Genomic DNA, 55,785 nt, shown 5'->3' with positions numbered 1-55,785 from the left:
GCGCCGCGACAAGGAGTCCGCGATCGACGCGCAGGACTTCGAGCGGGCCGCCCAGCTGCGGGACAAGGAGAAGCAGCTCCTGGGGCAGAAGGCGCAGCGGGAGAAGGAGTGGAAGGCCGGTGACCTGGACGTCGTCAGCGAGGTCGACGACGAGCAGATCGCCGAGGTTCTGGGCAACTGGACCGGTATCCCGGTCTACAAGCTGACCGAGGAGGAGACCTCCCGGCTGCTGCGGATGGAAGACGAGCTGCACAAGCGCGTCATCGGCCAGGAGGACGCGGTCAAGGCGGTCTCGAAGGCGATCCGGCGTACCCGGGCCGGTCTGAAGGACCCGAAGCGGCCGTCCGGCTCGTTCATCTTCGCCGGCCCGTCCGGTGTCGGTAAGACCGAGCTGTCCAAGGCGCTCGCCGAGTTCCTGTTCGGCAGCGAGGACGCGCTGATCCAGCTGGACATGTCCGAGTTCCACGACCGCTACACGGTCTCCCGCCTGGTCGGGGCCCCTCCCGGCTACGTCGGCTACGACGAGGGTGGCCAGCTGACCGAGAAGGTCCGTCGTCGGCCGTTCTCGGTGGTGCTCTTCGACGAGATCGAGAAGGCCCACCCGGACGTGTTCAACACCCTGCTGCAGATCCTGGAGGACGGCCGGCTCACCGACGGCCAGGGTCGGATCGTGGACTTCAAGAACACGGTCATCATCCTGACCACCAACCTGGGCACCCGGGACGTCGCCAAGGCGGTGTCGTTGGGCTTCCAGCAGTCGGAGGACTCCGAGTCCACCTACGACCGGATGAAGCAGAAGGTCAACGACGAGCTGAAGCAGCACTTCCGGCCCGAGTTCCTCAACCGGATCGACGACACCATCGTCTTCCACCAGCTGCGGCAGAACGAGATCCTCTCGATCGTGGACATCATGATCCAGCGGATCGAGGGCCAGCTCCGCAACAAGGACATGGGTCTGGAGCTGACCGACAACGCCAAGAAGTACCTGTCCAAGAAGGGCTTCGACCCGGTGCTGGGGGCCCGTCCGCTGCGTCGGACGATCCAGCGCGACATCGAGGACAACCTCTCCGAGCGGATCCTGTTCAACGAGCTGACCCCCGGTCAGATCGTGGTGGTGGACTGCGAGGGGGACCCGGAGGACATCGAGAAGTCGAAGTTGGTCTTCCACGGCTCGGACCGCCCGGCCGAGGTGCCGGACGCCGTCCCGGCCGACCTGGGTGGTGCCGCCACCGCCGGTGAGTAGGACCTGACGGTTCGGTAGGACAGAGCACAAGGGCGACGGCCCGGTGGCGCGAGCCACCGGGCCGTCGCCCTTTCTGCCTGCCGTCGGCCAGCGCAGCCCCGGTGGGGGCGGGTCAGCCGGGAATCGGTTGGGTGGCGGGACCATCCCCGATGAGCCGGAAATGCTCCTCGCCGACCGGCTCCACCATGCCGTCCTTGACCAGCGCGGCGAGTGCCCGGGCCCGTTGCACGTCGTCGTGCCACACCTGGTCGAGCCGCTGGTGCGGCACCGGACCGGTGGCGTCCCGGAGCACCCCGAGCAGCAGCCCGCGCACCTGACGGTCGGTGCCCGCGTACCGCTGGGTCTTGCGGGTCGGCCCGGTGGGCGCCGGCTGGCCGGAGGCCCGCCAGGCGCAGACCGACTCGACCGGGCAGGCCGGACAACGCGGTGAACGGGCGGTGCAGACGATCGCACCGAGTTCCATAAAGGCGGCGCTGGCCAGGGCCGCGGCGGCCGGTTCGACCGGCAGCAGCTCCGCGCAGGCGACCAGGTCGGCCGGGGTGGTGGCCGGGCCGGCATCCGGTGCACCGGCGACGGCCCGGGAGACGACCCGCCGGACATTCGTGTCGACCACCGGGTGCCGCTGACCGTAGGCGAACGCGGCGACCGCCCGCGCCGTGTACGTCCCGATGCCGGGCAACGCCAGCAACTGGTCCAGTTGGTCGGGCACCCGCCCGCCGTGCCGCTCCACGATCGCCACCGCGCACTCGCGCAGCCGTACCGCCCGGCGGGGGTAGCCGAGGCGACCCCACATCCGGATCGCCTCGGCCGGGGTGTCGGCGGCGAGGGCGGCGGGATCGGGCCAGCGGGTGAGCCAGGCGTGCCAGGCGGGCAGGACGCGCACCACCGGCGTCTGCTGGAGCATGACCTCGCTGACCAGGATCGGCCAGGCGCCGATGCCGGGCGTCCGCCAGGGCAGGTCGCGGGCGTTCTGCTCGTACCACCGGCTGACCAGGGTGGTGAAGGTCGGTTCAGTCATCGCGCCGACGATGATGTCACGCGATGCCTTCCCGCTGATTGGGCGGGCCGGGCGGGGCGTCACCGGGTCGCCGGGCGGATCGGGCAGAATGCCCGGATGAGCGAGCTCGCGATCACCGTCATCGGTCGGGACCGGCCCGGCATCGTGGCCGACGTGGCCGAGGTGCTCGCCCGGCTCGGTGCGAACCTCACCGACTCGACCATGACCCGGTTGCGCGGTCACTTCGCGATGACGTTGATCTGTGTCGGCCCGGCCGCCGCCGAGGTCGAGGCCGCCCTGACGCCGCTGGCTGCCGACGGTCAACTGCTGGCCACCGTACGCGCGGTCACCCCGGACGGTACGACGGCTCCGGCGGGTGAGCCGTACGTGCTGGCGGTGCACGGCGCGGACCGGATGGGCATCGTGGCGGCGATGACCCGGGTGGTCGCCGAGAGCGGCGGCAACGTGACGGATCTTTCCACCCGGTTGGCCGGTCCGCTCTACGTGGTGGTGGCCGAGGTGGACCTGCCGCCGGGCAGCGCCGACGACCTGGCCGTCCGACTCGCCGGGGTCGCCGCCGACCTGGGTGTCGGATTCTCCCTGCGCCCCGCCGACCCGGACCTCCTGTGAGCGCGAGGAGTGAGCGGGGTTTGCGAGCCCCGCAGTCGCGAACGCGGGTGGGTGCTGTGAGCGCGAGGAGTGAGCGGGGTTTGCGAGCCCCGCAGTCGCGAACGCGGGCTGGTGCTGTGAGCGGGGTGTCTGGGCTGCGCAGCAGCGAACCGAGGTGGCACCGTGGGTGAGGAACCGTACGTCGGGCTTGGTGGTTGGACTCCGGCGGCGTTGGGGGTGCCGGGGGAGGTGCGTCGGGTGGTGTGCGCCCCCGAGCCGGTGCTGAGCCGGCCGGGACCGCAGGTCGACCCGACCACCGAGGAGACCGTCCGGCTGGCCGCCGACCTGGTGGCCACAATGCGGGTGTCGCCTGGCTGTGTGGGGTTGGCGGCACCGCAGGTCGGGGTGGGTGCGCAGGTGTTCGCGGTGGATGTGACCGGTCATCCCAAGGCGGTGACGGTGCACGGCACGTTCGTGCTCTGCAACGCCCGGGTGGTGGAGGCGAGCCGTTGGAAGCCGGGTCGGGAGGGCTGCATGTCGGTGCCGGATCTGACCGGTGACGTGAAGCGGGCCAGCCGGTTGGTGGTCGAGGGGGCGTTGCCCGGCAGCGGCGCGTTGGTCCGGCTGGTCACCGACGGCTTCGAGGCCCGTGCCCTGCAACACGAGATCGACCACTGCGCCGGGCTGCTCTTCCTGGACCGGGTGGCCAGCGCGCACGCGGTGTATCAGCGCAAGGTCTACCTGTGACGCGGGTCGGGGCGGATTCCGGGTGACTGTCGTGGGTGGAGTGTGGTTTCCCCGCCGCCGGCCGATGCCCGGCGAGTCGTGGTCGGTCCTCGTGCGTCACGCCGCTACGGTGGGGGCATCATGCGTCTGACGGTCGGTCCCCTGCCCTCCGCCGTGTACTGGCGGCGTCGCGCCGTCGTACTCGGAGCGGGGCTTCTCTTCCTGGTTGTCCTGCTCTATTCGTGCACCCGATCGGGGGACACCGGCACCACACGGGGTGCCGGGGGTCCGACGTCGGCCCCGGCGGCGGGCGGGGCCTCCCCGACGGTCGCGTCGCCGGCCCCCGGGTCCGCGTCGCCGTCGGGTGCGGCCGGTGCGCCGGACTCGTCGGCCGCGTCGAGCGCCGAGCCGGGCACGAACAGCGCGCCGTCGGCCGATCCGCCGGCGCCGGCTAGCCCGGCCCGGGTGGACGACGACGGCACCTGCACCAACAGCGAGGTCCAGGTGACCCCGGTGGCGCTCCCGGCCGAGGTGCGCCAGGGTGCCCCGGTCGACCTGACCCTCAAGATCAAAAATACGTCCCAGCGGACCTGTAGCCGGGACGTCGGTGCGGACGTGCAGGAGTTGTTCATCAAGTCCGGCGCGGAGAAGGTCTGGTCCTCGGACACCTGCGGCACCGGCAAGGGCTCCGACGTGCAGTCCTTCACCCCCGGCTTCGAACGGACCTACCAGCTCACCTGGAACGGCATGGACGCCAGCCGCTGCAGCCAGGGGGTGGCCTCGGGCCCCAACCCGCCGGCCGGCACCTACCAGGTCTTCGCCCGGGTGGGCACCAAGCTGAGCGAGCCGGTCAAGCTGGTCGTCACCGGCTGATCCCGGAGGTGCCGACCCGCACCGACGAGCCGGTCAGCCCCGGTGGCCCACCCCGGTCAGACGTAGCGTTCCAGGATGGACGCCTCGGCCAACCGGGACAGCCCCTCCCGTACGCCCCGGGCCCGCGCGTCACCGACCCCCTCGACGGCCTGGAGATCCTCCACGGTGGCCCCGAGCAGACGTTGGAGGCTGCCGAAGTGCAGCACCAGCCGGTCGACGATGGCCACCGGCAGCCGGGGCACCTTGGCCAGCAACCGGAACCCGCGGGGGCTGACCGCCGCGTCGAGCGCGTCGGAGGCGGCCGGGTAACCGATCGCCTTGGCGACCGCGACCAGGTCGATCAGCTCGGTCGCGCCGAGCAGGTCCAACTCGACGAGAGCCTCGTCGAGGGTGCGCGACTTGCGGCCGGTGGGCAGGTAGTCGCGGATGACCAAAGTGCGGTCGGCGTCGACGCCGGCCATCAGCTCGTCGAGTTGCAGGGCGAGCAGGCGGCCGTCGGTGCCCAGCTCGACCACGTAACCGGCGATCTCGTCGGCGATCCGGCGGACCATCTCCAGCCGCTGTACGACGGCGACGGCGTCCCGGACGGTGACCAGGTCCTCGATCTCCAGTGCGGACAGGGTGCCGGAGACCTCGTCGAGGCGGAGCTTGTAGCGCTCCAGGGTGGCCAGGGCCTGGTTGGCCCGGGAGAGGATCGCGGCCGAGTCGTCCAGGACGTGCCGTTGCCCGTTGACGTAGAGGCTGATGATCCGCATCGACTGGCTGACCGAGATGACCGGGTAGCCGGTCTGCCGGGCCACCCGCTCCGCGGTGCGGTGCCGGGTGCCGGACTCCTCGGTGGGGATGGACGGGTCGGGCATCAGGTGCACCCCGGCCTGCACGATCCGGGTGCCGTCGCTGGACAGCACCACCGCGCCGTCCATCTTGCACAGCTCCCGGACCCGGGTCGCGGAGAACTCGACGTCCATCGGGAAGCCACCGGTGCAGATCCCGTCGACGACCTTGTCGTAGCCGAGGACGATCAGTGCGCCCGTACGACCGCGCAGGATGCGTTCGAGCCCGTCGCGCAACGCGGTGCCGGGCGCCATCAGGGCGAGGTTGGCCCGCAGCGGATCACCGGCGCTGCCGGTGGCCCCGGCCACGCTCACGCTGATCGGACGGGTGGGTGAGCCCACGGCGGCGGCGCGGGTGTGGGGCGTCGCGCCGGCAGGCTTGGCGGCGTCGCGGTCGGTCGGCACGCGCACAGTCTACGGACTGCCCTGCGGTGGGTGCTCTCGTGGTTACTGTGATGTGCCACGGCGTCGGATTTTCCCACCCGCCTGACCTGGCGGGCGTTGTCCGGTATGGCCTGACCGGTCCCCGGCGCTTCGCCACCGTCCGTCACTCAGCGGATGCGCGGGCGACCGCCTGGAGCGCCGACCGGACATCCGTGACCTCGATCACCCGCATGGTGTCCGGGCCGGCGCCGGTGCTCTCGGGGCCGCATCCGGTGGGGACGAGGGCCGTCCGGAAGCCCAGCCGGGCCGCCTCGGCGAGTCGCCGGGGGACCGCGCCGACCCGGCGCACCTCACCGGTCAACCCGACCTCGCCGATCGCCACCAGGTGGGGCGCGATGGACAGGTTGAGCCCGCCGGAGGCGACCGCCAGCGCGACCGCGAGATCGGCGGCCGGCTCGACCACCCGGATCCCGCCGACGGTGGCCGCGAAGACCTCCCGGTCGTGCAGGGTCAGCCGCTCGGTGCGGCGTTGCAGCACCGCCAGCACCATCGCCAACCGGGCTCCGTCGAGCCCCGAGACCGTACGCCGGGGCGAGCCGGCCACCGTAGCGCCGATCAGTGCCTGCACCTCGGTCAGCAGCGCCCGCCGCCCCTCCATCGCCACCGTGACGCAGGTGCCCGGGACGGGCTCGGAATAGCGGGTGAGGAAAAGCCCGGACGGGTCGGCCAGGCTGCTGATGCCCCCCTCGTGCATCTCGAAGCAGCCGACCTCGTCGGCCGCGCCGAACCGGTTCTTGACGCCCCGGACCATCCGCAGCGAGGAATGCTTGTCGCCCTCGAAGTGCAGCACCACGTCGACCAGGTGCTCCAGCACCCGGGGCCCGGCGACCTGGCCGTCCTTGGTGACGTGGCCGACCAGCACGGTGGCGATGCCGCGTTCCTTGGCGACCGCGACGAGGGCGGCGGTGACGGCCCGCACCTGGGTCACCCCGCCCTGCACCCCTTCGCTGCCGGTGGTGGAGATGGTCTGCACCGAGTCGAGGACCAGCAGGCCCGGCTTGACCGCGTCGAGGTGGCCCAGCACGGCGCTCAGGTCGCTCTCGGCGGCCAGCCAGAGCTGCTCGTGCAGGGCCCCCATCCGCTCGGCGCGCAGCCGGACCTGGCTGACCGACTCCTCGCCGCTGACCACCAGCGACGGGCTGCCGGCGGTGGCCGCCCACTGCTGCGCCACGTCGAGCAGCAGGGTGGACTTGCCCACCCCGGGCTCCCCGGCGAGCAGGACCACCGCGCCGGGGACCAGGCCGCCGCCGAGGACCCGGTCGAGTTCGCTGACCCCGGTGGGTCGGGCCCGCGCCGGGGCGGCACTGATCGTGGCGATCGGTCGGGCCGGCTCGGCCGGCATCCGGGAGCTGACCACCCGACCGGAGACGACCGGGCCGGTGACCGTGCACTCGACCACCGAACCCCACTCGCCACACTCCGGGCAGCGGCCCACCCACTTGGGTGGCTGGTGGCCGCAGGCGTCGCACGCGTAGGCGGGGCGGGGCTCACGGGCGGCCCGGCTCCGGGACGCGCCGGACGCGCCACGGGCGGGAGTCGATCGGGGGGTGGTCACCCCAGGACGCTAACCCTCACCGGTGACGAAAACACCGCCGGCGTGGCCGTCGCCACGCCGGCGGTGCCGGTGTCTCGCTCGCGGGGTCAGCCGCCGTGGCCGGAGCTGCCCTCCTGGCCGCTCTCCTCGCCACCCTCGCGGTGCACGATCGGGGAGGCCGGGGGCGCCGGGCTCAGCGGCACCCCGACCGGGACCGGGGTGCTGACGGTACGACCGCCGCCGAAGTCGAAGGTCAGGTTGACCTGCTGGCCGGTGCGCAGCGCCTCGTTGATCCCGATGAGCTGGAGGTGCTGGCCGTTCTGCACGTTGAGCTGCACGTAGCTCAGCGCCGGGATCTCGATCCGGGCCGGCTGACCGGCGGGCGCGGACGGAGAGGCACCCTCGGACGGGGAGGCACCCTCGGACGGGGAGGCTCCCTCGGACGGGGAAGCACCCTCGGACGGGGAGGCTCCCTCGGACGGGGAGGCGTTGCCGTCCGGGGAGGTGGTCTCCGCCGGGGAGGCGCTGCCCGACGGCGAGGCGCTCTCGGCCGGGGAGGCGGAACCGGAGGGGCTGGCCGAGCCGGTGGCCCCGGTGAGCACGATCTGCCGGGCGCTGTCGGTGGTGACGGTGACGGTGACCGGGTCCCGGGTGTCGTTGTAGATCACCGCGTTGAGCGCGGCGTTCGCCCCGGCGGCGAGGCCGCTGTCACCCGGGTACGCGACGTAGAGGCCGCGCACCTTGTAGGCGTTGTCCGACGTCTGGACGTTTACACCCTGGACCGACGGCTGCTTGTTGGCGGTCTCGGACACCTGGCCCGCCCCGCAGCCCGTGGCCAGCAGGGCGGTCGCCCCCGCCAGGCCGACCAGCAGCAGGGTGGCCCGCCGGGAACCCCTGATCGAGCGCGTCACGTCGGTCCTCCTCGTCACGATCCCCACCCGGTGCATGCCCCGGGCGCGGGGTGGTCATACCCGCGCAGACCGCGCTCCAGGGTAGTTGGGGCTGATCGAGGACCGCACACGGACCCGGTGCCGCCACCCGGGCGGGTGCCGCTCAGATCACCCGACCGCTCGCCACCAGCAGCACCACATCGATCAGGGCCACCACCAGCACCGCCCGGAAGGCGGCCACCGAGCGGCCGTCGCGGCGGGTGGCGGCGCGGCCCGCGTACCAGCCGACGGCCGGCACCGCGACGGCCGCCGCGACGGCCGACCAGCCGACCCACGACGGTGGCCCGGGTGGCCCGAGGACCAGGGCGACGGTGGCGGCGAACAGCAGCCCGGCGGCGGCCAGCCGGCTCCCGGTGGCGCCGAGCAGGTGCGGTAACCCGCGCACCCCGGTACGGGCGTCGTCGGCCAGGTCGGGCAGCACGTTGGCGAAGTGCGCGCCGGCACCCAGGCAGGCCCCCGCGACGACCAGCCAGGCCGGTGGCGCGGGGGCACCCGGCAGGGCGAGGACCACGAAGGCGGGCAGCGAGCCGAAGGAGACCGCGTACGGCAGCACCGAGACCGGGGTGGACTTCAGCGGCCAGTCGTAGAGCAGCGCCGAGACCAGGCCGAGGGTGAACCAGAACGCGGCGACCGGGTTGGTGGTCAGCGCCAGCAGCGGGGTGGCGAGCGCGGCCAGCACGGCGGCCACCACCACCGTCCGGCGACCCACCGCCCCGGCGGCGACCGGTTTGTCGGTACGCCCCACCGTGGCGTCCCGCCCGGCGTCCACCGCGTCGTTGGTCCAGCCGACGGCGAGCTGACTGGCCAGCACGGTGAGCACCACGGCCACCGTCCCGGACGGACGGTGGCCGACCCCGACGGCGAGCAGTCCGGCCACCGTGGTCACCGCGAGGCCGGGTTCCGGATGACTCGCCCTGACCAGCCCTAACACCGTCCGCGACATAAGGGAAGTCTGGTCGTTACCGGCCGGTCGTGCCACGCTCGATGCCATGCGTGACGGTCCGGTGTCCAACGGTGCCCGGGTGCTGCCCCCCAACGACCCCCGCCAGTACGACGACCTGGCCGGCGAGTGGTGGCGGCCTGACGGCGCCTTCGCGATGCTGCACTGGCTGGCCCGGGCCCGCGCCGCCCTGGTGCCACCGGCGTCCCGGCCCGACGCGGTCCTGGTCGACCTGGGCTGCGGTGCCGGGCTGATGGCCCCGCACCTGGTGGGCAAGGGCTACCGGCACGTCGGGGTGGACCTCACCCGGTCGGCCCTGGAGCAGGCGGCGGCGCACGGCGTCACCGCGCTCGCCGGTGACGTCACGGCGGTGCCGCTCGCCGACGGGTGCGCCGACGTGGTGGCGGCCGGCGAGGTGCTGGAGCACGTGCCGGACTGGCGGGCGGCGGTCGCCGAGGCGTGCCGGCTGCTGCGCCCCGGCGGGCTGCTCGTGCTGGACACCCTCAACGACACGCTGCTGGCCCGGTTGGTCGCGGTGGAGCTGGGTGAACGCCTGCCCACCGTGCCCCGGGGCATCCACGACCCACGGTTGTTCGTGGACGACCGGGCGCTGGTCGTCGAGTGCGCCAGACACGGCGTCGCCCTGCGGGTGCGGGGGGTCCGGCCGGGGCTGCGGGCGACGCTGGGCTGGCTGGTGCGGCGTACCCGTGGGGGTGCCGCCCGCGACGTCTCCCACGACGGGCCCGCGATCCGTCCGACCTGGTCGACGGCGGTGCTCTACCAGGGTCGGGGGGTCCGGCACGGCTAGCCGCCCCGGTTCGGGGTACCAGGAACACCCAGGAAGGGGACCGTATGACTGTGGACGCTCTGGCGGCGGCCCGCCGGTTGGCGCCGAGGTTCGCCGCGCGGGCGGCCGGGCACGACCGGGACGGCACGTTCCCGGCCGACGACTTCGCCGACCTGCGGGAGTCCGGGCTGTTCGGGCTGATGGTCCCGGCCGGGCTGGGCGGCGCGGACGCCTCCTTCGCCGGGTACGCGGCGGTCGCCACCGAGCTGGCCCGGGGCAACGGCGCGACCGCGCTGGTGTTCAACATGCACGCCTCGGTCACCGGCGCGCTCGGCGCGGTCACCGAGGAACTGGCCGAGGCGCTGGGCGTCCCGGACGAGGCGTTGGTCGCCCGGGACCGGCTGCTGCGCGCGGCGGCCGAGGGCGCCTGGTACGCGGTGGCGATGAGCGAGCGCGGCGCGGGGGCCCGGTTGTCCCGGCTCAGCACGGTCTACGAGCCGGTCGACGGCGGCTGGCGGATCAAGGGGAGCAAGACGTTCTGCTCCGGGGCCGGGCACGCCGACGGTTACCTGGTGGCCGCCCGCAGCGCCGCCGACCCGTCGGTGGTCTCCCAGTTCCTGGTGCCGGCCGGGGACGGGGTGACCGTGGAGCCGACCTGGGACGCGCTGGGGATGCGGGCCACCTCGTCGCACGATTTGCACCTGGACGTGACGGTGCCGGCGGACCGGTTGCTCGGTGGGGTGGAGGGGCTGGCCCTGGTCGTCGCCCAGCTCATGCCGCACTGGCTGGTGGCCAGCTACGCCGCCGTCTACGTGGGGGTGGCCCGGGCGGCGGTGGACGCCGCCGCCGAGCACCTCACCGCGCGGGACCTCGGTGGCCTGCCGGCGGTCCGGGCCCGGCTCGGCCGGGCCGACGCGGCGGTGGCGGCGGCGCAGCTGGTGGTGGCCGAGGCGGCCCGCCGGGTCGACGACGCCCCCGGCGACGCCGAGACGAACCGGTGGGTGTGGCGGGCCAAGCTGCTCGCCGGTACCACGGCGGCGGAGGTGGCGGCGTCCATGCTGGAGGCGGCCGGCACCTCGGCCACCCGGCGGGGCCACCCGCTGGAACGCCTCTACCGGGACGCCCGCTGCGGCTCGCTGCATCCGGCGACGTCGGACGTGTGCGCCGACTGGCTCGGGGTGGCGGTGCTCGGGGGTGACCCGGACCGCGACGGAACTGCCCCTCGTTGGTGAGGGTGACGGAGGTCGGCGTGGCCGCCGGACGGGCAGTGTGGACGAGAGGTGGGGACAGATGGCCGTGCCGTTGATCGCGGGGCTGGGGGCGGCACATCCGCCCGGCGCCCGGCAGGACGAACTCTGGGCTGGCTACTTCGCGGCGCACTTCTCGGGTCCCACCCGGGCCCTGGCCGAGCGGATCTTCGCCAACTCGGGGGTGTCGCACCGGCAGGCGGCGGTGAACCCGTTGCTGGAGGACGTCTCCGACTGGCCGACCGACCGGCGGATGCGGCGCTACCAGGTGGAGGCGCTGCCGTTGGGCAAGGAGGCGATCGGCCGGGCGTTGACCGACGCCGGCCTCGCGGCGGGCGACCTCGGGCTGTTCGTGGTCTGCTCCTGCACCGGTTACGCCACCCCCGGGCTGGACATCCTCCTCGCCCGTGACCTCGGCATGGCTGCGGAGACCCAGCGGATGTTCGTCGGGCACATGGGCTGTTACGCGGCCCTGCCCGGGTTGGGTGCGGCGGGCGACTTCGTCACCGCGCGGGGCCGGCCGGCGCTGCTGCTCTGTGCCGAGCTGACCAGCCTGCACATCCAGCCGGCGTCGGCCCGGATGGACACCCAGCAGATCGTCTCGCACGCCCTGTTCTCCGACGCCGCGGTGGCCACCGTGCTGGTCCCGGGGACCGAAACCACCGACCGGGGATACGCGCTGCGCGAGGTCGCCTCGGTCACCGACACCTCGACGGCCGACCACATGACCTGGGACGTCACCGACACCGGTTTCCGGATGGGCCTGTCGCCGAAGGTGCCGCAGGTGCTCTCGGCGCACGTCCGGGGGCTGGTGGACGGTCTGCTGACCCGGCACGGCACGACGATCGCCGAGGTGGACGGCTGGGCGGTGCACCCGGGCGGGCCGCGCATCCTCAACGTGGTGGAGCGGGAACTGACCCTGCCCGCCGACGCGCTGGCGGCCTCCCGGGCGGTCCTCGACGAGCACGGCAACTGCTCGTCGCCGACGGTGTTGCTGATCCTGGACCGGCTGTTGCGGGCGGCGGTGCCGCCCCGGTGGGTCGTGCTGCTCGCCTTCGGCCCGGGGCTGACCCTCTACGCCGCCCTCCTCGAACGCCGACCCTGACCTGACCGCCGGCCCTGTGCCGCGCCCCGGTCCGGAACCCCGGCCCCGGGGTGGCCGGAGCGGGCCGGTGCCGCCGTGGCGAGCCTGCGGGTCCGGCACCCCGGGCCGGCGGACGGCTGGCCCGGGGGCCGGCGGGTGGGCAGATGACCTGGTCGGGGAGGGTGCGATCGGCGCTGCGCCAAGCGTCGTCGTCGGCTCCTGGTTACCCTCGCCGGGTGGGGGTCGAGAGGGGCGGCAGTGATCGGCTGCGCGGTGCGGTGCTGGCCGGCGCGGCCCTGTTCGCCCTGGTCGGGGGCGGCTGGTGGTGGTCGGCCGCCGCCCCTGCGGTCGACCCGGTCGGGTCGGCGGAGACGGTGTCCCCGGCACCGTCGGCCCTCGCGGAGGCCACCCGGCGGGTGGTAGTGCTCGACAGCCGCACCGGGCGGGTGCTGGGCTCGACCGAGCTGCCCGGCTCCTCCGGTGACCCGGACGTGGGGCTGCCGACGTTCACCGACACCATGTGGCGGGAGCGGATGACCCTGGTGTCCGGCCGGGCGCCGGTCCTGCGGGAGTCGGCCCCCGACGGCGCACGGCACCTGTTCCAGTACCGCTGCTCGGGCGACGGGACGCTGCTGGTCTCGGTGCTGCACGACGATCCGCCGCAGCGCCGGCAGGCGGACTGCGACGGCGAGCTGGTCGCCTGGGAGCTGACCGGCCCGCTGGGTGGCACCCGGTTGGAGTTCTCGGCGGTGGGCCCCGGCTCGGTCGAGTTGGAGGCGCAGGTCGTCGCGCTGCCCTGAGCGGGCCGGTCGACGTGCCGCCGGCAGCGCCCCCGGGTTCCGGGCGCCCCCGGGTCCTGGGCGGCCCTGCGTCCTGGGCGGGCGGCCCCGGGTCAGCCGGCGAGCCGGACCAGGTCGTTCCGGTAGTCGGCGGCGGCACCCAGCTCGGGCAGCACCCGGACCACCGTGCCGGCCCGGTCCACCAGCAGGGCCGGGGCGGTGTCGGGCCGGGCGGTCAGGTGCAGCGCGGCGCGTAGTTCCCCGGCGGGGTCGGCGAGGGCGCGGACCGGGCCGCCGACCGGCGGGGCGGGCGTCACCTCACGTCCGCCGGCGACGGTGACCACCTGCACGCCGTCGGGTGCCGCGCTGGCGGCGGCGGCCACCTGCGCGGCACACGCGCAGCCGTCCACCAGAACGATCATCGCGGGCAGCAGGCCGCGCAGCGGCACCGGTGTCTGGTCGACGTCGACCAGGTCCAGCGCGGGCAGCGACCGCCCGAACAGGGGTGCCGGGGTGGCCGACTGCGGCAGGACGGTCGGGCGGTCGGTGCCCCGCGACGACCGGGGCCAGGTGACGGTGACCAGGCCGACGCTGGTGGCGAGCACCGCCACCAGCAGCAACAGCAGGGGCAGCCCGAGCGGTGGCCGGCCGTCGGGGCGGGCGGTCAGCCCCAGCCGGCGTCGCCACCGGGTGGCCGAGGTGCGTCGGCGCAGCTCGCGACGGAGCTGGGCGGCCTCCTCGGCCAGCGCCGACGCGTCGTCCGGCACGACCACCCGGCCCCACTCCGGCGGCAGGTCGGGCAGTTCCTCGGACGGACCCTGTCCCTCGGCGTCGGGCTTGCCCATCGGACCCCCCGGTAAGCGGTGCGGCGAGCGGTGTGCGGTACCCCTCCAGCGTCCCGCACGGACCCTCCTGCCGCTAGACCTGGGCGGTCCGGACGCCCGCGGGCTACCATGGGAAGAGCGCATAGCCCGAGAAATCCACGCTCCGATCACCCGTACCGGGTTGTCATCCGCTGCTCACGGAGCGTGTTTGAACCACTGGTTTGGCCGCCTGTCAAGCCGAAGCAACACCTCTCACAGGGCCCCTGAGCTGCGCCAACGGTCAGGACGGCAGCGGGACATTGGTGCCTGAGCGTGTTACCCTAGACACAGCGAAAGGGGTTTCGAACCTATGGTTTTCAGCGTCGGCGAGACCGTTGTTTACCCCCACCACGGGGCCGCACTCATCGAGGCAATCGAGACTCGGGTCATCAAGGGTGAGCCCAGGGAATACCTGGTCCTCAGGGTCGCACAGGGTGACCTGACGGTCCGGGTGCCCGCCGAGAACGCCGAGATCGTGGGTGTGCGCGAGGTGGTCGGCGAAGAGGGCCTGGGAAAGGTCTTCGACGTGCTCCGTGCACCGCACACCGAAGAGCCGACCAACTGGTCGCGGCGTTACAAGGCGAATCTGGAAAAGCTGGCCTCCGGCAACCCGCTGAAGGTCGCCGAGGTCGTCCGCGACCTGTGGCGTCGGGAGCGGGAGCGGGGCCTTTCCGCGGGTGAGAAGCGCATGCTCGCCAAGGCCCGCGACATTCTCGTCGGCGAGGTCGCGCTGGCCGAGAAGAGCACCAAGGACGAGGCGGAGACGCTGCTCGACAAGGTCCTCACCGAGGCCTGATCCGACCGCATCGTCGTACCCACCCCGCAGCGAAGAATTCCCGAGGACCGCGACGTGACCGCGCAGCCCAATCCGCGCGGTGACGTCGCGGTCCTCGTTCCTGCGGCCGGTGCCGGGGTACGCCTCGGTCCGGGCGGTCCCAAGGCGCTCCGGCTCCTCGGCGGTGAACCCCTGTTGGTGCACGTGGTACGCCGGATCGCCGCCGCCCCGTCGGTGCACACCGTCGTCGTCGCCGCGCCGGCCACCGAGGTCGACGCCGTCCGGCAGTTGCTGACCCCGGTCGCCCCGGTCCTGGTGGTGGCGGGCGGTGCCGAACGCCAGGCGTCGGTGGCGAACGCACTGGCGGCGGTGCCGTCCAGCCCCGACATCGTGCTGGTGCACGATGCGGCGCGGGCGCTCACCCCACCCGCGCTCGTCGAGGCGGTGGCGGCAGCAGTCCGGGCCGGGCACGACGCGGTGATCCCGGTCCTCCCCGTCAGCGACACGATCAAGCAGGTGGACGCTGCTGGCGTCGTCCTCGCCACCGTCGACAGGTCCGCCCTGCGGGCCGTGCAGACCCCGCAGGGGTTCCGCCGGGAGGTGCTCGCCGCCGCACACGCCGCCGCCGGTGACCCGCTCACCGACGACGCCGGACTGGTCGAGCAGCAGGGCGTACCGGTGTTCTGCGTCCCCGGCTCGGAGTACGCGCTGAAAGTCACCCGCCCGTTCGACCTGACCCTGGCCGAGCACCTGCTGGCCGCCGGCCACTGACGCGTACCCTCGATCCATGATCGTTCCCCGGGTCGCCGTCGGCACCGACATCCACGCCTTCGCCGCCGGCCGGCCGTGCTGGCTGGCCGGCCTGCACTGGCCCGGTGAGGACGGCCTGGCCGGGCACTCCGACGCCGACGTGGTCGCGCACGCCGCCTGCAACGCGCTGCTCTCCGCCGCCGGGCTCGGTGACCTCGGGGCGAACTTCGGGGTGGCCGAGCCGGAGTGGGCCGCCGCCTCCGGGGTGGCGCTGCTCACCGAGTCCGCCCGTCGGGTCCGCGCCGCCGGGTACGCGATCGGCAACGTCTCGGTGCAGGTCGTCGGCAACCGGCCCCGGATCGGGCCACGGCGCGACGAGGCGCAGCGGGTGCTCTCCGCAGCGGTCGGCGCACCGGTCACCGTCACCGCCGCCACCAGCGACGGCCTCGGTTTCACCGGGCGCGGCGAGGGCCTCGCCGGTATCGCGGTGGCCCTGGTCTATGACGCGGCGGCCGGGTAGGGCCACGATGACCGACGACGAGTCGCCCCTCGACGGCTACCGGCAGCGGGCCCAGCTCCTCGCCGAGTTGGGCCGCCACGACGAGGCCACCGAGGAGTTGGGCTTCGCGCTCGTCCTGGCCCCCGCCGACCCGGCCGCGCTGACGCTGCTGGCCCGGCTGCACCTCGCCGCTGGCCGCCCCGGCGAGGCGCTCGCCGCCGCCGACGCGGCGATCGCCCCACCCCGCCCCGACACCCCACCGTTCCCCGGACCGCCGCACCCGCCGGTGCCCCCGGGCCCGGCTGTGCCGCCTGGTACGGCTGTGCCCCCGGGCCCGCCCGTGTCTCCAGGCCCGGCTGTGTCCCCGGGCCCGGCTGTGTCCCCGGGCCCGGCTGTGTCCCCGGGCCCGGCTGACCGGTCGGGTGGGCCGGTGCCGGCGGGCCCTACCGGATCATGGGCGGCGCCGGGACAGGCGGGCCCTCCGACGTTGCCCGAACCGACCGGATCGTCGCCGGACCGGCCCGCACCGCCGCTCGGCTCCGACCAGCCGGGGGCACCCTCCTTCCCCGGCCCGGCCGCTGTACCCGGCCCGGCCGGCGAATCCGGCCCGTCGGGGGAGGCCCCGGCGAGGGTGCCGACCGCCGCACTGGTCGTCCGGGCGATCGCCCTCGCCGACCTGGGGGAGTACGTCGAGTCGGCGCGTACCGCCGATCGGATCCTGGCGGCCGGGCCGACCGACGCGTACGCCCAGCGGAGCGCGGCGGCGATCCTGGCCGAGGCGCGCAACGGCCAGCCGGCGCTGAACGCGGCCTGGCGTGGGGTGGAGCTGGCCCCCGACGAGCCGCAGGCGCACCTGGTGCTGGCCCTGGTCGCCGGCCGGCTGGAGTTGTTCGACCTGGCCGAGCGGGCCTACCGGGAGGCGTTGCGGCTCGATCCGGAGCTGGCCGAGGCGCGGCACGACCCGGGGGTGCTGCGGTTGGAGCGGCGGCGCTGGGTGCTGGCGTTGGAGCAGGTGGCCGCGTTGGCGCCGGTGCAGCCGGCGCGGGCGGAGAAGCTGCCGCTGTGGACCGGGCTGCGCCGGCTCGTCCTGGTCGGCAGCGGCTGGTCGCTGGTCGCCAGCCTGCTGCTCGCGTTCCTGGCCGCCGGCGGGGCGGGGGCGAGCCGGGTGGTGGCGGTGCTGGCGGCGGCCGGTGGCGCGCTGCTGGCCTGGCAGCTGTCCCGGCGGGTGCCCGAGCTGGGTCGGGTGGTCCTGCCGGCGCTGCGCCGCGAGGACCGCGCGTTGGCGTTCGCCGTGTACGCCGTCCCGGCCGGGCCGGCCCTGCTCCTGCTGTTCGCCCTGGTGGGCAGCCCGTGGCCGCTGGTGCTCGCGATCGCCCTCGCGGTGCCGGCGACGCTGATCGCCGCCACCCGTGCGGGCGTCGCCTAGCCTCGCGCCCCACCTCCGACCGGCGACGGCTGGGCGACCCGACGCGCCGGGAAGGTCGCTGCTCAGCGGTGCCTGATCGCGGTACCCGGCGGGTCAGGGCTGGCGGTTCCAGGTCCAGGCGTAGCCCGGGTCCTCGCACTCGACGGCGGCGTCGCAGAGGTCGAGGGGGCGGAAGGTGTCGACCATGACGGCCAGTTCGTCGAAGAAGTCGACGCCGATCGAGCGTTCCGCCGCGCCGGGCTGCGGGCCGTGGGTGAAGCCGGACGGGTGCAGCGAGATCGAGCCCTGCCCGATGCCGGAGCCGCGCCGGGCCTCGTAGTTGCCGCCGGTGTAGAAGAGCATCTCGTCGGAGTCGACGTTGTGGTGGTGGTAGGGCACCGGGATCGCATCCGGGTGGTAGTCGACCTTGCGGGGCACGAACGAGCAGATCACGAAGTTGGGGCCCTGGAAGGTCTGGTGCACCGGCGGCGGCTGGTGGAGGCGGCCGGTGATCGGCTCGAAGTCGTGGATGGAGAACGCCCACGGGTACTGGTGGCCGTCCCAGCCGACCACGTCGAACGGGTGGTGGGCGTAGACGTGTCGGGTCCAGGCGGTGCCGGTGGCCGTCCGGGCCCGGTGGCGGACCAGCACCTCCACGTCGGTGTCGTCGACCAGCAGGGGCGCGTCCGGCCCCCGGACGTCCCGCTCGCAGTAGGGGGAGTGTTCGAGGAACTGGCCGCGTACCGACAGGTAGCGCTTGGGTGGGCCGATGTGTCCGGTGGCCTCGATGGTCAGCAGCCGGACCGGGGTGTCGCCGGTGGGGACCAGCCGGTGGACCGTCGAGGTGGGGATGACCACGTAGTCGCCGGCGACCAGGTCGAGCGCGCCGAAGGTGGACTCCAACCGCAGGGTGCCCGCCTCGACGTAGAGGCACTCGTCGCCGGTGGCGTTGCGGTAGAGCGGGGACGGCCGGTCGGCCAGCGCGTACCCGATCCGGACGTCGTCGTTGGCGAGCAGGTGACGCCGGCCGAGCACCGGGTCGGCCCCCGCGCCGTCGAGCTTGTGGGTCTGCAGGTGGCGCGGCTTGAGCGGGTGGTTGGGCAGCCGGGTGTACCCGGGCGGGGTGAACGCCTCGGCGGCGACGATCGCGGTCGGCGGGTGCCGGTGGTAGAGCAGGGACGAGTCGGCGGAGAAGCCCTCCTGGCCCATCAGTTCCTCGGTGTAGAGGGTGCCGTCGGGCTGGCGGAACTGGGTGTGCCGCTTACGGGGCACCTCGCCGACGCTGCGGTAGTACGGCATGTCGCCTCCCGTATTGTCCCGATATTCGGCCGGCGGCGTCCGATAACCGGACGTTGCTGTCCGCTCCTTGACAGCGTCCCGTAGATTCTTGTCTCGTGTCAACGCAGGTCCCCCGCCTCCTCGCCGGACTCGTCGACGACGCCGCCGTCTTCCCGCCCGGCAGCGCGTCGCTGCCCGACGCGGTCACCGCACACCACGAGCACCGCGCCTCCTGGTACGCCGACCTGGTCGGCCCGCTGCTGGTGCCCGCCTCCGCCGCCGACACGCTGACCGACCTGACCGGCCAGACCGACCAGGCCGCGGGCTTCGAGGTCGGGCTGATCGGTGACACCGGAATCGCCAGGCTGCCCGCCGCGCTGACCCGCCTCGCCGCCGGTGGCCTCGTGGTCCGGCAGGTCGAGGTGGCGGTCGCCCGACGTGGCGAGGACCCGCAGCCCGGCGTGACCGAGCTACTCCGGATCGCCGGGGACCACCCCGACCGGGAGCCGGCCCGCTCCGAAGGGCCGGCCGTCGCCTGGTACGCCGAGCTGCCGCTGACCTTCGGCCTCAGCGCCGCGCTGGACACCCTCGCCGAGGCCCGCGCGGCCGGCGTGCCGATCGCCGCGAAGTTCCGCACCGGTGGGTTGGCCGCCGAACTCTTCCCCACCCCCGTCGAACTGGCCGCGGTGATCTGCGCCTGCCGGGACCGGGACCTGCCGTTCAAGCTGACCGCCGGGCTGCACCACGCGGTGCGCCACCTCGACCCGGAGACCGGCTTCACCCACCACGGCTTCGGTAACGTGCTGGCCGCCACCCTCGCCGCCGCTGCCGACGCCGAGGTGGACGTCGTCGCCGCGCTGCTCGCCGACACCGACGCGGTGCGGCTGGTCGAGCCGGCCCGCGCGGCCCGTGACGCCGACCGCCCGCTGTGGGTCGGGTTCGGCTCGTGCAGCGTCCGGGAACCACTGACCGATCTGATCCGGCTGGGGCTGGTGAACGGGGGATTCGACCGATGAGCTGGGTGACGGGCGCGGACGGCTCGCCGTACGGCGTGACCAACCTGCCGTACGGGGTGTTCCGGCACGACGGGCAGCCGCCCAGGATCGGCGTACGCGTCGCCGACGTGGTGTTCGACCTGGCGGCGGCGGAGGACGCCGGGCTGGTCCTCGCCGCCGGGGCGTTGCGCCGGCCCACCCTCAACGCCTTCATGGCGCTCGGCCGCCCGCAGTGGACCTCGGTCCGGCAGCGCCTCGTCGAACTGCTCACCGACCCGGCGCACCGGCCGGCCGTCGAGCCGCTGCTGGTGCCGCTGGACGCCGTCGAGCTGCTGTTGCCGTTCGAGGTGGCCGACTACGTCGACTTCTACTCCTCGGAGCACCACGCCGGCAACGTCGGGCAGATCTTCCGCCCCGGCCAGCCGCCGCTGCTGCCGAACTGGAAACACCTGCCGATCGGCTACCACGGCCGGGCCGGCACGGTGGTGGTCTCCGGCACCCCGGTCGTCCGCCCGTCGGGGCAGCGCGCCACCGGCGAGGGCCCCACCGTCGGCCCGTCGGTACGCCTCGACATCGAGGCCGAGGTGGGCTTCGTGGTCGGCGTACCGAGCGCGCTCGGTGACCGGGTGCCCACCGGCGACTTCGCCGAGCACGTCTTCGGGGTGGTGCTGGTCAACGACTGGTCGGCCCGGGACATCCAGGCGTGGGAGTACCAGCCGCTCGGGCCGTTCCTCGGCAAGTCCTTCGCCACCTCCGTCTCCGCCTGGGTGACCCCGCTGGACGCCCTGGCCGACGCGTTCGTGCCCGCACCGCAGCAGGACCCGCCGGTGCAGGACTACCTGCGGCAGACCCCGCACCTGGGCCTCGACCTGCGACTCGCGGTCGAGTGGAACGGCGAGCGGGTCACCGAGCCACCGTTCGCCGGGATGTACTGGACGCCCGCCCAGCAGTTGGCCCACCTGACCGTCAACGGCGCGTCCCTGCGGACCGGCGACCTGTACGCCTCGGGCACCGTCTCCGGCCCCCGGCGCGGGCAGGTCGGCTCGTTCCTGGAACTGACCTGGGGTGGGGCCGAACCGGTCAGCGTCGGCGGGGAGACCCGCACCTTCCTCGCCGACGGCGACACCGTCACCCTGCGGGCCACCGCCCCCGGGCCGGACGGCACCACCATCGCCCTCGGCGAGGTCACCGGGCAGATCCTGCCCGCCCACTGAGCCCCGGTCCGGGTCGGGACCGCCGGGCACCGACCGGCCGCCCGGCACCGGGTCGCGCCGGTCGCACCGGCTGTCCGATCTTCGGCGTCTCCTGCCGCGTTTGTTCCACCGGATTCCGTCGGCACACCCCGCGCCGCCCGCCCCCGGCGGCGGCGCGGGTGCGTCGGCGTGAAACGTCCCAGCGGACAGGAGGTAGGAGCATGAACGATCTCGTCGGCGCAGTGTGGCGCACCAGCAGCCGCTCGAACGACCAGGGGCTCTGCGTGGAGGTGGCGGACAATCTCGTCCGTACCCGAGCAGTGGTCGGGGTACGCGACTCCAAGGACCCGTCGGGCCCGGCCCTGGTCATCGGCCCCCCGGGCTGGACGGCGTTCGTCGACGCCGTCCGGGCGGGGCTGTTGCGGCCCTGACCGACCCGTCACCGGTGCCCCGCCGGGGCACCGGTGACGGAAATTTCACCGTCCGGCCCCCCGTTGGCCGCTCACCCGCCGTACGGTGGACGACACGGGAGGTGTCATGTCGACGGTTGCGGTCACCGATTTCATTGAGGCGCCGGTCGTCGACGTGTGGGCGCTCCTGAGCGACCTGCCGGTCCGCGTCGACTGGCTCTGCACGGTCAGCGCCGTCGAGCCGCTCACCCCGGGCCCGTTCGGCCCGGGGACCGCGTGGCGGGAGACCCGCACCCGGCCGGACGGCGGCGACCAGGCGGAGGAGTTCCTCGTGCTGGCCGCCGAGCCACCGCACCGGCTGGTGCTCAGCTCCCCCGGCATCGGGGTGGACTACCGGATTACCTGGACCCTGCGCGCCGTCCAGCGCCGTCGCCGCGCATGCACCGCCGTCACCGTCGAGCACCGGGCGGTGCCGACCGCCCCGTACGGTCGGATGATGGCGTTGCTCTTCGGCGGTCTGGCGGCCCGCACCGTGGAGGGCGCGATCCGGCGTGACCTGACCGCACTGGCCGCCACCGTGCACAGCACCGGCCGGGCCACCGCCGCCTGACCCCGCTCCGGCCCGCCCCGCGTGGCGCGTCCCGCGCCGTCCGCAGGCCGGGGGCGGGTGGTGCCGCACCGGAGCCGGTCGGCGGAATCCTTCGCGCGACGCGACGCGACCTGACCGGTCCCGAGGGGGGACGCCTGGGTAGGGTGCCGGGCGGAGGTGGGCATGGGATTCCCGAAGGGACGGCGGCGACTCGTGGTCGCGGCCACCACGCTGCTCACCCTCGCGGCGGTCGCCGGCATCGGCTACCGGGTACTCGCCCCCGCCGAGGTCGTCACGCCCGCCCGGGGCGCACCGCCGCCCGCCGGCACCCCCGCGATCGGGGTGGTGGGTCGGCTGCCGGCCGCGCCGCTGGTGGTGGCGGGACGGCTGCGGGTCTACGCCGCCGAGCGTCAGCTCTACGCCGACCAGCCGGCCGACGGCCGCAACCGGGTCACCCCGTTCTGGTCGTACCGCCGCTGGCCGGCCACCCTCGACGGGATGCTGGCGGCCGGCACGACGGTGCTCAGCCACTGGTCGGACGGGCAGCTGGTGGCCCTGGACGCGTTGACCGGCCGGGTCGCCTGGCGGGCCGACGGGCCGACGCCGGCCGACACCCCACCCGCCCGGCGCACCGGGGCGGCCACCGTCTGGGACCCGCGCGGCATCTCCGTCGCCCCCGCCCCGGCCGGCCGGACGGTCCTGGTGGTCTCCGGGGTCGGTGGCCTGCGCGGCTACGACCTCGCCGACGGGCGCGTGCTCTGGCGGGTCGACGGCGACCGGGACTGCCGCACCGACCTGGGCACCACCGCCGCCGGGCAGGTCTTCTCCGTCGACTCCTGCGCCGGCCCGACGACGGTCGAGTTCCGGGACGTGTCCACCGGCACGGTCACCACCCGCTGGCGACCGCCGGACGCCCCCGACCGGTTCACCGTCACCCCGGTCGGCTGCCTCACCCCCCGGTCGCAGTGTCGGGCACTGCGCACCGACGGCGGCTCCGGCGGTCGGGGCTGGCAGGTCGGCCCGGGTGCGCCGATGGCCGCCCCCGCCCTGGACGCCGCCGGCACCACCCTGGTCGGTGAGCTGGCCGTCGGCGACGACGGCGGGGTGCTCAAGGGCTGGGAGGCGCGCAGCGGCAAGGGCCGCTGGCAGCGTGGTGACCTGGGCCCGGTGACCGTCCTCGCCACCGAGGCCGGTCGGCTCTACGTGCTGACCGAACGCCGGGAACTGGTCACCCTCGACCCGGTCACCGGCGCCCAGCGTTCCCGGTTCCCGATGACCCCCGGCCGGGACGGCATCGGCTGGAAACCCGGCCGGGCGTACGCGGCCGGCGGCTACGTCGCGGTGGAGCGGCTGCGGGAGCGCGCCGACCCGGACGACGACGACCAGGCGTACTTCCTGACGGCCGAGCCGGTGGTGCTCGCCGCGACCTGACCCCGGCCCCGGCGGGCCCTGACCTGACTGCGAGGCCCGGCGGGACCGCCCCGCGCCGCGCCCCGGCGAACTCAGGACAGGGCGGCCTCCGCGGCGGCCAGGAAGGCGTCGTTCTCGGCCGGGGTGCCGATGGTGACCCGCACCCCGTCCCCGGCGAACGGCCGGACGATCACGCCACGGGCCTCGCATGCCCGGCCGAACGCCACGGCCCGCTCACCCAGCGGCAACCAGACGAAGTTGGCCTGGCTGGACGGCACGTCGGGGACGAACTTGCGCAGCGCCTCGGTGACCCGGTCCCGCTCGGTGACGACCAGCGCGCAGCGTCGTTCGACCTCGTCGGCCTGGGCCAGCGCGGCCAGTGCGCCCGCCTGGGCGGCGGTGCTGGTGGAGAACGGGGTGACCACCTTGCGCACGGCGGCGGCCACCTCGGGGGCGCCGACCAACCACCCGATCCGCAGTCCGGCCAGCCCCCACGCCTTGGACAGGGTGCGCAGCACCACCACGTTGGGCCGGTCCAGGTAGGTGAGGCCGTCCGGCACCGCCGGGTCGGTGACGAACTCCCGGTACGCCTCGTCGATGACGACCAGCACGTCGTCGCCCACGGCGTCGAGGAACCGGTCCAGCTCCGGCTTGCGCACCGCCGTACCGGTGGGGTTGTTCGGGTTGCAGACCAGCACCATCCGGGTCCGGTCGGTCACCGCCGCGGCCATCGCCGCCAGGTCGTGCCCGTGGCCGGCGTCATTGGGCACCCGCACGCTGCTCGCGCCGCTGGTCGCCGCGATGATCGGGTACGCCTCGAACGAGCGCCACGAGTAGAGCAGTTCGTCACCGGGCAGGCAGGTGGCCCGGACCAGGTGCTCGGCCAGCGCCACCGACCCGCAGCCGGTGGCGATCCGGTCGGGGTCCACGCCGTACCGCTCGGCGAGTGCGGTGCGTAGCGCCACCACGCCCATGTCCGGGTAGCGGTGCGAACCGGTGACCGCCTCGGTGACCGCCTCGACCACCCCGGGCAGCGGCCCGTACGGCACCTCGTTGCTGGCGAGTTTGATCGCCTCGGCCAGCCCCAGCTCGCGGGCCAGGTCGGCGGGGCTGCGCCCGGGGACGTAGGTCGGCAGGGCGTCCAGGTCGGCGCGGGTCAGCCGCAGCGGGGGCTGGTGACGTCCGGTGTCGGTCATGGGGTGTCTCCCGGGGGCTCGGGGTCGGTGCGGTCGGTGGCGGTGTCGTCGGTGGGGGTGTCGGGGTGGTCGGCGCGCGGCACCTGCACCACGACGGTCTGGGCCCGCTTGTCGTGCAGCGCCTGACGCAGCGGGTGGTCGAACAGCGCGGATACCGCGTCGACGAACTGGAGCAGCAGACCGAAGCCGCAGCAGAACCAGAGCAGGGTGGGCATGCCCATGGTGCTCCACCGCCGGGTGGCCCGACCGAAGCCGAGCGGCTGGTCGGCGTCGACCGGCACGGCCCGGATGCGCAGCAGCCGCTTGCCCAGGGTCTGCCCACCGGAGGCCATCGTCGGCACCTCGTAGGCGAACCAGAGCGCGGTCGCGATGACCAGGATGGCGATCTGGAGGCCGCCGGCCTGCTCACCGATGGCGGGCAGCCCGTCCCGGGAGGAGTCGCCGGCCATCGCCCGCCGGACCGCCTCCCGCAGGTAGGGCGCGGTCTCCTCGAAGTACCGCCAGACGAACCAGCCGTTGACCACCGCGTTGAGCCCGAAGACGACCCCGAAGTCGATCAGCCGGGCGAGCAGCCGGGCACCGTAGCCGGCCAGCGGCACACCGTGCGGGCGTGGCTCCGGCGGACGCCCCGGCCAGGTCGGGTACGGCCAGCCGGGCGGCGGCCCGCCGGGCTGCCCGGCCCCGTGACCCTCCGGCTGCCCGGCCCCGTGACTCCCCGGCTGCCCGGCCCACGGGTGTCCGGGCTGGCCCGCTCCCGGTTGCCCGGTCCAGGGTTGGCCGGCGGTGGGTTGCCCGGTCCAGGGCGGGCCGGGGGTGCCCGGTGGGGTGCCGGGAGCGGCCGGGGCCGACGGGTGCCGGCCGGCCGTCGGCGGGGCGTCGGCGGGGGAGGTCGGGGCGGGCGGCTCGGCGGCGGGCTCCGGCTCGGGCGGTGGCGGGCCGTCCGGCGGGGTGGCGTCGACCGGGATCGGGGCACCGATCCAGCCCTCACCGTCCCACCACCGTCGGGTGGTCGGCTCGGCCGGGTCGACGTACCACCCTGGCTGCACGCTCACGGTTTCGCCCTGCGCTGTCCGGTACGGTCGCTCTGCTCGCTCACCCGGCAACCTTAACGACGATGGTGCCGGCGAACTTGTCGTGGAGGCACTGCTGCCACGGCTTGTCCCAGAGCTGCCACAGCCCGTCGAGGTAGCTGAAGAAGGGAATGATCGCCCCGCCGATCTGGTAGGCGGCCCACCGCTTGGCCGCGGCCGTACGGGTCAGCGTGGCGGCCGGGTCGAGTGGCACCACCTGGATCTTCATCACCCGCTTGCCGATGGTCTGCCCGGTCTTGAACATCATCTCGACCTGGTAGACGTAGCTCATGGCGAACGCCACCACGAAGATCACGCCCTGCAACACCAGCATCGGAATCAGGAAGTTGGTGAACGGGTCGGAGGTCGGCGTGCCGTCTGCCGTGGTGGTCAGGTCGGGCAGGACCATCCGGAAGAAGACGATGAAGGCCGGCACGATGAAGACCATGCTGGCCGCCCCGAGCACCAGCCCGTCGATCAGCAGGGCGAGCAGCCGGTCACCGAAGCTGGCCAGCGGCAGCCCACGCGGCGACATCCCGGGGAAACCGGGCGGCGGCGTGCCGGGTCCCGGCGGCGGGTAACCGGGCATCCCGGCGTACGGGCCGGGCTGCGGATACCCGCCGGGGCGGGCGGCGTAGGGGCCGGGTTGCGGCGGCACGGCGTACCCCTGCGGGTGTGGGCCGGCGGGCGGGGCGAAGCCGCCGGCGGCGGGCCCAGGCCCACCGGCCGGCGGTGTCGGGTAGCTCGGAGGTTGCGTCACGCGAGACAGTGTTACAAATTGCCGCGCGCTTCCTGCTCGCGCTCGATGGCTTCGAACAGCGCCTTGAAGTTGCCCTTGCCGAAACCGAGCGAGCCGTGCCGCTCGATCAGCTCGAAGAAGACCGTCGGGCGGTCCTGCACGGGCTTGGTGAAGATCTGGAGCAGGTAGCCGTCCTCGTCCCGGTCGACCAGGATCTTGCGGGACTTCAGCTGCTCGATCGGCACCCGCACGTTGCCGATCCGGGCCCGCAGCTCCGGGTCGTCGTAGTACGAGTCGGGGGTGTCGAGGAACTCGACGCCGGCCGCCCGCATCGCGTCGACGCTGGCCAGGATGTCGTTGGTGGCGACCGCGATGTGCTGCGCGCCGGGGCCCTGGTAGAACTCCAGGTACTCGTCGATCTGCGACTTCTTGCGGGCCACCGCCGGCTCGTTGAGCGGGAACTTGACCTTCCGGGTGCCGCTGGCGACGACCTTGCTCATCAGCGCCGAGTAGTCGGTGGCGATGTCGTCGCCGATGAACTCCGCCATGTTGGAGAAGCCCATCACCCGCTTGTAGAACTCCACCCACTCGTCCATCCGGCCCAGCTCCACGTTGCCGACCACGTGGTCGACGGCCTGGAAGAAGCGCTTCGGCTGGAGGCCGGCGGCGATCATCGGCTGCCGGTCGACGATCGGGCCCCGGGCCACGAAGCCGGGCAGGAACGGGCCGGTGTAGCGGGACCTGTCGACCAGGCTGTGCCGGGTGTCGCCGTACGCGGCGATGGTGGCGAGCCGGACGGTGCCGTACGCGTCGGTCACGTCGTGCGGCTCGACCAGGCCGGTGGCGCCCTGGGTCAGCGCGTGGGCGTACGCGGCGTCGACGTCCGGCACCTCCAGCGCGATGTCACTGACCCCGTCGGAGTGCTTCGCGACGTGCTCGGCACCGGCCGCGTCGGGGCGCACCGCGCCGGTCAACACGAACCGGGCCGAGCCGCTGGTCAGCACGTACTCGGCGTGGTCGCGGTAGCCCTGCTCCGGCCCCCGGTAGGCCACGCAGGTCATGCCGAACGCGGTGGAGTAGTAGTGCGCGGCCTGCTTGGCGTTGCCGACCAGGAAGTGCACGTGGTCGAGGCCCTTGACCGGGAACGGGTCACGGGTGATGTCGTGGTCGACTGCGCCGACGAGCGTGTCGACGTCGATGTCCTCGGTCGACTGGGGTCGGTCGATCGCCTGGGTCACGGTGGCCTCCCTCGGTTGCGGCCGGCGTCGTGGGCCGGTGGTCCGTCAGCTCTTGCAGGCAGCATCGCGGTGGGCCCGTCCACTGGGCAACACTCACGTTTTACCCTGGTCAGGTTGCGCAATCGGTAGGGTGTCCAGCCATGAACGCTGGTCAGGGTGTACAGCTCGACGCGTTGGACGGCAGGCTGGTCCAGCTCCTCGCCGACGAGCCCCGGATCGGGGTGCTGGAGTGCTCCCGTCGGCTCGGGGTGGCCCGGGGCACCGTGCAGGCCCGGCTGGACAAGCTGGTCGACCGGGGGGTGATCGGCGGGTTCGGGCCGGAGATCCGCCCGGCGGCGATCGGGTTCGCGGTGACCAGTTTCGTCACGCTGGAGATCAGCCAGCGGCACGGCCACGACACGGTCACCGCGCACCTGGCGGCGATCCCCGAGGTGCTGGAGGCGCACACCATCACCGGGGCGAGCGACCTGCTCTGCCGGATCGTGGCCCGCTCCAACACCGACCTGCAACGGGTGATCGACCAGATCGTCTCGTCCGAGGCGATCCGCCGGGCCTCCACGATCATCGCGCTCGCCGAGCAGATCCCGTACCGCACGCTGCCGTTGTTGCGGTCCGCCGCCGGCTCCTGACCAGCCGGCGGCGAGTCGTGCATCCGCACGGTGCCACCCGGGTATCGTTTCGGTATGACCGGTCAGGTGAGGAAGCTGTCGATCTCCGTGCCGCCCGACGTCGCGGAACGCCTGGAGCAGGAACCCAACGCCTCGGCGTATGTCACGCAGGCGGTCCGGGACCGGATGCGGTTGGACGCGTTGGCCGCCGAGTTGGCACACCAGGGCATCGAGGTCACCGAGCAGGGGGTGGCCGAGGCCCGCGCCCGGCGGGCTGCCGTCGACGCGGCCTGGCCGAGTGAGCGGCGACTGGCCGTCCGTGACCGGGTACGCCAACACCTGCTCGACGAGACGGCAGGCGGCAGCCGGCAGTCGGTCGCGTGACCGGGGACGAGGACCGGCCGGTACGACTCCTGCTCGACCGGTCGGCGCTGCTCGCCTACGTCGCCGGCTCGGTGCACGTCGCCGAGCCACTGCACGAGGTCATCGAGGACCGCAACCGCTTCGGGGTCACCGCTGTCGTCGCTGCCGAAGCCCTGGCCGTCATCGACGACCCGAAGGACCGCGCCGCCCTGCACCGTCTCCTCGCCCTCGACGCCTGCGTCGTGCTGCCCACCGAGGGGAGTACCTGGCAGGAGCTGAGTTACTGGCGGGCGTACACCGGTCGGGCAGACCTCGCCAGCACGGTCATGGCGAGCTTCGCGTACGACGCCTCGATCCTCACCGGTGAAGACCGCTACGGCCACGACGAACTCCCCGTGATCTATCTGCCGGAGTGAGCCGGTAGCCGCTTCCCCCGGGCGGAGCCGGCACGGCATCCTCCGGTGATCCGCCCGGCCCGGCCCGGCATCAGGGGTGTTTGTCGGGTTTGTTGCCACCGCGCCCGGGAGCACCCGGTGTGCCGGGGAGAAAGCGGGGCGACACTCCGGCGCGGGGGCTGGGCGGGGAGGTGAACGTCGCTACGGTGTGCGGTGTGAAGGGCCTTGGCGGGGTGCGGGGAGGGCTGCTGCTCGGGCTCGTCATCGTGATCGCGCTCGCCGTCACCGGAGTGTGGAACCCCTTCCCCGGGGTGTGGGACTGGGTCGACCGCAGCGAGCCGATCTCCGAACCGGACGTGCTGTGGCAGCAGCGGGTCGGCGGCACCCCGAAGAGCGTCACGATCGTCGGCGACACCGTCGTCGTCGAGCAACGGACCCGCACCGAGGTGCGCAGCCTCGCCACCGGCGCCCCGCTGTGGGAGCGCAAGGCGGACTGGTCGGCGGTGGCCGGCGGCGACCGCGACGCCGTCGTCGCCGTGGGCAAGCTCCTGGTCAAGGGGTACGAGCTGCTCGACCCCACCACCGGGGCGGTACGTCGGCGTGACGGCGACGCGGTGGCCGTCTGGACGTACCGGAACATGCTGCTGGACGCCCGGTGCGTGGCCGCCACCGACTGCACGCTGAGCGCCTGGGACCCGCGCGGTAACAGCCCGCTGTGGACGGCCTTCCTGCCCGGGGTCAGCACCGGGCTCTTCGCCGACAACCCGGGCCTGCTCGGCACCCGACGGTTCACCGCGCTGCGGATCGACGAGGGGGTGGCCGGGCCGGAGGCGGTGCCGCCGCTGCTCGGGTTCCCGGTGGACGGCCGGGTGCACGTGGTGGACACCGCCACCGGCCGGGTGGTGCAGAACGTCGAGCCGGGGCGCGACGAGCGGTTGTCCGTCGTCGGCGGCCGGATGCTCAAGATCACCGCAGTGTCGGTCGACGGCAGCTGCCAGTACGCCGTCTCGGCCCGGGACCCGGCCACCGGGCAGGAGGTGTGGCGGCGCACCGGGCTCAACCTGCGCACCGCCGACAGTGCCGGGTGTGTGCAGCGGGAGGACCCGCAGGGGGCCCGCAACGTGCTGATCGGGGTGGGCCCCGACGGGCGGGAGACGGTCCTCGACGGCTATGACGGCCGGGTGTTGCTGGTGAACGCCGAGGGGGAGAAGCTACTCGCCGTCGACGACCGGTACGCCCTGGTGCGCAGCGCCGACAAGGATTCGGTCATCGCCCGGGAGTTGGGCACCGGCAAGGCCCGCTGGACCCGGCCGGCCGGGGCGAAGGCGGGCGCGGCGCTCACCCCGCACGCGGCCGTGCTGACCGGCGACAAGCCGAGTCGGCTGGTCGCCGTGGACCCGCGTACCGGTAAGGAACTGGTGGTGTTGCGGACCAGCGCCAACGCGCTCGCGGTCGGCCGTAACGGCATGGTCGTCGGCGAGGGGCGGGAGATCGGGTACGTCCGGTTCGGCGCGGGTGCCGGTGCGCCGCCACCCGCCGCGCCACCGGCCGGGTCGGACGGTCAAGGCGGGCCCGGCCCGGGGCGTACCGGTGGCGTACCCGACGTCGAGGACAGTTGCGGACCGAAGCGGGAACTCTGCGCCAACGGCGACGGGTGAGAGCGGCGTCCCACGACCCACCCGGCGGGTGTCACCGATCGACCGGTCTGCCCTAGGCTTTTCCGACATGAGCAGTGCCGCCGCGTTCTCGTACGCCCCCTTGCTGCCGACCGGTCCGGATCAGACCGAATACCGCCTGGTCACCGACGAGGGCGTCGACGTCGTCCACGGGCCCGGGGGGCGCCGCTTCCTGACCGTGGAGCCGGCGGCGCTGACCGCGCTGACCGCCGAGGCGATGCACGACATCGCCCACTACCTGCGACCGGCGCACCTGGCCCAGCTCCGGTCGATCATCGATGATCCGGCGGCCTCCCCGAACGACCGGTTCGTCGCGCTGGACCTGCTGCGCAACGCCAACATCGCCGCCGGTGGCGTGCTGCCGATGTGCCAGGACACCGGCACCGCCATCGTGATGGGCAAGCGGGGCCGGCACGTGCTCACCGACGGCTCCGACGCCGAGGCGATCTCGCGTGGGGTCTACCAGGCGTACACGCGGCTGAATCTACGGTATTCGCAGCTCGCCCCGCTGACCATGTGGGACGAACGGAACACCGGCAGCAACCTGCCCGCCCAGGTCGACCTGTACGCCGAGGACCCGGACGGTCACCCCGACGCGTACAAGTTCCTGTTCATGGCCAAGGGCGGCGGTTCGGCCAACAAGTCCTACCTCTACCAGGAGACCAAGGCGCTGTTGAATCCGACGCGGATGATGCAGTTCCTGGAGGAGAAGCTGCGGCTGATCGGCACCTCGGCCTGCCCGCCGTACCACCTCGCGGTCGTCATCGGTGGCACCTCCGCCGAGTACGCCCTCAAGACCGCCAAGTACGCCTCGGCGAAGTACCTCGACACGTTGCCCACCTCCGGCTCGATGAGCGCGCACGGCTTCCGGGACCTGGAGTTGGAGGCCGAGGTGCTGGAGCTGACCCGCAACTTCGGCATCGGCGCGCAGTTCGGCGGCCGGTACTTCTGCCACGACGTGCGGGTGGTCCGGCTGCCCCGGCACGGCGCGTCCTGCCCGGTGGCGATCGCGGTGTCCTGCTCGGCCGACCGGCAGGCGGTCGCCAAGATCACCCCGTCGGGGGTGTGGCTGGAGCGTCTGGAGACCGACCCGGCGCGTTTCCTGCCGGACGTCACCGACGAGACCCTCGACGCCTCCGAGGTGGTGCGCGTCGACCTCAACCGCCCGATGGCCGAGATCCGGGCCGAGCTGTCGAAGTACCCGGTGAAGACCCGGCTGTCGCTGACCGGCCCGCTGGTGGTGGCTCGGGACATCGCCCACGCCAAGATCGCCGAGCGGCTCGACGCCGGTGAGCCGATGCCGCAGTATCTGCGCGACCACGCCGTCTACTACGCCGGCCCGGCCAAGACCCCCGAGGGCTACGCCTCCGGCTCGTTCGGCCCGACCACCGCCGGCCGGATGGACGCCTACGTGGCGAAGTTCCAGGCGGCCGGCGGCTCCCAGGTGATGCTGGCCAAGGGCAACCGCTCCGGCCAGGTGACCCGCTCCTGCCAGCAGCACGGCGGGTTCTACCTCGGCTCGATCGGCGGCCCGGCGGCCCGGCTCGCCCAGGACTGCATCAAGCACGTCGAGGTGCTGGAGTACGCCGAGCTGGGCATGGAGGCGGTCTGGAAGATCGAGGTGGAGGACTTCCCGGCCTTCATCGTCGTCGACGACAAGGGCAACGACTTCTTCGCCGAGGTCACCAAGCCGGTGCTGACCGTAGGCCGCCGCTGACGAGCCAGTTCGCCACGCACACGCCTTAACATCGCTTGATGTTTCGACCGACGTACCCGATTCGTACGGCGCGGCTCACCCTGCGTCCGGTCAGGCTGGACGATCTCGATGACGTGTGCTCCTGGCAGCGTCGACCGGAGGTCTTCCGCTGGACGCTCAGCGGGCCGCGTACCCGCGAGGAATCGCGATCGTCGGTGATCGCCATGGCGGGCGAGGACGCGCTCCGCGCCGAGGGGGACTGCCTGACGTTGGCCGTGGTCACCGACGCCGGGGTGGTCGGCACGGTGGAACTGGTCTGGCGCAGCCGGACCGACCGCACGGCTGAACTCGGGTACGTCTTCCATCCCGGCCACGGTGGTCGCGGGTTGGCTACGGAGGCCGCCACGGCGCTGTTGGACTGGGGGTTCACCGAGTTCGGACTGCACCGGATCTACGCCCGGTGCCACGGTCGCAATGCTGCGTCGGCTCGTCTGATGGCCCGGCTCGGCATGCGTCAGGAGGCGCACCACGTCGGAAGCTATCTGTTCCGAGGAGAGTGGGCCGACCAGCTCGTCTACGCCATCCTGGCCAGCGAGTGGGCTACCACGGCGTCCAGCTCTTCCGGTCAGCCGGACGGCACCCCTCGACCCCGGGCCGACCGACCGTGATGTCGCACCCACCACCGCCGTGGGACCAATGGCACCCCTGACGACTTCTTCGCCGAGGTCACCAAGCCGGTGCTGACCGTGGGCCGCCGCTGAGGGACGTGGGCCGAAGTCGCGCCCGATCCTGCGCTGCGGGATGTGGCCGAAGATCGCGCTCGATCCTGGAAAGAGTGGCCTCCGGCCGCGAGGGACCCCACTATTTCCCTGACCGAGCGCGATCTTGCCCACCCGCCCCCACCCGCCCCGCCCGCGCGCCCGCTGGTTTCTCCGGAGCCTCGCTGCGAGCAGGGGAATCGCGGGGCAGGATGGGACGGGTGACGACTCCAGAGGCAGCGGGCTACCGGATCGAACGTGACTCGATGGGCGAGGTGGAGGTGCCCGCCGAGGCGCTGTGGCGGGCGCAGACCCAGCGCGCGGTGCAGAACTTCCCGATCTCCGGCCGGGGCATCGAACCGGCCCAGATCAAGGCACTCGCCCAGATCAAGGGGGCCGCCGCCCTGGTCAACGGTGAGCTGGGGGTGATCGGCGCGGACGTCGCCGAGGCGATCGCCACCGCCGCCGCGCACGTGGCCGACGGCGGGTACGACGACCAGTTCCCGATCGACGTGTTCCAGACCGGCTCGGGCACCTCGTCGAACATGAACACCAACGAGGTGATCGCCACCCTGGCCACCCGGGAACTGGGCCGGGACGTGCACCCGAACGACGACGTGAACGCCTCGCAGTCCAGCAACGACGTCTTCCCGTCGTCGATCCACCTGGCCGCCACCCAGTTCGTGGTGGAGGACCTGCTGCCCTCGCTGCGCCACCTGGCGGAGGCGTTGGAGGCGAAGGCGGCCGAGTTCGAGACGGTGGTCAAGGCGGGGCGTACCCACCTGATGGACGCCACCCCGGTCACCCTGGGGCAGGAGTTCGGCGGGTACGCCGCGCAGGTCCGCTACGGCGTCGAGCGGTTGGAGTCGGCGCTGCCCCGGCTGGCCGAGCTGCCGTTGGGCGGGACCGCCGTGGGCACCGGCATCAACACCCCGCTGGGTTTCGCCGGCAGGGTGATCGACAGGCTGCGCACCTCGACCGGGCTGCCGTTGACCGAGGCCCGTAACCACTTCGAGGCGCAGGGGGCGCGGGACGCGTTGGTCGAGACGTCCGGCCAGTTGCGTACCGTCGCGGTCGGGCTCTACAAGATCGCCAACGACGTGCGCTGGATGGGTTCCGGCCCCCGGGCGGGCCTGCGGGAGCTGCGCATCCCCGACCTCCAGCCCGGCTCGTCGATCATGCCGGGCAAGGTGAACCCGGTGGTCGCCGAGGCGGTGCGGCAGGTCTGCGCCCAGGTGATCGGCAACGACGCGGCGGTCGCGTTCGCCGGCAGCCAGGGCGACTTCGAGCTGAACGTGATGCTTCCGGTGATGGGCCGCAACCTGCTCGAATCGATCAAGTTGCTCTCCGCGTCCAGCCGGATCTTCGCCGACCGCCTGGTGGCCGGCCTGGTCGCGGACGCCGAGGTCTGCCTGGCGTACGCGGAGGGGTCGCCGTCGATCGTCACCCCGCTCAACCGCCACCTCGGGTACGACGAGGCCGCCTCGATCGCCAAGGAGGCGCTGGCGAAGCAGGTCAGCATCCGCGAGGTGGTGATCTCCCGGGGGCACGTCGACTCCGGCAAACTCACCGAGACCCAGCTCGACGAGGCCCTCGACCTGCTCCGGATGACCCACCCCTGACCCGCCCCGCCCTGCCTGACCCCGCCCTCTGCCTGACCCCGCCCTCTGCTTGGTCGACTCCTGTGGCCGATGTAGCGGTGTCAGGCGGATTCGACAGCGCTACATCGGCCCCCATGAGTGGATCATGGCTCGGTCGGTGGGCGGGCGCGGGGAACCCAGGCGAGGAAACGGGCGAAGAGGGTCGCCGGGTCGGGGCCGGTGTCGGGATAGAGCCGGTAAAGGTCGGCGGCGGCGTCGTGCAGCACGGTGCACAGGTAGATGTTGAGCGCGACCCGGTCGTGGGCGTACTCGGAGACGAGAGTGAGTCGGGCGGTCCCGCAGGGCCACGGCGCGGCGCACACCCGACACAGCCAGAGCGGGCGCAGCGGCAGGTGCGGGCGCGGTGTCCCCTGGCGCGGCCCACTCCGGCCGGCCGGGTCAGGTGGTCCGCCGGGGCGGGGTGATCCGCCCGGAGTGACCGCCGGGCTCATCGGCGTCCCCGGTTGGCCCGCCACTCCTGGGCCAGCGTGAGCCAACCGACCCGGCCCACTCGCGGAAACGACACCGTGGTGTCCTCCCACCCGGGCGGAGCCGACCCGGCGGTGGGTGGTGCGGCCGGACCGGCGTCAGGGCGGATAGCGGGCGGTACGGCCGGACCGGCATCAGAGCGGATAGCGGGTGTTCCGCCCGGGTGGGTTCCGGTCCGGGTCGGGTGGTGGCCGGCGGCTCGCCGGTCGCCCGGGTTCCCGCTCGGGCTGAGGATAGGGTCGTCGGCCCGGCCGAGGGGGTGGGGCATCTCGGGTGGGGCTGCGTCGGGGCGTCGGGTGAAGCAGAGCCTGCGGGCAAGCCGGTGTCGCCAGGTGAGCCGGGGCATCGCGTCGCCTCCATGGTGGGTCGGCTGGTCGTCTCCCCCGGCGGTGGGACCGCCGGCCGGGGAGCGGGCTGTCCCACCGCGACACCGCCCGCCCGGAGGGTGGGCGGTCGATGTCGCACTTCACAGTCTGCTGATGAAACCACTACGGTGTGAAGGGTTGTTGTCGGCTTCCGGTCTTGTCCTGTGTCTGCGACTTTCCTGGTCGGCGTGGTGTCGGAGTCGATCGTCGGGGCGGTGGAGGGCTGCTGGAGATGACGGACGGGCGGATGACGGCGGCGGCTTTCCTCGTCGCGGAGCTACGGCGGGCCCGGACCCGGCGGGGCTGGAGCCAGGACGACCTCGCCAAGGCGGTGAACTACTCGGCGTCGATGGTCAGCGCGATCGAGCTGGGCCAGCAGCCACCCACCGCAAAATACCTCGAACTGGTCGACAAGGCCCTCGACCCCGGCGGCATCTTCAGCCGGATGCTCACCCAACTGGTAGTGCTCGACCGGGCACAGGTATGGCTCCGTGGCTGGCGCGCGATCCTGGCGGAGGCGTGGGCGCTGCGATGGTTCGACCCGTTGCACGTCCCGGGACTGCTACAGACCGAGGCATATGCGCGGGCGGTCTTCGAGTCCGACCCCATGCTTGACCAAGAAGAGGTCGAACGGCGACTGGCCGACAGGATGGACAGTCAACAAACGCTCTACACCGAACGGCCCCCACGCCTTGTGGCGGTCCTGGACGAGGCGGTCATGCACCGCCGGGTCGGTGGCCGCAAAGTCATGCATGACCAGGCTCTGCACCTCGCTCGTATCGCCACGGAACACCCGCAGGTCCGACTGCACGTCGTCTCCTCCTCGGCCGACGAGTATCCGGGCCGGGCCGTTCATCCTGGCGAGCCTGCCGGGCGATGTGGAGCTGGCATTCCTCGGCGGCCAGATCGGCGGACAGGAACTGGACGACCCTGCTGATCTGCGGCGGCTTCAGCGCAGCTGGGAAGCTACCCTCGGCGTGGCTTTTCCACCGCAGGAGTCGATCTAGCGGCTGAGGGAATTGGCGGAGTCATGGAGTTGACCGGGGCCTGTTGGCGAAAGAGCCGCCGGAGTGGTTCCAACGATCAATGTGTCGAGGTGGCGACGGGTCTGTCCGGGGTGGTCGGGGTGCGTGACAGTAAGGACCCTGCGGGCCCGGTGCTCACCTTCCCGGCGTACGCCTGGCGGGTCTTCGTGGCCGCGCCGCCGCGCTGACCAGCCCGGCCGCCAGCCCGGCCCGCCCGCCCTCCGCCTGCGCCCCGGCTCGGCCCGGTGATCAAGAGATTTGCGTCACGGGGAGCGCTCTCTCAGCCCGCAAACCTCTTGATCACCAGCCGCAAACTTCTTGATCACCAATGTGGGGGAGGGCGCGGGTGCATGGTGGGGCCCCGGGGTCGGGGACCGACGGGCCTTGGTGGGGCTGGGTCTGCCGGGATAACCGGTCGACCGGGCGGCCGGCGGCCGGCATGATGCGGGTCGTGACGGGCCTGGGCGGGGTGTTGCTGACGACGGCACGGCTGCGGCTGCGCCGCTTCACCGAAGACGACGTGCCGCATCTGGTCGAGCTGGACAGCGACCCGGAGGTGATGCGGTTCCTCACCGGCGGCCGGCCCACCCCCCTCGCCACGGTGCGGGACGAGCAGCTGCCCCGGCTTCTCGCCGGCTACGACCGCTACCCGGGGCAGGGCCGGTGGGCTGCCGAGGATGCTGTCGACGGCACCTTTCTGGGCTGGTTCGCGCTCGACCCGTCCGACGACGGTGCCGCTCCGGAGCTGGGTTACCGGCTGCGCCGGGCGGCCTGGGGGCGGGGCCTGGCCACCGAGGGGGCCTGCGCGCTGGTCGGCCACGCCTTCGACACCCCTGGGGTACGCCGGGTGTGGGCGCAGACGATGGCGGTCAACGTGCGGTCGCGGGCGGTGCTGGCAAAGGCCGGCCTGCGGTACGTCCGCACCTTCCACGCCGACTGGCCCGACCCGATCGCCGGAACGGAGCACGGCGAGGTGGAGTACGAGCTGCTCAGGGGCGACTACCAGCCGCCTTCCGGGCCCGGTAGGCGCTGACCGCGACCCGGTTGCCGCAGCCCGCCTCGCAGAACCGGCGGGACCGGTTCTTGGACAGGTCGACCAGCACGTTGGCGCACTCCGGGTGGGCGCAGTGCCGCAGCCGGCCCAGCTCGTCACCCCGGACCAGGTCGGCGACGGCCATCGCCGCCTCGACGGCCATCCGGGTGGCCAGCGGGGCGTCCCGGGGCACCGCGTGCACGTGGTAGGGCTGGTCGTCGTGCCGGATGAGCTGCGGCAGTGCCCGGGACTCGCGGAGCAGGTCGTTGACCACGGTGACGACGGTGTCCGGGTCGTCGTCCCAGAGCCGGCGCAGTCGGGGGCGTAACGCCCGGACGGCGCGCAACTCGGCCCCGGTGCGGTCGTGTCGCCCGGTCCACCGGTTCGCGGCGACGAAGCGGTCCAGTGCGGCGATGTCGGGCAACCCTTCGCCGTCCCGGTTGTCGGTGTTGACCAGTGCGGCAGCGGCGGTCAGCCCGCACTCTGTGTCATGAGCGAAAAGCAACTTGACCCCTGTCGTAGTCGGCCGCTAGCGTCACCGGCGTAATCCTACTTTGCTGATGTCACGCCCGAGGAGCCCCGATGCCGCACCGATCCACCGCCGGCACCGGGCTGGCGCTCGCCCTGCTCTCCGCCGTCACGTTCGCCACCTCCGGCACCTTCGCCCGCTCGCTGATCGAGGCCGGCTGGTCGGCCGAGGCCGTCGTGGTCGCCCGGGTCGGCCTGGCCGCCCTGGTGCTGGCCGTCCCCGCCGTGCTCGCGCTGCGCGGCCGGGCCGGCGTGCTGCGCCGCAACCTCGGCCCGGTCACCGTCTTCGGTCTGCTCGGCGTCGCCACCGCCCAGGCCTGCTTCTTCAACGCCGTCCGCTACCTGCCGGTCGGGGTGGCCCTGCTGCTGGAATACCTCGGCATCATCCTCGTGGTCGGCTGGCTGTGGCTGGTGCACGGGCAGCGCCCCCGCCGGCTCACCGTGGTCGGCTCGCTGGCCGCCCTGGCCGGGCTCGTCCTGGTGCTCGACCTGACCGGCGCGGGCCGGCTCGACCCGGTCGGCGTGCTCTGGGGTCTCGGCGCGGCCGTCGGACTGGCCGGCTACTTCGTCCTCGCCGCGCGGGTCGACGCCGACCTGCCCTCGGTCACCATGGCCAGCGGCGGGATGGCCGTCGGCGCAGCCGTGCTGGCCCTGCTCGGCCTGGTCGGGGTGCTGCCGCTGCGGGCCACCTTCGGCGCGGTCGACTTCGCCGGGCAGCGCACCAGCTGGCTCGTCCCGATCGCCGGGCTGTCACTGATCGCCGCCGTGGTGGCCTACCTGACCGGGATCGCCGCGACCCGCATCCTCGGGGCCCGGCTGTCGTCGTTCGTCGGGCTGACCGAGGTGATGTTCGCGGTGCTCATCGCCTGGCTGGTGCTGGGTGAGCTGCCGGTGCCGGTGCAGCTCGCCGGGGGCGCGCTGATCGTCGCCGGGGTGGCGCTGGTCCGCCTCGACGAGCTGCGCGCGGGCCGCACCGGACAGCCGGCGGCCCGGACGGACGAACCGGCACTGACCTGAGCCGGACCGGGGTGGATCGCCGCCGACCGGACGGTGCCCTGCCCGGCACCGCCGTGGTCGGGGCGGCACGGCCGGCGTGGACGGGGACGACCCGGCCGGCGTGGCCGGGTCGGATGAACGTGAGAGGGTGTCGGGCATGCTCAGCGTGGTGGTGTTCGACGCCGACGAGACCCTGATCGACCTGCGGCCGGCGGTCACCGGCGCCCTGGTGGCCGTACTGGAGGAGATGCGTCGCCGGACCCCGGTGGCGGCCGGGGTGACCCTCGCCGAGGTGGAGTCCGACTGGCAGGCGGTCTTCGGGTCGATGACCGCCGCACCGGTGATGGAGATCCGCCGGGCCGCGCTGGCCCGGTCCCTCGACCGGGCCGGGCTGGTCGGCCAGCTCGACGAGTTCGCCGAACTCTTCTTCACCAGGCGCTACGCGCTCAGCCACCCGTACCCCGACACCCGGCCGGCGCTGGCCGCCCTGCGCGCCGACTTCACCCTCGGGTACGCCACCAACGGCAACAGCCGGGCCGAACGCTGCGGCCTGCCCGGGGAGTTCGCCTTCGAGTTGTACGCCCACGAGGGCGGCCTGCCCAAGAAGCCCGACCCGGCGTTCTACGCCGCGGTCGTCGCCGCCGCCGGGGTGCCGGCGGAACGGATCGCGTACGTCGGCGACTCGATCTCCCACGACGTGCTCGGCCCCCAGCAGGCCGGAATGCGCGGCATCTGGCTCAACCGGCTCGGACTTCCCCTCCCCGACGGGGTACGCCCCGACGCCGAGGTGGCCACGCTCACCGAGCTGCCGGTGGCGCTGCGCAGCCTGCAACCGACGAATGCCTGATGCGGGACCAATTCGGATTTGTATCTGGCGGAATCGTCGCCGGTGCTATGGGATGGCTGCCACGTCCCTCAACGAGAGGATCTGATGTGGTGAGCAAGCGCTTCACCGCCGGAGCCGTCGCGACCGCGGCGGCCCTGGCACTTACGGTGACCGGCCTGACCGTCCCGGCGAACGCCGGGCCGACCACCAGCCGTACGTTCACCGTGGTGGCCGAGGACGGCGTCTCGGCGGACGCGGCGATCGCCGCGATCCGCGCCGCCGGTGGCACCGTCGTGTCCCGTACGGACGACGTCGGTCTGTTCCAGGTCACCAGCGACCGGGCCGACTTCGCCGGACGGGTCACCGCCGCTTCCGCGCTGGTCGGCGCGGCCGAGCAGCGGGCCATCGGCCGCAAGCCCAAGCTGGACCGGGTCGCGCAGGAGAACCTGCTGACCCAGACCAAGCAGGCGGTCAAGGCCAAGGGCAACGCCAACGGCAAGAAGCTCGACCCGCTCGACGACAAGCTCTGGGGCCTCGGCATGATCGGGGCCGACAAGGCCCGCAAGGTCATGCCGGGCGACAAGCGGGTCACCGTCGGCATCCTGGACACCGGCGTCGACGCCAGCCAGCCCGACCTCGCGCCCAACTTCAACTGGGCGCTGTCGCGCAACTTCGCCCCGGACATCGCCGACGTCGACGGCCCGTGCGAGGTGGCGAGCTGCCTCGACCCGGTCGGCACCGACGACGGCGGGCACGGCACCCACGTCGCCGGCACCATCGGTGCGGCGGCCAACGGCTTCGGCCTGTCCGGCGTGGCCCCGAACGTGTCGCTGGTGGAGCTCAAGGGCGGTCAGGACTCGGGCTACTTCTTCCTCAACCCGGTCGTCAACGCCCTGGTGCACGCCGGCAAGTCCGGCCTCGACGTGGTGAACATGTCGTTCTACGTCGACCCGTGGCTCTACAACTGCACCGCGAACCCGGCCGACTCGCCCGAGTCGCAGGCCGAGCAGCGGGCCGTCATCAAGGCAATGAAGCGGGCCCTGAACTTCGCCCACAACAAGGGCGTCACCCTGGTCGGCTCGCTCGGCAACAACCACGAGGACCTCGGCGCACCCCGTACCGACGTGTCCAGCCCGGACTACGGCGCCGACCCGTACCCGCGCCCGATCGACAACGACAGCTGCTGGGACTTCCCGGTGGAGGGCCCGCACGTGATCGGCGTGTCCGCCGTCGGCCCGTCCGGCAAGAAGTCCGACTACTCCAACTACGGCACCGAGCAGATCTCGGTCGCCGCGCCGGGTGGCTGGTTCCGCGACGGCTTCGGCACCGACACCTACCGCACCGACGCCAACATGATCCTCTCCACGTACCCGAAGAAGGTGCTCCAGGAGGAGGGGTCGGTCGACGAGAACGGCAACGTCGTGCCGGGCTTCGAGAACTCGGTGTTCAAGCAGTGCACCACCGCCGGTGAGTGTGGCTACTACACCTACCTGCAGGGCACCTCGATGGCGTCGCCGCACGTCAGCGGGGTCGCCGCGCTGATCGTCAGCAAGTGGGGCAAGAAGGAGGGGCGTGACGGCTACGGCCTGGCGCCGGCCAAGGTGGAGCAGCACCTCTACCGGACCGCCGCCGAGCACGCCTGCCCCGAGCCGCGCCTGCAGAGCTACGCCAACGAGGGCCGGTCGACCGAGTTCGACGCGTACTGCGCCGGGTCGCTGAACTTCAACGGCTTCTACGGGTACGGCATCGTGGACGCGAACGCCGCGGTGCGCAGCCCGCTCAAGCCGAACGTCGCTCCCTGACGTTCGACAGCACGGCCTGACCGCTCGACGGAGAGGCCCGGACGACCCCTGGTCGTGCGGGCCTCTCCGCGCATCTGACCTCCGGCTCAGGACAGGGCGGTGGCGATCGTCCGGGCGGCGGTGGTGACCTGCGGGCCGACCGTGTCGACCGGCAGCGGGGCCAGCGAGATCACCCCGACGCTCGCCTCCAGGCCGGGCACCCCGAGCACCGGCGCGGCCACCCCGTACGCCCCGGCCTGGAGTTCCCCGGCGGTGCTCACCGGGGCGGTGAGGCCGGCCCGCCCGGCGAGGACGGCCCGCCCGGCGGCCCCGCGTTCCAGCGGGTGCCGGGTGCCCGGCCGGTACGCCACGTGGAACGACGTCCAGCTCGGCTCGACCACGGCCAGGGCCACCCCTTCGCCGCCCTCCACCACGGTCAGGTGCGCGGTCGCCCCGGTCTGCTCGGCGAGCCGCCGCAGCGCGGGCAGCGCCCCCTCGGCGAGCAGCGGTTGGGCCCGTCGGGCCAGGTGCAGCACGCCGACACCGAGACGCAACCGACCGTCACCGCCCCGGCGCAGCATCCCGTGCCCGGTCAGCGCGCCGACCAGCCGGTAGACGGCGGCCCGGCCGATGCCGAGCCGGTGGGCGGCCTCGGTGACGGTCAACCCGGCCGACGCGTCGGCGACCAGGTGCAGCAGGCGCAGGCCCCGGTCCAGGGTCTGCGCCGTCTCGCCGCCCGCAGGCGTCTGGTTGCCCGGCTCGCCGGGGGCCGTCGTCTCCACAGCAGGAGCGTACGACCCGGCTCGGGCAGACCCCGGGGAGCACGGACAGCTACCCTTGTACGGTGACGCTACGCCTGTATGACACCGCCACCCGATCGGTGCGGGACTTCGTCCCGCGGGAATCCGGCAAGGTGGGGGTCTACCTGTGTGGTCTCACCCTCCAGGCCCCGCCGCACATCGGTCACCTTCGCTCCGGTGTCAACTACGACGTGTTGCGGCGCTGGCTGTCGGCCGCCGGCTTCGAGGTCACCTTCATCCGCAACGTGACCGACATCGACGACAAGGTCCTCGTCAAGGCGCAGGAGCAGGGCCGTCCGTTCTGGTCCATCGCGTACGCCAACGAGCTGGCGTTGGCCCGGTCCTACCGGGCGCTGAACGTGCTGCCGCCGACGTACGAGCCGCGGGCCACCGGGCACATCCCGGAGATGCACGAGCTGATCGCCCGGCTGATCGAGACCGGGCACGCCTACCCGGCCACCGACGGCTCCGGCGACGTCTACTTCGACGTGGCCTCCTGGCCGGCGTACGGGTCGCTGTCCGGTCAGTCGCCGGACGACATGCAGTCCGCCGGGGACGCCCCCGAGCGGGGCAAGCGGGACCCCCGGGACTTCGCGCTGTGGAAGGGCGTCAAGCCGGACGAGCCGGCCGACGCCTACTGGCCGTCCCCGTGGGGCCGGGGTCGCCCCGGCTGGCACATCGAGTGCTCGGCGATGTGCCAGCGTTACCTGGGGGCCGAGTTCGACATCCACGGCGGTGGGCTCGACCTGATCTTCCCGCACCACGAGAACGAGATCGCCCAGTCGCAGGCCGCCGGGCTGCCATTCGCCCGCTGGTGGGTGCACCACGGGCTGCTCAGCATCGGCGGCGCCAAGATGGGCAAGTCGCTCGGCAACGCCCTCGACCTGAGCTACGTCGACTCGCTCGGGGTGCGCCCGGTGGAGCTGCGTTACTACTACGCGGCGGCGCACTACCGGTCCCGGATCGACTACTCGGAGGACGCGCTGCGCGAGGCGGCGGTGGCCTACCGGCGGATCGAGGGGTTCGTCCAGCGGGCCGTCGAGCGGGTCGGCCCGGGGCAGTTCGGGGAGCTGCCGGCGGCTTACGTCGCCGCGATGGACGACGACCTCAACACCTCCGCCGCACTGGCCGTCCTCCAGGCGACGCTGCGTGACGGCAACACCGCGCTGGCCGAGGGGGACGATGTGACCGTCCGCACGACCCTCGCCGCCACCCGGGCGATGCTGGATATCCTCGGTGTGGACCCCCTCGACCCGGCCTGGGCCGGCGGCGGCCGTGCCGACGACCTGCGCGGCGTGGTGGACTCCCTGATCGCGCTGGCCCTGGAGCAGCGCGCGCAGGCCCGTAGCCGTAAGGACTGGGCTGCCGCCGACGCCGTCCGCGACCAGCTCAAGCTGGCCGGCGTGGTCGTCGAGGACACCCCCCAGGGCCCCCGTTGGACTATTGGAGAGCAGGACTGATGGCCGGCAACTCGCAGCGCCGTGGCCGGCGACTGACGCCGAAGGCGGGTGCCCCCAAGGGCTCCGGTGGCAAGAACAAGGACTCCCTCGCGGGCCGGGGCAAGACCCTGCCCGCCGACGAGCGACCCTGGCACAAGGCGTACTCGGGCACCGAGAAGCTGCCCCAGCGCACCGCCTGGAAGCAGGACAAGGAGCGCAGGGCGGCGGTCGAGGAGGGCCGGGCCCCCAAGATCGGCCAGCCCGGCACCAAGGACACCACCTGGGGCAAGGGCACCCGGGGGATGGCCCCGGTCCGGGCCGGTGCGGGTGGTCGCGGTGGCGCGGGTGGTCGCGGTGGCGCAGGCGGTCGGGCCGGCGCGGGTACGGGCCGTGGTGGTCCCCGGGTCGCGCCGGGGCGTAAGTCGAACCCGTCCCGGGACACCCCGGAGCTGCTCGTCGGCCGGAACCCGGTGCTGGAGGCGTTGCGCGCCCAGGTGCCGGCGACCGCGCTGTATTCCGCGCAGGGCATCGACGCCGACGACCGGATCAACGAGATCACCCGGACGGCCGCCGACCGGGGCATCGCCATCCTGGAGATCAGCCGGGCCGAGCTGGACCGGATGACCGGCGGTGTGCTGCACCAGGGCGTCGGCCTCCAGGTGCCGCCGTTCGCCTACGAGACCTTCGAGGACCTGGTGGCCGCCGCGCTGGAGCAGGCAGCCCCGCTGCTGGTCGCGCTGGACGGGGTCACCGACCCGCGCAACCTGGGTGCGGTGATCCGGTCGGCTGCCGCGTTCGGTGCGCAGGGTGTCTTCGTACCCGAGCGTAGGGCCGCCGGGATCACCGCGACCGCCTGGCGGACCAGTGCCGGTGCGGCGGCACGGGTGCCGGTCGCCCAGGTCACCAACCTGACCCGGTCGCTCAAGGCGTGCCAGGAGGCCGGCTTCATGGTGGTCGGCCTGGACGCCGACGGCGACACCGACCTGTACGACCTGGAGGCGGCCGTCGGTCCGCTGGTCGTGGTGGTCGGCTCCGAGGGGCGTGGCCTGTCCCGGCTGGTCGGGGAGACCTGCGACCTGACCGTCAGCATCCCGATGATCTCCGAAGTGGAGTCGCTGAACGCCAGCGTCGCCGCCGCCGTCACCCTCGCCGAGGTGGCCCGCCGCCGCGCTGCGGAAGGCTGACCGGCCGCCTCGCCGCCGCCGTCACTTTCGCCGAGGTGGCCCGCCGCCACGCTGCGGAGGGCTGACCGGCCGCCGGCACCGGCGCGCCCGGCCAGCTTTCCCGGCGGTGCGAACCGGGCCGTCCCGGGACGGCCACGCGCCGGCACCGCCGGGACGACAGACGAAGAAAGGGGCGGTCCGCCGAAGCGGACCGCCCCTTTTCGCGCGGTGGAATCAGATGCGGTGGCCGGTGGCCGCGTTGAAGACGTGGCTGCGGCCGGCACGCGGCTTGACGAACACGGTGTCACCCATGTTCGGCATGGTCCGCCGGTCGGTGCGGACCACGAAACGCTCCTCGTGGCCCTCCAGCGCGGCGTGACCGTAGACGTTGGCGTCCGAGCCGAGGTCCTCGACCAGCTCGACCACGACCGGCATGCCGCCCTCGGTCGGGCTGACCAGGTCGCAGTCCTCCGGCCGGAAGCCGACGGTGACCTTGTCGTTGCCACCCTCGCCCCGGGCCGCCTCGACCTGCTCGCGGGTCAGCGGGATGTGCAGCTCGGCGAAGGCCGCGCCCCGCTCGTTCAGCGGAACGGTCTTGATGTTCATGGCGGGGGAGCCCATGAAACCGGCGACGAAGACGTTGGCCGGGGTGTCGTAGAGCGCCCGGGGGGTGTCCACCTGCTGCAGGACGCCGTCGAGCATGACCGCCACCCGGTGGCCCATGGTCATGGCCTCGACCTGGTCGTGGGTGACGTAGACCGTGGTGATGCCGAGCTTCGCCTGGAGCGAGGCGATCTGGGTACGGGTCTGCACGCGGAGCTTGGCGTCGAGGTTCGACAGCGGCTCGTCCATGAGGAAGACCTGCGGCTCGCGGACGATCGCCCGGCCCATCGCGACACGCTGACGCTGACCACCGGAGAGCGCCTTCGGCTTGCGGCTGAGGTACTCGTCCAGCTGGAGCAGCCCGGCTGCCTCCTTGACCCGACGGTCGATCTCCGCCTTGGGGGTCTTGCGCAGCTTGAGGGCGAACGCCATGTTCTCGTACACCGACATGTGCGGGTAGAGGGCGTAGTTCTGGAAGACCATCGCGATGTCGCGGGCCTTCGGCGGGAGGTGGGTGACGTCCCGCTCGTCGATGTAGATCGCGCCGTCGTCGACGTCCTCCAGCCCGGCGAGCATCCGCAGGCTGGTGGACTTGCCGCAACCCGACGGGCCGACCAGGACGAGGAACTCCCCGTCGCCGATCTGGAGGTCGAGCTGGTTGACCGCGGGGCGTTCGGTGCCCGGGTAGATCCGGGAGGCCTTCGCGTACGTGACCGTAGCCATGGTGGTGCGCTTCCTTTCACCGGCAGGAACGTGCCGGACGATCCGAGTGAAGGAGCTGTCGGCACCCACGGTGCCGACCCACGGACCACCTCCGGGAGGCAGCCGCAGCCGACCCCGGGTGTCATCCGTGTCACTGCACGGTAAACGGGATTTCCAGCCATGCCAAGACGGGATACATCGAGTGGGACGGACGGCATACGCATTTCGGTCAGGCGGGCACGGCCGGGCATCAATCCCCTCGCCTGACAGGGGTGCGGTACGCCGATTCGTCGGTGGGACGGGCAGAAGATTGACGTTTTCCATGCTCGGGGACCCTGCCGGCCGGGATTTCCCGACGTCAGTCGCTATGCTGACGTCGCACCACGCGCCCCTGTAGCTCAGCTGGCCAGAGCACTCGCCTTGTAAGCGAGATGTCGCCGGTTCGATCCCGGCCGGGGGCTCCAATTCCACAGCACGGCCGCCATTGGCGTTGCCGCCTGTCGATCCGTCGACATCCGTCGGGCGCGCTCCTGCCGCCACCACCGCCCTGCGTGACCGAATGGTCACTTCCGGTGGATGAATCGAGCTGGTTGAGTGGAGGGACCCACCCCACCGGCTGAGACGGGCTGCCTCATGATCCTCATCGCCCCGCGTCGACTGTGCACCATCCTCACCGCCGGCCTGCTGGCGGCGACGTTGCTCGCGCCCGGCGTAGCCATGGCCGCGCCGAGGACGGGCAGTGTCCCGGCCTGCCTGATGCATCCGCTGCCCCTGCCGGCCGGTGGGGGCCTGGCCTGGGACGCGATGTTCGTCGACCCGGCCGGCCGGTTCATCGTCGGCACCGGTCGGCGGGCCACCGACCAGGGGCAGGAGCCGGTGCTGGTGCGGTGGGACGGTCCCCGCGTCACCGTGTTGACGAGATCACCCGGGCTGCTGGTGGCCGTCAACCGGCACGGCGTCCTGGTCGGTGACAGCTCGACCGGCGCCGGCAACCGACCGTGGCGTTTCCGGGACGGCCGGGTGGAGTGGCTGCCCCTGCCGCCGAACGGGATCGGCGGCTATGTCACGGCCGTCAACAGCCGGGGGGACATCGTCGGCTTCGGCGGCTACCTGGAGTACCCGGTGACCCTGCGCTGGCCGGTCGACCGGCCGGACACCGTCGAGGTCCTCGAGCCCGGCGGCCTCCCGGTGGCGATCCTCGACGACGGCACCATCGTCGGCGAGGTCCCCGGCGAGGAGGACCGTTCGTCGCACGGTCCCGGAGCGCGTGGTCCCGGTGCGCGTGGTGCCGGTGCGCGTGGTGCCGGCGGGGAGCGCGGGGTCGCCCCGCCGCCCATCGCCTGGGTGCGGCGTCCCGACGGGCGGGTCGACCGGCTCACCGCGCCCGGCGCGGTGAAGTCGACGGTGCGGGTGGCCCGGGGGAACTGGGCGGTCGGCCAGGTCGCCGACACGGCGGACGGGCAGTACGGGCAGATGGTGCGCTGGGACCTGCGCACCGGGGTGGCGACGCCGGTCAGACCGGGACTGATCGCCATGACGGGCGTCAACGCATCCGGTGGACTGCTCTCCGACTCGGTGGTCGATCACCTTGACCGCCGGGTGCCGCTGCGCAGCGTCGTCTCGGGCCCGGTGAACCGCGTCGTCGCCGAGGCGATCGCCGACAACGGTCTGGTCGTCGGCCGGGCCGTCGGCCGGCAGGTCTCCCTCCCGGTCCGGTGGAGCGGCTGCTGAGCGGTCCGGATCTCCGCAGGGCGCGTCGTCGCCGGTCGCGGCGGGACCACGCCGGCCGGTCCGGCTGGGTAGCCTGGTCGGCGCGGAGCTAGGACGACGGGCGGGGGCCGATGAGTCGTGCGGTGGAGCAGTCGAACCGGGCCATGTTGCGGGCCCGGGACGCGATGGACCGGGCGTACGCGCAGCCGTTGGACATCCCGGCGCTGGCCCGGATCGCGCTGGTCTCCGAGGCGCACTTCATCCGCACCTTCCGGGCCACCTTCGGCGAGACCCCGCACCGCTACCTGCAACGACGTCGGGTGGAACGGGCGATGTCGATGCTTGTGGAGACCGACCGGGACGTCACGGAGATCTGTTACGCCGTCGGGTTCAGCAGTCTCGGCTCGTTCAGCCGTACCTTCCGGCAGATCGTCGGGGAGTCGCCCACCGGATACCGCAGCAGCCGGTCGGCGGGCGACCTGCCGGTGCCGAGTTGCTTCGCCAAAGCCTGGACCAGGCCCAGCAGTTTTGGATAAGCAGCAGGTCAGGGGCCTGGCATAGCGTTCCCGGCATGACGATGAACGCGATCACCCGGTCCCAGCTCTACGTCCTCGACCAGGACGAGGCGCTCGACTTCTATGTCGGCAAGCTGGGCTTCGAGGTCAATACCGACCAGGATCTGGGCTTCATGCGGTGGCTGACGGTCAACGTGCCCGGCGATCCGCAGCGGGAGGTGCTGCTGGAGAAGCCCGGCCCGCCCGCGCTGGACCCGGCGACCGCCGAGCAGGTCCGGGAGCTGCTGACCAAGGGCGCGATCGGCGGGTGGCTCAGCATCACCACCGACGACGCCCACAAGACGTACGAGGATCTGGTCGGCAAGGGCGTCGACATCACCGACGAGCCGACCGAGCGGCCGTACGGCATCGACTTCGGCATCCGGGACCCGTTCGGCAACCGGATCCGCATCGGCCAGATGTTCGCCCGCTGAGGGCGGCGGGGGTCGGGAGGCGCGGGTCACGCTCGCGCCTCCCGACTCCGACGAGGTGGCGACGGGTGTGCGGCTGTTCTGCCTGGCCCGGCACGGCGAGCAGGAGGGTCGTTCGGCCGACGGTGGGCGCTGCGCCCGGGTCGCCGGCGATGCCGGTCGGCCGGACCGGGGTGCTGGTGTCGGCGTGCAGGGCGGCGGCGAATACCGGGTGTGGGTGGCGGGGCCGGCGGCTACGGTCGCCCGATGACCATGCCGAGTTTTCCCGATCTGCCGAAGTGTGAGTTCGCCTTTCCCGGCCCGCTGCGCGACCAGCTCGTGGCCGCCGTGCTCAGCGGGGAGAAGATCTCCACCACCGGTCTGCTCCAGGATTATGAGCGTGATGGTGAGGCGCTGCCGGTCGTGGGTGACCGGTCGGTGGTGGTCGACTCCGCCGACCGTCCGGTCGCGGTGATCGAGGTGACCGAGGTGCGGTTGGTCCGGCTCGGCGACGTCGACCTCGATCACGCCCGGGACGAGGGGGAGGGGTACGACTCGGTGGCGGCCTGGCGGGCCGGCCACGAGAGTTACTGGCACGGGCCGGACTATCTGGGTTGGCTCGGCGACCCGGGGTTCCGGGTGGACGACGACACCGTCGCCGTGGTCGAGCGTTTCCGGGTGGTCGGGGGCGACTGACCCGGTCAGCCGGTGGGCTGTTCCAGCTCGTCGCGTACCGCCAGGAAGTCGTCCTTGCGGTCGGGCTGTTTGGTGGGGGTGAGGAAGACCACCACCCCGGCGATCTCGGGGTCGGCCCAGGCGCAGGCGGTGAGGTGACCTTCGTCGGCGGTGCGTCCCCGCCCGCAGCGGGCCTCGCCGCCGAACCGGCCGAACTCCACCGACCGGGGTTTGGGGATCCGGTAGGGCTTCAGCAACAGGGCCAGGGTGGCCTGCGGGTCGGCGATCCGGCCGGAGACGGCGCTCACCATGATCGTCTCGGGGCCGCTCCGGCCCCGGCTGTACGTCGCCTCGACGGTGCTGGTGGCCGGGGCGGCTTGCCGGGTCAGCTCGTCGAGCCGGAACCGGGGCAGCCCGGCCGGCAGCGGCGCACCGGAGCGGGGCAGGTCGAGCAGGGTGTCCGGGGTCCGCAACGTCCGCGCCGCCGGGGTGGGGGCGGGGCCCGCCGGCTGCCCGGTGTCGGACACCGCGCAGCCGGCGACCAGGGCGGCGGCGACCAGGGCGGGCAGCGCCCCGGTGAGGCCGAGCGGTCGGCGCGGTGCCGCCGGGTGCCGCCGGGCTGCCGGGCGGCGCGGACCGGCGGGTCGTCTCTTCGGCACAACGCTCCTCGCGGGAATCGGAGCGGGTAGGTTATCCGACCAGTGTCGCCCCGGTTCGTCGTCGGTCCCCCATGTCGCCGTGGGCGGGTTTCCGGTCCGGGGGCACCGGGTGTGGTCGGGCGACGGGCACCGCACCCCGGGTCGGGTGCGGTGCCCGTTCGGCGGTTCGACGGCCACCGCGTCGGTGGTCAGCCGGTCGTGGTGGTCTTCAGTAGCAGGGCGGCCAGTTGGGGTGCGGCGGCCGGCGGTTGCGGACCGCTCGGGCAGTCGGACCACTCGACGATGCGGGTCCCGACGGTGAGTTGGTAGGAGTAGGTGTCCGCGCAGCGGCCGTCGGGCGGGCCGCCACGGCTGCGGGTGGCCGGGCCGGTGAGCGTCCGGAGCTGGTCGAGCTGTGCCGGGGTGAGCCGGCCGGTACGGGTCGTGCCGGCCCGGTCGGTCGTGGTCCACCGACCGTCGGGCTCGACGGTCACCGTGTCGCGGTTCCCGGCGAAACCTCCGGAGCGGGTCAGGGTGACCCGGTCGACGGTGGTGGCGGACCCGGTGCCGCCGGGGCCCCGCGTGGTGCCGGCTTCGGTCGTCGCGCCCGGGGTGACGCCACCGGCCGCGGCGGTCGGAGCGGCGGGGGTGGTGGTGGCCGGGGCGCCGGGGGTGGGGGTGGTGGCCGTCCCGGTGGGGGCGGTGGACGGCGTCGCAGGTGAGCCCGGGTCACTCGCTGAGCAGCCGGTCAGCAGGCCGAGGGAAACCGTGATCGTGGTCAGGACCAGGGCGGATGATCTCATGCCGTTCCGACGCGCATCGACGTCAATCGGTTCCCTGGGCAAGGTGCCTCCTCCGTTCGGCCAGTGTCGTGTCATGGAACCGTTCCATCCCTTCTCTTTTCTTCGATGTATCGCTATATCTACATGCGTGACCACCCCCGTCACATCTTTCCCTTGCCAGGAGGGCACGTGAAAAGACCCCTCGCCGCCGTCAGCACAGCTCTGCTCACCAGCGGATTGCTGACCTGCGTCGCCACCGCAGCGCAGGCGGCCCCGGCCGCCCCCGCTCCGGACACCGCCCCTGCCGCCCGCGCCGAGAGTCTGCTGCGCAGCAACCCCGGTGCCGTGCAGGGCGCGAGCGGAGAGGCCTACCAGGCCGTCCGCACCAAGGTCGACGCCAACGGCGCCGCGCACGTCCGCTACACCCGCACCTACCAGGGTCTGCGGGTGTACGGCGGTGACTTCGTCATCCACACCGCGCCCAACGGGACCCTCGCCGGCACCTCGGTCGGCCTGTCCGCTCCGCTCGCCCTGGGCACCACCGCCAAGATCAGCCCGGCGGCGGCCAAGGCGACGGCCCGCAAGGCGTTCTCCGGCAAGATCACCGAGGTGGGTACGCCGGAACTGTTCGTCGACGCCACCTCCGGCAAGGGCCGGCTCGCCTGGGAGACCGTGCTGTCCGGCTGGAAGGCCGACCAGCAGACCCCGTCGAAGCTGCACGTCATCACCGACGCCAGCACCGGCCGGGTCATCGGCGCGCACGACGAGATCGAGTCCGTGGTCGGCAGCGGCCAGGGCATCTACACCGGCTCGGTCAGCATCGACACCACGCTCTCCGGCAGCACCTACCAGATGATCGACCCGTCGCACGGCAACGGCCGCACCTGCGACATGAACAACGGCACCAGCACCTGCACCACGTTCACCGACGCCGACAACGCCTGGGGCGACGGCACCAACACCAACCGGCAGTCCGCCGGCGTCGACGCCCACTTCGGTGCGGCCAAGACGTTCGACTACTTCAAGAACGTGCACGGCCGCAACGGCATCTTCGGCAACGGCGCGGGCGTGCCCAGCCGGGTTCACTACGGCCGCAACTACATCAACGCCTTCTGGGACGGCGCCCAGATGACCTACGGCGACGGCGCCAGCAACTCCCGGCCGCTGGTCTCCCTCGACGTGGCCGGCCACGAGATGAGCCACGGCGTCACCGAGGCCGTCTCCGGCCTGGTCTACTCCGGCGAGTCGGGTGGCCTCAACGAGTCCACCAGCGACATCTTCGGCAACATGGTCGAGTTCTACGCCGCCGCGCCGAGCGACCCGGGCGACTACCAGGTCGGCGAGAAGATCAACATCAACGGCAACGGCACCCCGCTGCGCTACATGTACAACCCGTCGCTGGACGGCTCGTCCGACTCGTGCTGGAGCACCAGCACCAAGAACAAGGACGTGCACTACTCCTCCGGTGTCGGCAACCACTTCTTCTTCAACCTCGCCGAGGGCACCGGCGCCACGTCGTACGGCACCTCGCCGGTCTGCGGCTCCGCCCCGGCGGTCACCGGCATCGGCCGGGAGAAGGCCGAGAAGATCTGGTTCCGCGCCCTGGACGTGTACTTCACCTCCAACACGTCGTACGTCAACACCAGCACCCCGGCCAACACCGCCCGCGCGTACAGCCTCAAGGCGGCGACCGACCTGTACGGCAGCTGCTCCACGGAGTACAAGGCCGTTCAGGCGGCGTGGACCGCGGTCAACGTGGCCGGCAGCGACGCCCCCTGCTCCTCCACCGGTAACGACTTCTCCGTCTCGCTCTCCCCGACCTCCGGTTCGGTGACCGCGGGCGGTTCGGTCGCCACCACCGTCGCCACCGCGACCACCAGCGGCACCGCGCAGACCGTGACGTTCTCCGCGTCCGGCCTGCCGACCGGCGCGACCGCGACGTTCAGCCCGGCCTCGGTGACCTCGGGCGCCTCGTCGACCCTGACCATCGCCACCTCGGCCAGCACCCCGGCCGGCAGCTACCCGGTGACGGTCACCGGCACCGGCGCGGTGGCCCACTCGGCCAGCTACACGCTGATCGTGAGCAGTGTCGGTGGCAGCTGCACCGCCGGCCAGCTCCTGGGCAACCCCGGCTTCGAGTCCGGCAACACGGTCTGGGCGGCCAGCACGGGCGTCATCGGGCAGAACGGCGCCAGCCAGCCCACCCACGGTGGCACCTGGAACGCCTGGCTGGGCGGCACCGGTGGCACCCTGACCGAGACGCTCTCCCAGTCGGTGAGCGTGCCGGCCGGCTGCTCGACGTACAACTTCAGCTTCTGGCTGCACATCGACACCCGGGAGGTCAGCTCCACCACCGCGTACGACAAGCTGACCGTGCAGGTGCTCAACTCCTCCGGCACCGTGCTGGCGACCCTGGCGACCTACTCGAACCTGAACAAGGCCACCGGGTACACCCAGCGCTCGTTCTCGCTGGCCGCGTACGCCGGCCAGAGCGTGACCCTGAAGTTCACCGGCACCGAGGACGCCTCGCTGCGGACGTCCTTCGTGGTCGACGACACCGCGCTCGACGTCTCCTGACCTGATCGTCGTGCCGGCGGGCCCGACGGCCACCCCTCCCGGGTGGTCGTCGGGCCCGCGCCGTTATGGTCGCCGCACCGACGCGGCACGTGCCGGTGCGGCGACGAGAGGGGTGGTGGCGGTGTCGGACGCGGAGTTGACCGTCGGGGTGACCGGCGCGGTGGCGACGGTGACGATCCGGAACCCGGGCCGGCGCAACGCGATGACCCCGGCCATGTGGCGTCGGCTGCCGGTGCTGCTGGACGGGCTGGAGGCCGACCCGGCCGTGCGCGCCCTGGTGCTCACCGGTGCCGACGGGGCGTTCTGCGCCGGTGCCGACCTCGGCGCTCTCGACGAGCTGCTGGACGCGCACGGCGACGCGGGCATCGCGGTCGCCGCCGAGGAGCGGTTGGCGGCGTTCGCCAAGCCCACCGTCGCGGCGGTGCAGGGCCCCTGTGTGGGTGGTGGTTGTCTGCTCGCGGTCGCCTGTGACCTGCGGATCGTCGCCCCGGACGCCCGATTCGGGGTGCCGCCGGCCCGGCTCGGGCTGGTCTATCCGGCACCCAGCACCCGACGGTTGACCCGGCTCGTCGGCCCGTCCACGGCCAAGTTCCTGATCTTCACCGCCGAGTTGATCGACGCCGAACGGGCGCTGCGGGTCGGCCTGGCCGACGAGGTGGCCGACGACCTGACCGGCCGGGTCACCGCGATCACCGCCGCCATCGCCGCGCGCTCCCAGCTCAGCGTCGCCGCCGCCAAGGAGATCATCGACGACCGGGCCGGACCGGCCAGGATCGCCTGGTGGCACCGCAAGGTGCAGGACAGCGGCGAGGCCCGGGAGGGCGTCGCCGCCCACCACGAACGCCGCCCACCCGACTTCCCCTGGTCGCCGTCCGCCCCCCACTGACCTGTCCGCCGCCCGGCTGACCCTCCCCGCCGGGCTGCCACCGTCGTGATGGGGGCACTTTCGTGGTTGTAGTGGCAACGGAGCGGACGGATGCCACTACAACCACGAAAGTGAGTCGATCACGGTGGCGCGGGTCTGCGGCGGGGCCGGGCCGGAGGTGGTGCGGGGCTGGGTTCTCGTGGGTCCGGCGGGGTGGTGAGGGCCGGTGGGGTGGTGAGGGCCGGCGGGCGTCGCGCCGGGGCGTACCCGACGCGACCCCCTGTGCCCGCCGGCCGGTCCCGTCACCGCCCGGCGAGGCTCGCCCAGCTGGGCGTCGCGGGCTCCCGCCGCAGCGGCATGCCGGCCTCGGCCGGCGTCCGGTCCCCCTTGCGCTGGTTGCACCCGTAGCAGGCGGCGGTGGTGTTCCGCCAGGTGTTCCGGCCGCCGCGCGAGCGGGGCAGCACGTGGTCGACGGTGCCGGCCGGCCCGCCGCAGTACGCGCACCGCCCACCGTCGCGGCGCAACACCCCCGCCCGGGACCAGGCCGGCCCGGCGCTGAACCGCCAACGGGTGACGACGTACCGGACGAGGCGGACCACCCGGGGGACGGGGAAGACCCCGATCACCCGGTCCGGCTCGGCCTCGTGGATCTCGGCGACCCGACGGCACAGCATCCGGATCGCGTGTTGAACGGTGACCCGGTGCAGCGGGCCGAGGTCGGCGTTGATGACGAGGACGGCGTCCACCGGGCTCTCCCTTCACGGTCGGCGGTCGATCGGTCTGTCGGGCCGGTCGGCGGGGCCGCCCGTCCGGAGTGGGACCGGGTCGGACGGGCCCAATGCCGGGTCCGGGTGTCGGCCCCGGACGACGAAGGCCGCCCGGTCCTCAGGTGGGACGGGGCGGCCGGCGCGTACGGGCACGCGTCAGTCGGGATTCCCGTCCCGGGGGTGTTCGGCTCGGTAACCGTCGATGGGTAGCGTCGACCACGCGCTGGTGTGGTGCGGCGACGTCATGGCGTGCTCCCGGTTCGACTGGTTGACCTTGCGCGGACCACGGTAGGCGTGGCGCTGTGGGCGGGCAACGCATTTCGATGCCCACGCTGCTCCAGGCCCCGCACCCGACGCGGGTCGACCGGAGCCCCGCCCTGCTGCCGCCCCCCGCCCTGCTGCCGCCCCCCGCCCTGCTGCCGCCCCCCGCCCTGCTGCCGCCCCCCGCCCTGCTGCCGCCCCCCG

Annotated in this window: 55 protein-coding genes, 1 tRNA gene and 3 pseudogenes (1 of these 59 only partly in view); 41 read left to right on the top strand and 18 right to left on the bottom strand. The window is 73.1% G+C overall.

What is annotated here, in order from left to right:
- A protein-coding gene (locus tag AB0B63_RS21325; protein ID WP_208567766.1) for an ATP-dependent Clp protease ATP-binding subunit crosses the window boundary here: on the top strand, positions 1–1,243 show its end. It extends 1,283 nt beyond the left edge of the window; 1,243 of the gene's 2,526 nt are visible here — the last part of the coding sequence; its start codon lies off the left edge, out of view; its stop codon occupies positions 1,241–1,243.
- Between the two features lie 112 nt (positions 1,244–1,355).
- Here the strand turns inward: AB0B63_RS21325 and AB0B63_RS21320 are convergent, their stop codons facing one another.
- A complete protein-coding gene (locus tag AB0B63_RS21320) occupies positions 1,356–2,261 on the bottom strand; it encodes an A/G-specific adenine glycosylase (RefSeq protein WP_208567767.1) in 906 nt (301 codons plus the stop codon).
- Positions 2,262–2,357: 96 nt separating this feature from the next.
- Between AB0B63_RS21320 and AB0B63_RS21315 the strand changes: the two genes are divergently transcribed.
- The 3 genes from AB0B63_RS21315 to AB0B63_RS21305 all read left to right on the top strand — a co-directional run bounded on the left by AB0B63_RS21315 (position 2,358) and on the right by AB0B63_RS21305 (position 4,448).
- Positions 2,358–2,870, top strand: a complete 513-nt coding sequence (locus AB0B63_RS21315) for an ACT domain-containing protein (RefSeq protein WP_208567768.1) — start codon at positions 2,358–2,360, stop codon at positions 2,868–2,870.
- A 162-nt stretch (positions 2,871–3,032) separates the two neighbouring features.
- Entirely contained in the window at positions 3,033–3,596 is a 564-nt protein-coding gene (locus tag AB0B63_RS21310) for a peptide deformylase (protein WP_357021323.1), read from the top strand.
- A 120-nt stretch (positions 3,597–3,716) separates the two neighbouring features.
- A complete protein-coding gene (locus AB0B63_RS21305) occupies positions 3,717–4,448 on the top strand; it encodes a hypothetical protein (protein WP_357021320.1) in 732 nt (243 codons plus the stop codon).
- Positions 4,449–4,504: 56 nt separating this feature from the next.
- Here AB0B63_RS21305 and disA read toward each other — a convergent pair whose 3' ends face one another.
- The 4 genes from disA to AB0B63_RS21285 all read right to left on the bottom strand — a co-directional run bounded on the left by disA (position 4,505) and on the right by AB0B63_RS21285 (position 9,152).
- Positions 4,505–5,686 (bottom strand): DNA integrity scanning diadenylate cyclase DisA, encoded by a 1,182-nt coding sequence (gene disA, locus AB0B63_RS21300; protein ID WP_208567771.1) that lies wholly within the window; start codon positions 5,684–5,686, stop codon positions 4,505–4,507.
- Between the two features lie 142 nt (positions 5,687–5,828).
- The gene (gene radA / locus AB0B63_RS21295; RefSeq protein ID WP_208567772.1) at positions 5,829–7,280 is read right to left on the bottom strand and encodes a DNA repair protein RadA; all 1,452 of its coding nucleotides are present in this window, start codon (positions 7,278–7,280) and stop codon (positions 5,829–5,831) included.
- A gap of 86 nt (positions 7,281–7,366) precedes the next feature.
- Positions 7,367–8,170, bottom strand: a complete 804-nt coding sequence (locus AB0B63_RS21290) for a hypothetical protein (RefSeq protein WP_219465053.1) — start codon at positions 8,168–8,170, stop codon at positions 7,367–7,369.
- Positions 8,171–8,312: 142 nt separating this feature from the next.
- Positions 8,313–9,152 (bottom strand): UbiA family prenyltransferase, encoded by an 840-nt coding sequence (locus tag AB0B63_RS21285; protein ID WP_357021315.1) that lies wholly within the window; start codon positions 9,150–9,152, stop codon positions 8,313–8,315.
- Between the two features lie 46 nt (positions 9,153–9,198).
- Here AB0B63_RS21285 and AB0B63_RS21280 point away from each other — a divergent pair, with 46 nt between their 5' ends.
- The 4 genes from AB0B63_RS21280 (at position 9,199) to AB0B63_RS21265 (ending at position 13,067) form a co-directional block, all read left to right on the top strand.
- A complete protein-coding gene (locus tag AB0B63_RS21280) occupies positions 9,199–9,957 on the top strand; it encodes a methyltransferase domain-containing protein (RefSeq protein ID WP_357021311.1) in 759 nt (252 codons plus the stop codon).
- A gap of 44 nt (positions 9,958–10,001) precedes the next feature.
- Positions 10,002–11,168: an acyl-CoA dehydrogenase family protein gene (locus AB0B63_RS21275; protein WP_357021308.1), complete on the top strand. Its 1,167-nt coding sequence runs from the start codon at positions 10,002–10,004 to the stop codon at positions 11,166–11,168.
- Between the two features lie 58 nt (positions 11,169–11,226).
- Positions 11,227–12,288 (top strand): type III polyketide synthase, encoded by a 1,062-nt coding sequence (locus tag AB0B63_RS21270; protein ID WP_357021305.1) that lies wholly within the window; start codon positions 11,227–11,229, stop codon positions 12,286–12,288.
- Positions 12,289–12,503: 215 nt separating this feature from the next.
- Positions 12,504–13,067, top strand: a complete 564-nt coding sequence (locus AB0B63_RS21265) for a hypothetical protein (protein ID WP_357021302.1) — start codon at positions 12,504–12,506, stop codon at positions 13,065–13,067.
- Between the two features lie 92 nt (positions 13,068–13,159).
- On the opposite strand, the gene AB0B63_RS21260 is transcribed toward AB0B63_RS21265, so the two are convergent.
- On the bottom strand, positions 13,160–13,891 hold the full coding sequence (locus AB0B63_RS21260; RefSeq protein ID WP_357021299.1) for a hypothetical protein: 732 nt from the start codon (positions 13,889–13,891) through the stop codon (positions 13,160–13,162).
- 328 nt (positions 13,892–14,219) lie between these two features.
- Between AB0B63_RS21260 and AB0B63_RS21255 the strand changes: the two genes are divergently transcribed.
- From AB0B63_RS21255 to AB0B63_RS21235, 5 genes and pseudogenes are all read left to right on the top strand, one after another.
- The gene (locus tag AB0B63_RS21255) at positions 14,220–14,705 is read left to right on the top strand and encodes a CarD family transcriptional regulator (protein ID WP_013288937.1); all 486 of its coding nucleotides are present in this window, start codon (positions 14,220–14,222) and stop codon (positions 14,703–14,705) included.
- Positions 14,706–14,759: 54 nt separating this feature from the next.
- On the top strand, positions 14,760–15,455 hold the full coding sequence (ispD, locus tag AB0B63_RS21250; RefSeq protein WP_357021293.1) for a 2-C-methyl-D-erythritol 4-phosphate cytidylyltransferase: 696 nt from the start codon (positions 14,760–14,762) through the stop codon (positions 15,453–15,455).
- 16 nt (positions 15,456–15,471) lie between these two features.
- Positions 15,472–15,954, top strand: coding sequence for a 2-C-methyl-D-erythritol 2,4-cyclodiphosphate synthase (gene ispF, locus AB0B63_RS21245; protein WP_208567781.1), 483 nt, complete (start codon positions 15,472–15,474; stop codon positions 15,952–15,954).
- Positions 15,955–15,961: 7 nt separating this feature from the next.
- Positions 15,962–16,195: pseudogene (locus tag AB0B63_RS21240) on the top strand (tetratricopeptide repeat protein); the annotation flags it as partial.
- Positions 16,196–16,552: 357 nt separating this feature from the next.
- Positions 16,553–17,359 (top strand): annotated as a pseudogene (locus tag AB0B63_RS21235) (hypothetical protein); the annotation flags it as partial.
- A 93-nt stretch (positions 17,360–17,452) separates the two neighbouring features.
- Here AB0B63_RS21235 and AB0B63_RS21230 read toward each other — a convergent pair.
- Positions 17,453–18,637 (bottom strand): cupin domain-containing protein, encoded by a 1,185-nt coding sequence (locus AB0B63_RS21230; protein ID WP_357021288.1) that lies wholly within the window; start codon positions 18,635–18,637, stop codon positions 17,453–17,455.
- Between the two features lie 95 nt (positions 18,638–18,732).
- On the opposite strand from AB0B63_RS21230, the gene AB0B63_RS21225 reads away from it, so the two are divergent.
- The 5 genes from AB0B63_RS21225 (at position 18,733) to AB0B63_RS21205 (ending at position 23,234) form a co-directional block, all read left to right on the top strand.
- Positions 18,733–19,632, top strand: coding sequence for a hypothetical protein (locus AB0B63_RS21225; RefSeq protein ID WP_357021285.1), 900 nt, complete (start codon positions 18,733–18,735; stop codon positions 19,630–19,632).
- Positions 19,629–20,825 (top strand): fumarylacetoacetase, encoded by a 1,197-nt coding sequence (gene fahA, locus AB0B63_RS21220; RefSeq protein ID WP_357021282.1) that lies wholly within the window; start codon positions 19,629–19,631, stop codon positions 20,823–20,825. Before AB0B63_RS21225 ends, fahA begins: the two co-directional genes overlap by 4 nt.
- 200 nt (positions 20,826–21,025) lie before the next feature.
- Positions 21,026–21,235 (top strand): DUF397 domain-containing protein, encoded by a 210-nt coding sequence (locus AB0B63_RS21215; RefSeq protein WP_208567785.1) that lies wholly within the window; start codon positions 21,026–21,028, stop codon positions 21,233–21,235.
- A gap of 106 nt (positions 21,236–21,341) precedes the next feature.
- On the top strand, positions 21,342–21,824 hold the full coding sequence (locus AB0B63_RS21210; RefSeq protein ID WP_357021279.1) for an SRPBCC family protein: 483 nt from the start codon (positions 21,342–21,344) through the stop codon (positions 21,822–21,824).
- Positions 21,825–21,986: 162 nt separating this feature from the next.
- A complete protein-coding gene (locus AB0B63_RS21205) occupies positions 21,987–23,234 on the top strand; it encodes a PQQ-binding-like beta-propeller repeat protein (protein ID WP_357021275.1) in 1,248 nt (415 codons plus the stop codon).
- A 71-nt stretch (positions 23,235–23,305) separates the two neighbouring features.
- Here AB0B63_RS21205 and hisC read toward each other — a convergent pair whose 3' ends face one another.
- The 4 genes from hisC to hppD are packed head-to-tail and all read right to left on the bottom strand — an operon-like array spanning position 23,306 to position 27,456.
- The gene (hisC, locus tag AB0B63_RS21200) at positions 23,306–24,409 is read right to left on the bottom strand and encodes a histidinol-phosphate transaminase (protein ID WP_208567788.1); all 1,104 of its coding nucleotides are present in this window, start codon (positions 24,407–24,409) and stop codon (positions 23,306–23,308) included.
- On the bottom strand, positions 24,406–25,461 hold the full coding sequence (locus tag AB0B63_RS21195; protein ID WP_357021271.1) for an RDD family protein: 1,056 nt from the start codon (positions 25,459–25,461) through the stop codon (positions 24,406–24,408). Before AB0B63_RS21195 ends, hisC begins: the two co-directional genes overlap by 4 nt.
- 40 nt (positions 25,462–25,501) lie before the next feature.
- On the bottom strand, positions 25,502–26,239 hold the full coding sequence (locus AB0B63_RS21190) for an RDD family protein (RefSeq protein ID WP_357021268.1): 738 nt from the start codon (positions 26,237–26,239) through the stop codon (positions 25,502–25,504).
- 11 nt (positions 26,240–26,250) lie between these two features.
- On the bottom strand, positions 26,251–27,456 hold the full coding sequence (gene hppD / locus AB0B63_RS21185) for a 4-hydroxyphenylpyruvate dioxygenase (protein ID WP_219465033.1): 1,206 nt from the start codon (positions 27,454–27,456) through the stop codon (positions 26,251–26,253).
- A 140-nt stretch (positions 27,457–27,596) separates the two neighbouring features.
- Here hppD and AB0B63_RS21180 point away from each other — a divergent pair, with 140 nt between their 5' ends.
- The 7 genes from AB0B63_RS21180 (at position 27,597) to AB0B63_RS21150 (ending at position 34,574) form a co-directional block, all read left to right on the top strand.
- A complete protein-coding gene (locus tag AB0B63_RS21180; protein ID WP_208567792.1) occupies positions 27,597–28,085 on the top strand; it encodes an Lrp/AsnC family transcriptional regulator in 489 nt (162 codons plus the stop codon).
- Between the two features lie 54 nt (positions 28,086–28,139).
- On the top strand, positions 28,140–28,448 hold the full coding sequence (locus tag AB0B63_RS21175) for a hypothetical protein (protein WP_208567793.1): 309 nt from the start codon (positions 28,140–28,142) through the stop codon (positions 28,446–28,448).
- Entirely contained in the window at positions 28,445–28,843 is a 399-nt protein-coding gene (locus AB0B63_RS21170; RefSeq protein ID WP_357021263.1) for a hypothetical protein, read from the top strand. Before AB0B63_RS21175 ends, AB0B63_RS21170 begins: the two co-directional genes overlap by 4 nt.
- Positions 28,844–29,067: 224 nt before the next feature.
- On the top strand, positions 29,068–30,480 hold the full coding sequence (locus AB0B63_RS21165; protein ID WP_357021476.1) for a PQQ-binding-like beta-propeller repeat protein: 1,413 nt from the start codon (positions 29,068–29,070) through the stop codon (positions 30,478–30,480).
- A 67-nt stretch (positions 30,481–30,547) separates the two neighbouring features.
- Entirely contained in the window at positions 30,548–32,215 is a 1,668-nt protein-coding gene (locus tag AB0B63_RS21160; protein WP_357021260.1) for a fumarate hydratase, read from the top strand.
- A gap of 38 nt (positions 32,216–32,253) precedes the next feature.
- Positions 32,254–32,862, top strand: coding sequence for a GNAT family N-acetyltransferase (locus AB0B63_RS21155; protein ID WP_357021257.1), 609 nt, complete (start codon positions 32,254–32,256; stop codon positions 32,860–32,862).
- Positions 32,863–33,164: 302 nt separating this feature from the next.
- Positions 33,165–34,574 carry a class II fumarate hydratase gene (locus AB0B63_RS21150; protein WP_208567797.1) on the top strand — a complete coding sequence of 470 codons (1,410 nt, stop codon included), beginning with the start codon at positions 33,165–33,167 and terminating at the stop codon, positions 34,572–34,574.
- 122 nt (positions 34,575–34,696) lie between these two features.
- Here AB0B63_RS21150 and AB0B63_RS21145 read toward each other — a convergent pair whose 3' ends face one another.
- Positions 34,697–34,945, bottom strand: coding sequence for a hypothetical protein (locus tag AB0B63_RS21145; protein WP_208567928.1), 249 nt, complete (start codon positions 34,943–34,945; stop codon positions 34,697–34,699).
- Between the two features lie 733 nt (positions 34,946–35,678).
- On the opposite strand from AB0B63_RS21145, the pseudogene AB0B63_RS21140 reads away from it, so the two are divergent.
- The 3 genes and pseudogenes from AB0B63_RS21140 to AB0B63_RS21130 all read left to right on the top strand — a co-directional run bounded on the left by AB0B63_RS21140 (position 35,679) and on the right by AB0B63_RS21130 (position 37,504).
- Positions 35,679–36,453: pseudogene (locus AB0B63_RS21140) on the top strand (helix-turn-helix transcriptional regulator).
- A gap of 23 nt (positions 36,454–36,476) precedes the next feature.
- Positions 36,477–36,659 (top strand): DUF397 domain-containing protein, encoded by a 183-nt coding sequence (locus AB0B63_RS21135; protein WP_208567799.1) that lies wholly within the window; start codon positions 36,477–36,479, stop codon positions 36,657–36,659.
- 263 nt (positions 36,660–36,922) lie between these two features.
- On the top strand, positions 36,923–37,504 hold the full coding sequence (locus AB0B63_RS21130) for a GNAT family N-acetyltransferase (protein WP_357021254.1): 582 nt from the start codon (positions 36,923–36,925) through the stop codon (positions 37,502–37,504).
- Here AB0B63_RS21130 and AB0B63_RS21125 read toward each other — a convergent pair.
- On the bottom strand, positions 37,461–38,009 hold the full coding sequence (locus tag AB0B63_RS21125; RefSeq protein ID WP_208567801.1) for a CGNR zinc finger domain-containing protein: 549 nt from the start codon (positions 38,007–38,009) through the stop codon (positions 37,461–37,463). The genes AB0B63_RS21130 and AB0B63_RS21125 overlap by 44 nt on opposite strands.
- Positions 38,010–38,086: 77 nt before the next feature.
- On the opposite strand from AB0B63_RS21125, the gene AB0B63_RS21120 reads away from it, so the two are divergent.
- The 3 genes from AB0B63_RS21120 to AB0B63_RS21110 all read left to right on the top strand — a co-directional run bounded on the left by AB0B63_RS21120 (position 38,087) and on the right by AB0B63_RS21110 (position 41,656).
- Positions 38,087–39,049 (top strand): EamA family transporter, encoded by a 963-nt coding sequence (locus AB0B63_RS21120; RefSeq protein WP_357021251.1) that lies wholly within the window; start codon positions 38,087–38,089, stop codon positions 39,047–39,049.
- 136 nt (positions 39,050–39,185) lie between these two features.
- Complete coding sequence (locus tag AB0B63_RS21115) at positions 39,186–39,875, top strand: HAD family hydrolase (RefSeq protein WP_357021248.1); 690 nt, start codon at positions 39,186–39,188, stop codon at positions 39,873–39,875.
- 89 nt (positions 39,876–39,964) lie between these two features.
- Positions 39,965–41,656: a S8 family serine peptidase gene (locus AB0B63_RS21110; protein ID WP_357021245.1), complete on the top strand. Its 1,692-nt coding sequence runs from the start codon at positions 39,965–39,967 to the stop codon at positions 41,654–41,656.
- A gap of 86 nt (positions 41,657–41,742) precedes the next feature.
- Here AB0B63_RS21110 and AB0B63_RS21105 read toward each other — a convergent pair whose 3' ends face one another.
- A complete protein-coding gene (locus AB0B63_RS21105) occupies positions 41,743–42,417 on the bottom strand; it encodes a helix-turn-helix domain-containing protein (protein WP_208567805.1) in 675 nt (224 codons plus the stop codon).
- Between the two features lie 62 nt (positions 42,418–42,479).
- Between AB0B63_RS21105 and cysS the strand changes: the two genes are divergently transcribed.
- Complete coding sequence (gene cysS / locus AB0B63_RS21100) at positions 42,480–43,895, top strand: cysteine--tRNA ligase (RefSeq protein WP_219465014.1); 1,416 nt, start codon at positions 42,480–42,482, stop codon at positions 43,893–43,895.
- Entirely contained in the window at positions 43,895–45,058 is a 1,164-nt protein-coding gene (gene rlmB, locus AB0B63_RS21095) for a 23S rRNA (guanosine(2251)-2'-O)-methyltransferase RlmB (RefSeq protein ID WP_208567807.1), read from the top strand. The genes cysS and rlmB overlap by 1 nt, the downstream gene beginning before the upstream one ends.
- Before the next feature lie 213 nt (positions 45,059–45,271).
- On the opposite strand, the gene ugpC is transcribed toward rlmB, so the two are convergent.
- Complete coding sequence (gene ugpC / locus AB0B63_RS21090; RefSeq protein WP_208567808.1) at positions 45,272–46,363, bottom strand: sn-glycerol-3-phosphate ABC transporter ATP-binding protein UgpC; 1,092 nt, start codon at positions 46,361–46,363, stop codon at positions 45,272–45,274.
- Between the two features lie 366 nt (positions 46,364–46,729).
- Here ugpC and AB0B63_RS21085 point away from each other — a divergent pair.
- The 6 genes from AB0B63_RS21085 (at position 46,730) to AB0B63_RS21060 (ending at position 49,712) form a co-directional block, all read left to right on the top strand.
- Positions 46,730–46,806 (top strand) — tRNA-Thr (locus AB0B63_RS21085).
- A 169-nt stretch (positions 46,807–46,975) separates the two neighbouring features.
- Complete coding sequence (locus AB0B63_RS21080; protein WP_357021240.1) at positions 46,976–48,073, top strand: hypothetical protein; 1,098 nt, start codon at positions 46,976–46,978, stop codon at positions 48,071–48,073.
- Positions 48,074–48,195: 122 nt separating this feature from the next.
- Positions 48,196–48,588: an AraC family transcriptional regulator gene (locus AB0B63_RS21075; RefSeq protein ID WP_357021237.1), complete on the top strand. Its 393-nt coding sequence runs from the start codon at positions 48,196–48,198 to the stop codon at positions 48,586–48,588.
- Between the two features lie 35 nt (positions 48,589–48,623).
- The gene (locus AB0B63_RS21070; protein ID WP_208567811.1) at positions 48,624–49,040 is read left to right on the top strand and encodes a VOC family protein; all 417 of its coding nucleotides are present in this window, start codon (positions 48,624–48,626) and stop codon (positions 49,038–49,040) included.
- 67 nt (positions 49,041–49,107) lie between these two features.
- A complete protein-coding gene (locus AB0B63_RS21065) occupies positions 49,108–49,287 on the top strand; it encodes a hypothetical protein (protein WP_357021232.1) in 180 nt (59 codons plus the stop codon).
- Positions 49,288–49,289: 2 nt separating this feature from the next.
- Positions 49,290–49,712: an ASCH domain-containing protein gene (locus tag AB0B63_RS21060; RefSeq protein WP_208567929.1), complete on the top strand. Its 423-nt coding sequence runs from the start codon at positions 49,290–49,292 to the stop codon at positions 49,710–49,712.
- 5 nt (positions 49,713–49,717) lie between these two features.
- Here the strand turns inward: AB0B63_RS21060 and AB0B63_RS21055 are convergent, their stop codons facing one another.
- Together AB0B63_RS21055 and AB0B63_RS21050 are read right to left on the bottom strand one after the other, a co-directional pair.
- Positions 49,718–50,350 (bottom strand): hypothetical protein, encoded by a 633-nt coding sequence (locus tag AB0B63_RS21055; protein ID WP_208567812.1) that lies wholly within the window; start codon positions 50,348–50,350, stop codon positions 49,718–49,720.
- Between the two features lie 188 nt (positions 50,351–50,538).
- Entirely contained in the window at positions 50,539–51,132 is a 594-nt protein-coding gene (locus AB0B63_RS21050) for a hypothetical protein (RefSeq protein WP_357021229.1), read from the bottom strand.
- Between the two features lie 168 nt (positions 51,133–51,300).
- Here AB0B63_RS21050 and AB0B63_RS21045 point away from each other — a divergent pair, with 168 nt between their 5' ends.
- Both AB0B63_RS21045 and AB0B63_RS21040 read left to right on the top strand, forming a co-directional pair.
- On the top strand, positions 51,301–53,688 hold the full coding sequence (locus AB0B63_RS21045) for a M4 family metallopeptidase (protein ID WP_357021226.1): 2,388 nt from the start codon (positions 51,301–51,303) through the stop codon (positions 53,686–53,688).
- A 115-nt stretch (positions 53,689–53,803) separates the two neighbouring features.
- Positions 53,804–54,574: an enoyl-CoA hydratase/isomerase family protein gene (locus AB0B63_RS21040; protein WP_357021223.1), complete on the top strand. Its 771-nt coding sequence runs from the start codon at positions 53,804–53,806 to the stop codon at positions 54,572–54,574.
- Between the two features lie 281 nt (positions 54,575–54,855).
- On the opposite strand, the gene AB0B63_RS21035 is transcribed toward AB0B63_RS21040, so the two are convergent.
- Entirely contained in the window at positions 54,856–55,299 is a 444-nt protein-coding gene (locus tag AB0B63_RS21035; RefSeq protein ID WP_357021220.1) for an HNH endonuclease, read from the bottom strand.
- Positions 55,300–55,785: the final 486 nt, after the last annotated feature.

This window comes from Micromonospora sp. NPDC049081, from assembly GCF_040648835.1.
Classification (GTDB): domain Bacteria; phylum Actinomycetota; class Actinomycetes; order Mycobacteriales; family Micromonosporaceae; genus Micromonospora; species Micromonospora antibiotica.
This window is presented reverse-complemented; position numbering and strand designations above follow the sequence as displayed.

What these genes read in the sequence shown, in the direction of transcription:
- AB0B63_RS21320 (WP_208567767.1), bottom strand. Translation starts at nt 2,261, where the DNA reads ATGACTGAACCGACCTTCACCACCCTGGTCAGCCGGTGGTACGAGCAG.
- AB0B63_RS21315 (WP_208567768.1), top strand. Translation starts at nt 2,358, where the DNA reads ATGAGCGAGCTCGCGATCACCGTCATCGGTCGGGACCGGCCCGGCATC.
- AB0B63_RS21305 (WP_357021320.1), top strand. Translation starts at nt 3,717, where the DNA reads ATGCGTCTGACGGTCGGTCCCCTGCCCTCCGCCGTGTACTGGCGGCGT.
- AB0B63_RS21285 (WP_357021315.1), bottom strand. Translation starts at nt 9,152, where the DNA reads ATGTCGCGGACGGTGTTAGGGCTGGTCAGGGCGAGTCATCCGGAACCC.
- AB0B63_RS21280 (WP_357021311.1), top strand. Translation starts at nt 9,199, where the DNA reads ATGCGTGACGGTCCGGTGTCCAACGGTGCCCGGGTGCTGCCCCCCAAC.
- AB0B63_RS21275 (WP_357021308.1), top strand. Translation starts at nt 10,002, where the DNA reads ATGACTGTGGACGCTCTGGCGGCGGCCCGCCGGTTGGCGCCGAGGTTC.
- AB0B63_RS21270 (WP_357021305.1), top strand. Translation starts at nt 11,227, where the DNA reads ATGGCCGTGCCGTTGATCGCGGGGCTGGGGGCGGCACATCCGCCCGGC.
- AB0B63_RS21260 (WP_357021299.1), bottom strand. Translation starts at nt 13,891, where the DNA reads ATGGGCAAGCCCGACGCCGAGGGACAGGGTCCGTCCGAGGAACTGCCC.
- AB0B63_RS21255 (WP_013288937.1), top strand. Translation starts at nt 14,220, where the DNA reads ATGGTTTTCAGCGTCGGCGAGACCGTTGTTTACCCCCACCACGGGGCC.
- ispF (WP_208567781.1), top strand. Translation starts at nt 15,472, where the DNA reads ATGATCGTTCCCCGGGTCGCCGTCGGCACCGACATCCACGCCTTCGCC.
- AB0B63_RS21230 (WP_357021288.1), bottom strand. Translation starts at nt 18,637, where the DNA reads ATGCCGTACTACCGCAGCGTCGGCGAGGTGCCCCGTAAGCGGCACACC.
- fahA (WP_357021282.1), top strand. Translation starts at nt 19,629, where the DNA reads ATGAGCTGGGTGACGGGCGCGGACGGCTCGCCGTACGGCGTGACCAAC.
- AB0B63_RS21215 (WP_208567785.1), top strand. Translation starts at nt 21,026, where the DNA reads ATGAACGATCTCGTCGGCGCAGTGTGGCGCACCAGCAGCCGCTCGAAC.
- AB0B63_RS21210 (WP_357021279.1), top strand. Translation starts at nt 21,342, where the DNA reads ATGTCGACGGTTGCGGTCACCGATTTCATTGAGGCGCCGGTCGTCGAC.
- AB0B63_RS21205 (WP_357021275.1), top strand. Translation starts at nt 21,987, where the DNA reads ATGGGATTCCCGAAGGGACGGCGGCGACTCGTGGTCGCGGCCACCACG.
- hisC (WP_208567788.1), bottom strand. Translation starts at nt 24,409, where the DNA reads ATGACCGACACCGGACGTCACCAGCCCCCGCTGCGGCTGACCCGCGCC.
- AB0B63_RS21180 (WP_208567792.1), top strand. Translation starts at nt 27,597, where the DNA reads ATGAACGCTGGTCAGGGTGTACAGCTCGACGCGTTGGACGGCAGGCTG.
- AB0B63_RS21175 (WP_208567793.1), top strand. Translation starts at nt 28,140, where the DNA reads ATGACCGGTCAGGTGAGGAAGCTGTCGATCTCCGTGCCGCCCGACGTC.
- AB0B63_RS21160 (WP_357021260.1), top strand. Translation starts at nt 30,548, where the DNA reads ATGAGCAGTGCCGCCGCGTTCTCGTACGCCCCCTTGCTGCCGACCGGT.
- AB0B63_RS21155 (WP_357021257.1), top strand. Translation starts at nt 32,254, where the DNA reads ATGTTTCGACCGACGTACCCGATTCGTACGGCGCGGCTCACCCTGCGT.
- AB0B63_RS21150 (WP_208567797.1), top strand. Translation starts at nt 33,165, where the DNA reads ATGGGACGGGTGACGACTCCAGAGGCAGCGGGCTACCGGATCGAACGT.
- AB0B63_RS21135 (WP_208567799.1), top strand. Translation starts at nt 36,477, where the DNA reads ATGGAGTTGACCGGGGCCTGTTGGCGAAAGAGCCGCCGGAGTGGTTCC.
- AB0B63_RS21120 (WP_357021251.1), top strand. Translation starts at nt 38,087, where the DNA reads ATGCCGCACCGATCCACCGCCGGCACCGGGCTGGCGCTCGCCCTGCTC.
- AB0B63_RS21115 (WP_357021248.1), top strand. Translation starts at nt 39,186, where the DNA reads ATGCTCAGCGTGGTGGTGTTCGACGCCGACGAGACCCTGATCGACCTG.
- rlmB (WP_208567807.1), top strand. Translation starts at nt 43,895, where the DNA reads ATGGCCGGCAACTCGCAGCGCCGTGGCCGGCGACTGACGCCGAAGGCG.
- ugpC (WP_208567808.1), bottom strand. Translation starts at nt 46,363, where the DNA reads ATGGCTACGGTCACGTACGCGAAGGCCTCCCGGATCTACCCGGGCACC.
- AB0B63_RS21080 (WP_357021240.1), top strand. Translation starts at nt 46,976, where the DNA reads ATGATCCTCATCGCCCCGCGTCGACTGTGCACCATCCTCACCGCCGGC.
- AB0B63_RS21070 (WP_208567811.1), top strand. Translation starts at nt 48,624, where the DNA reads ATGACGATGAACGCGATCACCCGGTCCCAGCTCTACGTCCTCGACCAG.
- AB0B63_RS21060 (WP_208567929.1), top strand. Translation starts at nt 49,290, where the DNA reads ATGCCGAGTTTTCCCGATCTGCCGAAGTGTGAGTTCGCCTTTCCCGGC.
- AB0B63_RS21050 (WP_357021229.1), bottom strand. Translation starts at nt 51,132, where the DNA reads ATGAGATCATCCGCCCTGGTCCTGACCACGATCACGGTTTCCCTCGGC.